Annotated in this window: 44 protein-coding genes, 1 tRNA gene and 1 pseudogene; 14 read left to right on the top strand and 32 right to left on the bottom strand. The window is 69.2% G+C overall.

All coding sequences use genetic code 11. From position 1 onward, the window contains the following. Window positions 1–164: 164 nt before the first annotated feature. Window positions 165–1529, bottom strand: coding sequence for an FAD-binding oxidoreductase (locus ON23_RS09435; RefSeq protein ID WP_039777551.1), 1365 nt, complete (start codon window positions 1527–1529; stop codon window positions 165–167). Between the two features lie 71 nt (window positions 1530–1600). On the opposite strand from ON23_RS09435, the gene ON23_RS09430 reads away from it, so the two are divergent. Further along, a complete protein-coding gene (locus ON23_RS09430; RefSeq protein ID WP_039777549.1) occupies window positions 1601–2512 on the top strand; it encodes a LysR family transcriptional regulator in 912 nt (303 codons plus the stop codon). Between the two features lie 121 nt (window positions 2513–2633). On the opposite strand, the gene ON23_RS09425 is transcribed toward ON23_RS09430, so the two are convergent. After that, window positions 2634–3527 carry a LysR family transcriptional regulator gene (locus ON23_RS09425; RefSeq protein WP_039777548.1) on the bottom strand — a complete coding sequence of 298 codons (894 nt, stop codon included), beginning with the start codon at window positions 3525–3527 and terminating at the stop codon, window positions 2634–2636. 90 nt (window positions 3528–3617) lie between these two features. Here ON23_RS09425 and ON23_RS09420 point away from each other — a divergent pair, with 90 nt between their 5' ends. Next, window positions 3618–4460 carry an oxidoreductase gene (locus ON23_RS09420; protein WP_039777547.1) on the top strand — a complete coding sequence of 281 codons (843 nt, stop codon included), beginning with the start codon at window positions 3618–3620 and terminating at the stop codon, window positions 4458–4460. A gap of 10 nt (window positions 4461–4470) precedes the next feature. Here ON23_RS09420 and ON23_RS09415 read toward each other — a convergent pair whose 3' ends face one another. The 4 genes from ON23_RS09415 to ON23_RS09400 form a co-directional block, all read right to left on the bottom strand. Then, window positions 4471–5259, bottom strand: coding sequence for an amino acid ABC transporter ATP-binding protein (locus ON23_RS09415; protein ID WP_083903804.1), 789 nt, complete (start codon window positions 5257–5259; stop codon window positions 4471–4473). Beyond that, window positions 5256–6206 (bottom strand): amino acid ABC transporter permease, encoded by a 951-nt coding sequence (locus ON23_RS09410; protein ID WP_039777569.1) that lies wholly within the window; start codon window positions 6204–6206, stop codon window positions 5256–5258. Before ON23_RS09410 ends, ON23_RS09415 begins: the two co-directional genes overlap by 4 nt. A 6-nt stretch (window positions 6207–6212) precedes the next feature. Further along, entirely contained in the window at window positions 6213–7121 is a 909-nt protein-coding gene (locus ON23_RS09405) for an ABC transporter substrate-binding protein (protein ID WP_245555922.1), read from the bottom strand. Window positions 7122–7273: 152 nt separating this feature from the next. After that, complete coding sequence (locus tag ON23_RS09400) at window positions 7274–8356, bottom strand: isocitrate/isopropylmalate dehydrogenase family protein (protein WP_039777566.1); 1083 nt, start codon at window positions 8354–8356, stop codon at window positions 7274–7276. Between the two features lie 167 nt (window positions 8357–8523). On the opposite strand from ON23_RS09400, the gene ON23_RS09395 reads away from it, so the two are divergent. Then, window positions 8524–9045: a 2'-5' RNA ligase family protein gene (locus ON23_RS09395; RefSeq protein ID WP_039777545.1), complete on the top strand. Its 522-nt coding sequence runs from the start codon at window positions 8524–8526 to the stop codon at window positions 9043–9045. A gap of 76 nt (window positions 9046–9121) precedes the next feature. After that, window positions 9122–9487 carry a thioredoxin gene (trxA, locus tag ON23_RS09390; RefSeq protein WP_030514619.1) on the top strand — a complete coding sequence of 122 codons (366 nt, stop codon included), beginning with the start codon at window positions 9122–9124 and terminating at the stop codon, window positions 9485–9487. Between the two features lie 90 nt (window positions 9488–9577). Here trxA and ON23_RS09385 read toward each other — a convergent pair whose 3' ends face one another. The 4 genes and pseudogenes from ON23_RS09385 to ON23_RS09365 form a co-directional block, all read right to left on the bottom strand. After that, window positions 9578–10006 (bottom strand): 2-isopropylmalate synthase, encoded by a 429-nt coding sequence (locus ON23_RS09385; protein WP_039777544.1) that lies wholly within the window; start codon window positions 10004–10006, stop codon window positions 9578–9580. Between the two features lie 407 nt (window positions 10007–10413). Further along, window positions 10414–11058, bottom strand: a complete 645-nt coding sequence (locus ON23_RS09380) for a class I SAM-dependent methyltransferase (protein WP_039777543.1) — start codon at window positions 11056–11058, stop codon at window positions 10414–10416. A gap of 144 nt (window positions 11059–11202) precedes the next feature. Beyond that, a pseudogene (polA, locus tag ON23_RS35845) lies at window positions 11203–14014 on the bottom strand (DNA polymerase I). A 172-nt stretch (window positions 14015–14186) separates the two neighbouring features. Beyond that, window positions 14187–14813, bottom strand: a complete 627-nt coding sequence (locus ON23_RS09365) for an ANTAR domain-containing response regulator (RefSeq protein ID WP_036500534.1) — start codon at window positions 14811–14813, stop codon at window positions 14187–14189. A 197-nt stretch (window positions 14814–15010) separates the two neighbouring features. Here ON23_RS09365 and ON23_RS09360 point away from each other — a divergent pair. The 5 genes from ON23_RS09360 (at window position 15011) to ON23_RS09340 (ending at window position 17395) form a co-directional block, all read left to right on the top strand. Beyond that, window positions 15011–15094: transfer RNA gene (locus ON23_RS09360), tRNA-Leu, on the top strand. 113 nt (window positions 15095–15207) lie between these two features. Next, window positions 15208–15411 (top strand): DUF1214 domain-containing protein, encoded by a 204-nt coding sequence (locus ON23_RS09355; RefSeq protein ID WP_039777540.1) that lies wholly within the window; start codon window positions 15208–15210, stop codon window positions 15409–15411. A 96-nt stretch (window positions 15412–15507) separates the two neighbouring features. Then, window positions 15508–16089 carry a phenylacetaldoxime dehydratase family protein gene (locus tag ON23_RS09350; RefSeq protein ID WP_051042300.1) on the top strand — a complete coding sequence of 194 codons (582 nt, stop codon included), beginning with the start codon at window positions 15508–15510 and terminating at the stop codon, window positions 16087–16089. 164 nt (window positions 16090–16253) lie between these two features. After that, window positions 16254–16883 (top strand): arsenate reductase/protein-tyrosine-phosphatase family protein, encoded by a 630-nt coding sequence (locus ON23_RS09345; RefSeq protein WP_039777539.1) that lies wholly within the window; start codon window positions 16254–16256, stop codon window positions 16881–16883. A 107-nt stretch (window positions 16884–16990) separates the two neighbouring features. After that, window positions 16991–17395 (top strand): hypothetical protein, encoded by a 405-nt coding sequence (locus tag ON23_RS09340; protein ID WP_039777537.1) that lies wholly within the window; start codon window positions 16991–16993, stop codon window positions 17393–17395. Window positions 17396–17426: 31 nt separating this feature from the next. Here the strand turns inward: ON23_RS09340 and ON23_RS09335 are convergent, their stop codons facing one another. From ON23_RS09335 to ON23_RS09295, 9 genes are all read right to left on the bottom strand, one after another. After that, entirely contained in the window at window positions 17427–18335 is a 909-nt protein-coding gene (locus ON23_RS09335; RefSeq protein WP_051042298.1) for an acyl-CoA thioesterase, read from the bottom strand. A 1-nt stretch (window position 18336) separates the two neighbouring features. After that, complete coding sequence (pyk, locus tag ON23_RS09330; RefSeq protein WP_083903802.1) at window positions 18337–19758, bottom strand: pyruvate kinase; 1422 nt, start codon at window positions 19756–19758, stop codon at window positions 18337–18339. Between the two features lie 103 nt (window positions 19759–19861). Then, window positions 19862–20341 carry a TM2 domain-containing protein gene (locus tag ON23_RS09325; RefSeq protein WP_039777536.1) on the bottom strand — a complete coding sequence of 160 codons (480 nt, stop codon included), beginning with the start codon at window positions 20339–20341 and terminating at the stop codon, window positions 19862–19864. Window positions 20342–20372: 31 nt separating this feature from the next. After that, window positions 20373–21764: a prolipoprotein diacylglyceryl transferase gene (gene lgt, locus ON23_RS36780; protein ID WP_083903800.1), complete on the bottom strand. Its 1392-nt coding sequence runs from the start codon at window positions 21762–21764 to the stop codon at window positions 20373–20375. Between the two features lie 50 nt (window positions 21765–21814). Next, the gene (gene trpA, locus ON23_RS09315) at window positions 21815–22606 is read right to left on the bottom strand and encodes a tryptophan synthase subunit alpha (RefSeq protein WP_039777535.1); all 792 of its coding nucleotides are present in this window, start codon (window positions 22604–22606) and stop codon (window positions 21815–21817) included. Beyond that, the gene (trpB, locus tag ON23_RS09310) at window positions 22603–23877 is read right to left on the bottom strand and encodes a tryptophan synthase subunit beta (RefSeq protein WP_039777534.1); all 1275 of its coding nucleotides are present in this window, start codon (window positions 23875–23877) and stop codon (window positions 22603–22605) included. The genes trpA and trpB overlap by 4 nt, the downstream gene beginning before the upstream one ends. After that, entirely contained in the window at window positions 23874–24698 is an 825-nt protein-coding gene (trpC, locus tag ON23_RS09305) for an indole-3-glycerol phosphate synthase TrpC (RefSeq protein WP_039777532.1), read from the bottom strand. The genes trpB and trpC overlap by 4 nt, the downstream gene beginning before the upstream one ends. A 151-nt stretch (window positions 24699–24849) precedes the next feature. After that, window positions 24850–25536: a TIGR02234 family membrane protein gene (locus tag ON23_RS09300; RefSeq protein ID WP_039777530.1), complete on the bottom strand. Its 687-nt coding sequence runs from the start codon at window positions 25534–25536 to the stop codon at window positions 24850–24852. Between the two features lie 334 nt (window positions 25537–25870). Beyond that, window positions 25871–27448, bottom strand: coding sequence for an anthranilate synthase component I (locus ON23_RS09295; protein ID WP_373282180.1), 1578 nt, complete (start codon window positions 27446–27448; stop codon window positions 25871–25873). A 98-nt stretch (window positions 27449–27546) separates the two neighbouring features. Between ON23_RS09295 and ON23_RS09290 the strand changes: the two genes are divergently transcribed. The 3 genes from ON23_RS09290 to ON23_RS09280 all read left to right on the top strand — a co-directional run bounded on the left by ON23_RS09290 (window position 27547) and on the right by ON23_RS09280 (window position 29424). Next, window positions 27547–28023, top strand: a complete 477-nt coding sequence (locus tag ON23_RS09290) for a peroxiredoxin (protein WP_039777555.1) — start codon at window positions 27547–27549, stop codon at window positions 28021–28023. Between the two features lie 129 nt (window positions 28024–28152). After that, window positions 28153–28749: a hypothetical protein gene (locus ON23_RS09285; RefSeq protein ID WP_039777529.1), complete on the top strand. Its 597-nt coding sequence runs from the start codon at window positions 28153–28155 to the stop codon at window positions 28747–28749. 150 nt (window positions 28750–28899) lie between these two features. Then, entirely contained in the window at window positions 28900–29424 is a 525-nt protein-coding gene (locus ON23_RS09280; RefSeq protein WP_245555921.1) for a MarR family winged helix-turn-helix transcriptional regulator, read from the top strand. Between the two features lie 5 nt (window positions 29425–29429). Here ON23_RS09280 and hisI read toward each other — a convergent pair whose 3' ends face one another. Genes hisI through priA form a run of 4 tightly spaced genes read right to left on the bottom strand, consistent with a single transcriptional unit; the run spans window position 29430 to window position 32183 of the window. Beyond that, window positions 29430–29777: a phosphoribosyl-AMP cyclohydrolase gene (gene hisI, locus ON23_RS09275; RefSeq protein WP_036500517.1), complete on the bottom strand. Its 348-nt coding sequence runs from the start codon at window positions 29775–29777 to the stop codon at window positions 29430–29432. 60 nt (window positions 29778–29837) lie between these two features. Further along, on the bottom strand, window positions 29838–30611 hold the full coding sequence (gene hisF / locus ON23_RS09270) for an imidazole glycerol phosphate synthase subunit HisF (RefSeq protein WP_039777527.1): 774 nt from the start codon (window positions 30609–30611) through the stop codon (window positions 29838–29840). Then, the gene (locus ON23_RS09265) at window positions 30608–31450 is read right to left on the bottom strand and encodes an inositol monophosphatase family protein (protein ID WP_039777525.1); all 843 of its coding nucleotides are present in this window, start codon (window positions 31448–31450) and stop codon (window positions 30608–30610) included. Before ON23_RS09265 ends, hisF begins: the two co-directional genes overlap by 4 nt. Window position 31451: 1 nt before the next feature. Then, window positions 31452–32183, bottom strand: a complete 732-nt coding sequence (priA, locus tag ON23_RS09260; protein ID WP_039777523.1) for a bifunctional 1-(5-phosphoribosyl)-5-((5-phosphoribosylamino)methylideneamino)imidazole-4-carboxamide isomerase/phosphoribosylanthranilate isomerase PriA — start codon at window positions 32181–32183, stop codon at window positions 31452–31454. Between the two features lie 231 nt (window positions 32184–32414). On the opposite strand from priA, the gene ON23_RS09255 reads away from it, so the two are divergent. Next, window positions 32415–32891: a hypothetical protein gene (locus ON23_RS09255; RefSeq protein ID WP_039777521.1), complete on the top strand. Its 477-nt coding sequence runs from the start codon at window positions 32415–32417 to the stop codon at window positions 32889–32891. A gap of 2 nt (window positions 32892–32893) precedes the next feature. On the opposite strand, the gene hisH is transcribed toward ON23_RS09255, so the two are convergent. The 6 genes from hisH to ON23_RS09225 all read right to left on the bottom strand — a co-directional run bounded on the left by hisH (window position 32894) and on the right by ON23_RS09225 (window position 38131). Then, a complete protein-coding gene (gene hisH, locus ON23_RS09250) occupies window positions 32894–33523 on the bottom strand; it encodes an imidazole glycerol phosphate synthase subunit HisH (RefSeq protein ID WP_039777520.1) in 630 nt (209 codons plus the stop codon). Further along, a complete protein-coding gene (gene hisB / locus ON23_RS09245; protein ID WP_030514645.1) occupies window positions 33520–34152 on the bottom strand; it encodes an imidazoleglycerol-phosphate dehydratase HisB in 633 nt (210 codons plus the stop codon). The genes hisH and hisB overlap by 4 nt, the downstream gene beginning before the upstream one ends. Next, entirely contained in the window at window positions 34149–35282 is a 1134-nt protein-coding gene (locus tag ON23_RS09240; protein ID WP_039777518.1) for a histidinol-phosphate transaminase, read from the bottom strand. The genes hisB and ON23_RS09240 overlap by 4 nt, the downstream gene beginning before the upstream one ends. Then, on the bottom strand, window positions 35279–36616 hold the full coding sequence (gene hisD, locus ON23_RS09235; protein WP_039777516.1) for a histidinol dehydrogenase: 1338 nt from the start codon (window positions 36614–36616) through the stop codon (window positions 35279–35281). Before hisD ends, ON23_RS09240 begins: the two co-directional genes overlap by 4 nt. A gap of 163 nt (window positions 36617–36779) precedes the next feature. Further along, a complete protein-coding gene (locus ON23_RS09230) occupies window positions 36780–37067 on the bottom strand; it encodes a putative quinol monooxygenase (protein WP_039777553.1) in 288 nt (95 codons plus the stop codon). A gap of 29 nt (window positions 37068–37096) precedes the next feature. Further along, on the bottom strand, window positions 37097–38131 hold the full coding sequence (locus tag ON23_RS09225) for an aldo/keto reductase (protein ID WP_039777514.1): 1035 nt from the start codon (window positions 38129–38131) through the stop codon (window positions 37097–37099). A gap of 142 nt (window positions 38132–38273) precedes the next feature. Here ON23_RS09225 and ON23_RS09220 point away from each other — a divergent pair, with 142 nt between their 5' ends. After that, a complete protein-coding gene (locus ON23_RS09220) occupies window positions 38274–39125 on the top strand; it encodes a helix-turn-helix transcriptional regulator (protein WP_039777513.1) in 852 nt (283 codons plus the stop codon). 120 nt (window positions 39126–39245) lie between these two features. Here the strand turns inward: ON23_RS09220 and ON23_RS09215 are convergent, their stop codons facing one another. From ON23_RS09215 to ON23_RS09205, 3 genes are all read right to left on the bottom strand, one after another. Continuing rightward, window positions 39246–39851 (bottom strand): maleylpyruvate isomerase family mycothiol-dependent enzyme, encoded by a 606-nt coding sequence (locus ON23_RS09215; RefSeq protein WP_039777512.1) that lies wholly within the window; start codon window positions 39849–39851, stop codon window positions 39246–39248. A 93-nt stretch (window positions 39852–39944) separates the two neighbouring features. Then, complete coding sequence (locus tag ON23_RS09210; protein ID WP_039777511.1) at window positions 39945–41510, bottom strand: serine/threonine-protein kinase; 1566 nt, start codon at window positions 41508–41510, stop codon at window positions 39945–39947. A gap of 233 nt (window positions 41511–41743) precedes the next feature. After that, a partial coding sequence (locus ON23_RS09205) for a penicillin-binding transpeptidase domain-containing protein (protein WP_039777510.1) occupies window positions 41744–42127 on the bottom strand: 384 nt, incomplete at its 5' end.

Below are 42127 nucleotides of genomic sequence, written 5' to 3'. Positions count from 1 at the left end.
GCCGATCAGTCCGGCGGTGCCGACCACCAGCAGCACCAACAGCATCAAGAACCCGTTCAGCCGGAAGGCCGGACGCAGCGACATGACATCCTCCCAATATTGAAGTGATATCACGACGATAGCGCAGCGATACTCCCCGCGACAAGGGCCGGGGGCGGAGCGGGTCAGACCGGCCGGATGTTGCGGTTGAAACGGAACAGGTTGGCCGGGTCGTATGCGGACTTCAGCGCTCGCAGCCGGTCGTAGGTCCGCGCCGCGTATCCGGCGCGGGTCTGGTTCTCGTCGGCCCACTCCCCGGCGCCGTACAGGAAGTTCAGATTGTGGCCGATCGTCCACGGCGCCAACGTCTTCGCGACCAGGTCGTGGTAACCCCGCAGATCGGGGCCGTCCGAGTTCGGCATCGTGATGACGCGTGCGTTGTATTCGGCCTCCCGGTGATCCATCGCGATACCCGCCGGACCGGGGCGGCGCAGCGCACCGCCGAGATGGCGGAAGCCCGCCACCGCCGCGACCGGCGCCTCGGGGCCGGTGACATCGAGGAAAGCCGACGCCGCATCCGCGGTCAGATCCGACAGCAGGGCATTGGTCGCGGTATAGGCGTGCGGGAAATTCGGGTCCCGGTAGATGCCGTGCGTGTCGCGGTAGGGCATGGTCCGCAGATCGTCGGCGATCCGGGCGCCCACCTCGCGCAGCGGCCGGACCAGCCGCTCACCGTCGGCGGCCGACCCGGTGAAGGCGATGTTGACGGTGGCCAGATAGCGCCCGCGCAGCGGTTCCGGAATCACCGGGACGTCGGGCATCGTCATCATGGTGATCGCCGAGGTCATCTCCTCGGGGACCTCGGCGGTCCACTGCCGCCACGCCTCGAGCGCGGGTTCGACCAGCGGGGTGTCGAAGGTGAGTTGTCCGCCGTAGACCTCGGCGATCGGGAACAGTTCGAGTTCCATACCCGTCACTACACCGAAGTTGCCGCCGGAACCCAGTGCGGCACCGAACAATTCGTCACCCGGTGTGAGGCGGCGCAGCCGCCCGTCGGCCGTCACCAGTTCCAGGACGCGGACGCGGTCGGCGGCGTAGCCGAAGGTGCGCGCCAGAATGCCGAGCCCGCCACCGAGGTGATAGCCGACCACGCCGACCGAGGGCGAGGAGCCGTTCAGTGGCGCCAGACCGTGCGCGACCGCCGCCGCGATCAGCGCCTCGGCCTGCACACCGGCGGCCACCCAGGCGGTGCGGGCTTCCGGATCGACGCGCACGTCGGTCATGCGGCGCGTGCTGATCAGCACACCGCCCACGGCCGGCACCGAGAGCCCGTGGCCGGTCGCCTGAACAGCGACGGGCAGCCCGTGCCGAGCGGCGAATTCCACGGCCGCGCGCACATCCTCGGCGTGCACCGCGCCGACGACCAGATCCGGCCGGTGCGTGTAGGCGGTCTGGAAGCCGGAAACCTCGGCGTCGTAGCCGTCCGCACCCGGGCGGAAGACCGGGCCGGTGACGGTGGGCAGTTCGGCGGGGAAGGTCGAGTTCGTCATGCCCTGAACTCTGCCGTCGGGCAAACGAGAAGTAAAACAGATAGTTCTTCTCGATACTAGAATTAACAGTTATGGAACTGCGGCAGTTGCGCTACTTCGTCACCGTCGCCGAGGAGGCGAATTTCACCCGGGCGGCTCAGCGGCTGCATCTGGCCCAGCCCGGTCTCTCGGCACAGATCCGGCAGCTGGAACGGGAACTGGGTCAGCCGCTGCTGGACCGGTCGGGACGCACCGTGACACTGACCGCCGCCGGTGCCGCCGTGCTGCCGTACGCACAATCGGCGTTGGCTGCGGCACAACAGATCTCGTTCACCGTCGACGAGTTCACCGGATTGTTGCGAGGACAGGTCCGGATCGGCCTGATCTCCGGGGCGGCGACCGAGGAGTTCGACGTCGCGACGGTCCTGTCGGCGTTCCATCGGGACCATCCGCAGGTCGGCATCACCCTCACCGAGGACACCACGGAGCGGATGCTCGCGGCGCTCACTCACGGCGAACTCGATATCGCCCTGGTCGGGCTGACCGGCGCGGAACTCGACGAACGCCTGGCCGTCGACGTCGTCTTCGAGACGCGCCTGGCCGCGGCCGTGGCGCGCGACGACCACGAATTCGGATCGCGGATCGCGCTGGCCGAGTTGCGCGAGCGCTCCCTGATCTGCCTGCCGCGTGGCACCGGGATTCGCGGCGTGCTCGAACGTTGCTGTGCCGCCGCTGGATTCACTCCGAGGATCGAGTTCGAGGCCGCCGCGCCGCCGCTGCTCGTTCAACTGGCGGCCGGTGGACTGGGAATCGCCGTGGTTCCGGCCCTCGGCGCCGCCCAAGCCGAGGCCGCGGGAGTCCGGATGATCGAGATCACCGACCCGGCGATGCACGGACAGCTCGGCCTGGTCTGGCGTTCGGATCGACCGGCGGCGTCGGCCGCGAAGGTACTGCTCGGGCAGTTGCGGATCGCCCTGGGCCGCCGGAAGGCGGCGCACCGATGAGACCGTGCACGCGCATGCCGGCCCCTGGAACCCGAGGCGTCCGCCGACTCGGGCCCGGCGCGACGACGCCCCGATCCGGCGACCACGGCCGCGAGCCGAGCCGCTCGCGCCCGCCGACGGCTCATCCGGCGCCGACCGCCGAGCGGCACGCGTCGATATATCCGCGGACGAGCGGGCGGGAGTCGCCGCGCCGCCACGCCAGCGCCAGTTCGCTCGGGCCGATACCGCGTACTTCGCGGGCCACCACACCCTCGTGGGCGATGAGCGGAACATTGCCCGCCGCGAGGAGCACCACACCGTCACCGTTCAGCAGTGCCTCGTAGGTTTCCTCGGTGCTGGAGATCACCGCCCCGATGATCGGGGCGCGGCCGCCCCGCGCGTCGACGGCCAGCCAGTAGTCGCGCAACTCGGCCGCCGACTCCGGCAGGGCGAGGAACGGTTCATCGAGCAGGTCTGCGAAATCCACCACCGAATGTGCTGCGAGAGGGTGGTTTTCGGGTAGCGCCACCATGCGCGGTTCGCGTGCCACCACGATCCAGTCGTAGCGGTCCGGCTGGGCCAGTGGCAGCCACACGAAGGCGACATCGGTGCCCGCATCGGCCAGTCCGGCGGTCGGATCGGACCAACTCAGCTGGCGCAGTGCGGGTTTCGCGTGCGGGAAGGCGGTGGCGAACCGGGACCGCACGGCCGGGAGTAAACCGCGCCCCGGGCTGGTACTGATCCCGATGGTCACGGTGGCATGCTGGCCGGCCTTCGCGGCTTCCACGTCGGCACGTGCGATATCCCAGTCCGCCAGCAGCTTTCGCGCATGCGGCAGCAACGTCCGGCCCACCGGGGTGAGGCGGACCGCCCTGCCGTCGCGATCGAACAGCGGCGCCCCGATCCGGCGTTCCAGGGCGCGGATCTGCTTCGACAGCGCGGGCTGGGAGATGAACAGGGCCTCGGCCGCACGGGTGAAGTTCAGTTCGTCGGCGACGGCGACGAAGTACCGCAGATCCCGTCCGTGCACATCCATAACCCATGGTTATAGCGAAAGGTCTTGGACTCCACCACTGGGGACAGGCAAGGATTTCTCTCGTACCCAGAACTATCGAGGAGAGTTTCCGTGAGCACAGGCAAGGTCTGGCTGATCACCGGCGCCAGTAGCGGTTTCGGCCGCGCGATCGCCCAGGACGCGATCGACGCCGGCGATATCGTCGTCGCGGTCGCCCGCCGCACCGCGGCGCTGGACGATCTGGTCGCCGCCCACCCCGATCGCATCGAGGCCGTCGCGCTCGACGTCACCGACACCGCCCGCGTCGACGCGGTGGTCGCCGATGTGATCGCCCGCTACGGCCGCATCGACGTGCTGGTCAACAATGCCGGGCGCACCCAGGTCGGCGCGGTGGAGGAAACCACCGACCGGGAATTGCGGGACCTTTTCGACCTGCACGTCTTCGGTCCCGCCGCCCTCACCCGCGCCGTCCTGCCGCAGATGCGCGCCCAGGGCAGCGGAGCGATCGTGATGATGAGCAGTGTGGGCGGCCAGATGTCGTTCGCCGGTTTCTCCGCCTACAGCGCCACCAAATTCGCGCTGGAAGGCCTGTCGGAGGCGCTGGCCGACGAGGTGGCGCCGTTCGGCATCCGGGTGCTCGTCGTGGAGCCCGGCGCCTTCCGCACCGGCCTGTTCGGTTCCGGCGCAGCCTATTTCAGCGCCGAATCCGACGCCTATGCCGACACCGCGGGCAAGACCCGCCGCATGATCGAGAGCGGCGACGGCACCCAGCCCGGCGATCCGGCCAAGGCCGCCGCCGCCATCCGCGCCGCCCTCGAGGCCGAGCGCACCCCGCTGCGGCTGCCGCTGGGCAGCGATTCGGTCGACACCCTGCTCGGCCACCTGGACTCCGTGCGCGCCGACATCGTCGAATGGGAAAAGGTTGCGCGCGCAACGGCTTTCGACGAGGACTGAGCCTCGTTTCCTACAGGATTCGGGACAGGAAGGCCTGGGTTCGCTCGTGTTGCGGATTCGCCAGCATCTCGCGCGGATTCCCGGCCTCCACCACCACTCCCCCGTCCATGAACACCAGCTGGTCGGCGACCTCGCGGGCGAAACCCATTTCGTGCGTGACGACGACCATCGTCATGCCCGATTGCGCCAATTCGCGCATGACCGTGAGGACTTCGCCGACCAGTTCGGGATCCAGGGCGGAGGTGGGCTCGTCGAACAGCATCAGCTTCGGATCCATCGCCAAGGCGCGGGCGATGGCGACGCGCTGCTGCTGGCCGCCCGACAGCTGCGCGGGATAGGCATCGGCCTTGTCCGCCAAGCCGACTCGATCGAGCAGTTCCCGAGCGCGAGCGACCGCCTGGGAGCGGGAGATCTTCTTCACATGAATCGGCGCCTCGACCACATTCGCCAGCGCGGTGCGATGCGGGAACAGGTTGAAATGCTGGAACACCATGCCGACGTCGCGGCGCTGGCGTGCCGACTCCCGCGGACGCAGTTCGTAGAGTTTGCCGCCGCGCTCGCGATAGCCGACCAGATCGCCGTCGACGTAGAGCCGCCCGGCGTTCACCCGTTCCAGATGGTTGATACAGCGCAGAAAGGTCGACTTGCCGGAGCCGGACGGGCCGATCAGGCACATCACCTGCCCGCGCGCGACCTCGAGCGACACACCCTGCAACACCTGCAGCGCGCCGAAGTTCTTGCACACCCGCTCGGCGCGGATCATCGGGACATCGGCCGAAGCCGCCGTGGCGCTGCTCATTTACCGGCCTCCGTGGTCTGCTGGGTGGTGGCCAGCGCGCGCAGCTGGCGGCCGGTCAGCTGCCGCGTCACCCCGCGCGAGTAGTACCGCTCGAGATAGAACTGGCCGACCATCAGCACACTGGTGATCGCCAGATACCAGGTCGCGCTGACCAGCAGCAGCGGGATCGGCTGGAAGTTGATGCCGTAGATATCGCGGGCGCGACCGTACAGATCGGTGGTCAGCGGGATCGCGGTGACCAGTGAGGTGGTCTTCAACATGGAGATCAGCTCGTTGCCGGTGGGCGGGATGATCACCCGCATCGCCTGCGGCAACACCGTGCGCCGCATGGTCTGGCCCCACGACATGCCCAGCGCCACCGACGCCTCGCGCTGCCCCTCACCCACCGAATTGACTCCGGCACGCACGATCTCGGCCATATAGGCGGCCTCGTTCAGTCCCAGGCCGATCATCGCGAAGATGAACGGCTGCGACCAGTCCTGCACATCCCAGTGCACGAAACTGGGCCCGCCGAACGGGATTCCGAGCTGGATCGATTTGTACAGCGCCGGGAACAGGCCCCAGAAGACGAGCTGGATATACACCGGAGTGCCGCGGAAGATCCACAGATACACCCACGACACCGACCGCAGCACCGGATTGGGCGACAGCCGCATCACCGCGAGCATCACACCGAGCACGACGCCGATCGCCATCGCCAGCACGGTCAGTTCGAGGGTGACCACCGCGCCCTCGGATATCCGCCGATCGAACAGATACTTCCAGTAGGTGTCCCAGCGGTAGGCCGGATTGGTGGCGGCGCCGTAGACGAACAGCCCGAGCAGGATCAGCAGCACCGCCGCCGCGATCCAGCGTCCCGGCCGCCGCAGCGGTACGGCCTCGATCGGCTCCGGCATCGATGCCTCGGGCGGCCCGGCCTGCGAGCCGGCGGGGGGTTGCGCGGACATGTGCACTCAGCCTTTCGCGCCGTTGATGACCGACGTGGTGATCGCTCCGGCCTCCACGCCCCAGTTCTGCGCGATGGTGCGATAGACGCCGGAATCGATCAGATGCTGCAGCGCCGCTTGCAGCACCGGGGCCAGCGGCGAGCCCTTCGGCACCGGCCAGCCGTAGGGTTCGGCCTCGAACACCGGGCCCGCGGCCTCGATGGTGTCGGGATTGCGCTTGATCGCGTACGCGGTGACCGGGGAGTCGGCGGACATGGCGTCGACCTGGCCGAGGACCAGCGCGGTGGCCGCCGCACTCTGTTCGTCGTAGGACATCTTGTGGATCTCGGGCTTGCCGGCATCGGTGCAGGCCTTCGATTTCGCCGGGATCTCGTCGATGTCCTCGGTGGTGGTCCGCTGCACCGCGACCTTCTTGCCGCAGGCATTGTTCGGATCGACGGGACGGCCCTTGCGCTGTGCCCACTGGATACCGGCGGAGAAGTAGTCGACGAAATCGACGGTCTTCTCCCGCGTCAGGTTGTCGGTGAACGACGACATGCCCACATCGACGGTGCCGGCCTCGATCGCGGGGATGATCTTCTCGAAGTCGGCTTCCTGATAGTCGGCGCGCACACCGAGCACGCCCGCGACCGCGTCCATCAGGTCGACGTCGAATCCGATGATCTGCCCGGTATGCGGATCCCGGTACTCGTTGGGCTGATACGGAACGTTCACACCGACCACGAGCCGTCCCGCCTGCGCGATCTTCGGCGGCAGCTGCGCCGCGATCGACTCGACCTTCGTCACCGGCACCTTGGGCACCTTCGGCGATTCGTCCTCGGTGTTGTCCGCACATCCCGCCGCCAGCACCGCCGCACCGACGATCACGCACGCGGCTCGCAGGATGTACCCGCGGGCGCCGAGTCGAACTGACACGCGGCCCTCCGTATTCGCGCGACCCGCCCCCGCGGGCGGGTCGCCGTGTAGCAATGCAGCCATTCGGAAATCTAGGCGATCGGCACAGGATGCGCCGGTCGGTTACCGAAGGTTAATGCGCGCCGCGACCGGCGGCAGGGGTACACGCCGATTCATCGGCGATGCACGCGGGCCCGGACCTGCTCGGTGAATTCACTGGTCGAGGCCAGTCCGCCGAGGTCGGCGGTGGCGATACCGGCCGCCAGGGTCGCCGCCACCGCCCGCTCGATCCGGTCGCCCGCGCCGAGCAGTGCCGGATCGCCGTCCCGGGTGCCCAGCCAGCGCAGCAGCATCGCGGCCGACAGTTGCAGGGCGCCCGGATTCGCGCGGTTGCGTCCCGCCAGCGCGGGGGCCGCGCCGTGCACCGCCTGCGCCATCGCCTTGTCGGCCGAGCAGTTCAGCGAGGCGGCCAGGCCCAGCGAACCGGCGAGCTCCCCCGCGAGGTCGGAAAGTATGTCGCCGAACAGGTTCTCGGTCACCAGGACGTCGTAGTCACCGGGCGCCCGGACCAGATGGGCCGCCGCGGCGTCGACATGTTCGTCGTTCACCTCGACGCCCGAGTAGCCGGCCGCCACCTCCCAGCACACGTCGCGGAACAGACCCATCGTCATCGGCAGCACATTCGCCTTGTGCACGATCGTCAACCGGCCGCTCCGCGCGGCCGCGAGGGCACAGGCCTGATGCGCGATGCGTTCGCAGGCGGCCCGGGTGATCACGGCCACGGCCATCGCCACATCGGCGGTGGGCCGGAATTCGCCCGAACCGGCGAACATGTTGCGGTCGGCGTAGAAGCCCTCGCTGTTCTCGCGCACGATCACCAGATCGATGTCGGTCGCGGCCGCCCGCACCCCTGGAAAGGTCCGAGCCGGGCGGATATTCGCGTACAGGCCGAAGCGTTTGCGGATCGCCCCGCCCGGCGGAGCCCCGACGCGGTGGTGCGGCGCGTAGGAGACGTTGTCGTGCGGACCGAGAATCCAGGCGTCGAGATCGGCCAGAGCGGACAGCGTGGTTTCCGGCAGGGGTTCCCCGCATTCGGCGATGGCCGCATGCCCGATCGGCAGTTCGACCCACTCGGGCGTCGCCGCGCCGGCCGCGGCGAGCGCCTCGTCCACCACCGCCCGGGTCGCCTGTACCACCTCCGGCCCGATGCCGTCGCCCTCGATCAGCCCCAGCCGCACCACCCGCCGCGAATCCACCGCGCTCACTCCTCTGCTCGCACCCCGTCCCGGCCGGTCCGCGGCCCGGCACACCGGGTCACCCTATGGGTGGCGCGTCACCGAGCCCACCGCGGGCCCGGGACCGCCGGCCGAAGTCGGGTAATCGACGCCCACGCGCGATCCCCGCGCGTAAGTTGGCCTGAATCATGGTGCAGTCGGTGGAGTTGGTGCTCGACGAGGCGGCGGAGGCCGAGATTCGCCGGCAGTGGCGCATGCTGGCCGAAGCCGGAATGCACAGTCCCACACCGCCACACCGGCCGCACATCAGCGCCGCGGTCGCCCGCGAGATCTGGCCGCGACTGGACAGGACACTGGCCGCCCTGCCGTTCGAGCCACTCCCGATCAGGCTCGGCGGGCTGCTGATATTCGGCGCCCGCCATCCGATTCTGGTACGGCTGGTGGTGCCCACCGAGGACCTGCTGACGATGCAACGGCGCATCGCGGCGGTCGTCGACGCATGTCCCGGCGTTCCGGCGAACATGTGCCCGGACGCGTGGACCCCGCATGTGACGCTGGCGCGACGGGTGAGACCGGAGCACTGGCCCGCGGCGATCGACGCGGTGGCCGCCGAGCGGGATTTTGCGGCTACCGTGGTGGGTATTCGGCGGTGGGACGGTGATCGGCGGATCGAGTGGCCGATCGCCCCAGGGGGTGGGGACCACAGTTGAGCCGCGGACGCCGGCCGCACGGAAGATATGCGCAGCGTCCCGCGTTGCACCGCAGACAACGACACGAGAGGAACCCATGGCCACCCAGACCCTGACCGCGCAGAACTTCGACGAGATTGTGACCGGAAACGACGTCGTCCTCGTCGATTTCTGGGCCGATTGGTGCGGGCCCTGCAAGGCGTTCGCGCCCACTTTCGAGGCGTCCTCGGAACAGCATCCTGATGTCGTCCACGGCAAGGTCGACACCGAGGCCGAGCAGAGCCTCGCCGCCGCCGCCAACATCCGCTCCATCCCCACGATCATGGCCTTCCGCGAGGGTGTCCTGGTCTTCGCGCAGCCGGGCGCACTGCCGCCGGCCGCGCTCGAGGATCTGGTCTCCCAGGTGAAGGCGCTCGATATGGAAGAGGTGCGCAAGCAACTCGCCGAACAGCAGCAGGGCTGACCCGCCCGAACCGGTGCCGCATCCCGATTCCTCACGAAACGGGATGCGGCACCGGCCTTTTCGCGTGTCGGCTCGGTTGCCGAGTTCGGCTCAGTTCCCGAGTTTGTTGAGGCCGGCGATCATGGCCCGGACCGTCGACTCCGGTCCGTCTCCGGCGAGCGCGGCGCCCCAGCCTCGACGGCCGTTGCATTCGCACTGCACGAAGGTGGCGGTGCCGCTGCCGGTACGCCGCTGGTGGAACTGCAGAATCTCCACCGGGTAGCCCTCGTCGTAGAGCGCCGAGGTCAACGCGGCGACCGGGCTACCCGCGGACACCACGGTCCGCGCATGTCCGGCCAGTTCGATGGTGGCGGTATAGGTCGCCCGCTGTTCGGCCCGCGCCCAGTCGCTGAGCTTGACCGGGCCGGTGTGCGCGCAGTAGCGGTCGTAGAACTCCGCGGGCGTCAGGTCGGCGGATTCGGCGCGCAGCCCCTTGGGCGCGGCCGCGATGAAGGCATGTGTATCGATAGTGATCGTCATTGGACTAGGTCTTCCCGAAGCTTTGTCGTTGGTCGGATGACAGAAGGGGACCAGCGCAAACACTTGTCAACGGCCGCAGCGAGGGGGCCGGTCCGAATCAGCTCCCGCTACGGCGAGGTACTACGAGAAGTCGCGCCGCAGCCACCATCGCGGTAAGCGGAAGGCGCACCACGCGGTCGCGGTCGGCGACGTTGCGCGCGGCGCTGTGGCTTGCGGCGGGATTCGGCACGGCTTCGAGAATATGGACTCGTCGCGACGATGGCAACAATATTGCGGCGGAACCAACGAGTAACTTCGTCACATTTTCGAGTGAACGGTATGCCAACGGACAGTGCCGTGGTGAGCGCCGCATTCGCGCAGGCCACAGCGGGTCCACAGGTTGCGCCGCGGACAGGTTCGGCGTGTCGTCACCGCAGTTGCCCGGGCTTGTCCCACCGCAACAGATAGCGCCAGAACACCAGTCGGCGCACCCGCGCGCCCGGCAGGATGTCGCGCGCCCGGCGAGCGACCTCGCGCGTGGTGAGTGGCGGATCGAGCACGACCGGCATCGCCGCATGCGTGGGTTCGTGGGCGTACCAGGTGCCGCGGCCCGTTGCGCGCAGCGCCGCGAAAGTGAGGCCGAAGGCGCGGTGCGCGAGTGCCGCCGTGACTTCGGCGGGCAGTTCACGCAGTGGATCGGCCCGCGGCAGCGCGATCACCGCGAGCACCCCACCCGGCCGCAGCGTGTGCGCGAGGCGCGGCAGCACCTGTTCGAGGGGCATGTGATGGAGGGTGGTGAGCGATACGACGGCGTCGTAGGCGGCCTCCGGCAGCGGATGCCCGAGTATGTCGGCCTGCGCGCAGGCGACATTGTCCGGAACGACGCGGCGCGCGGCCTCGATCATCTCCGCCGACCGGTCCACCGCGTCGACGCGGTCGGCACGCCGCGCCAGCTCGGCCGCCAAAGCGCCTGCCCCGCAACCGACTTCGAGGATCCGCTCACAATGCTGCGGCAGCTGTCGTAGCAGCGTCCGGTGATAGAAAGCGTTGTGATCCCAGTCCCATGCACCCATCGCGCCACCCTACGATGCCGCCGGTCGAGCGCGGGCCGACCGGCGCGGATCCCCGGTGCGACACCGCGGCGATCACCGATCTCCCCTCCGCACACAGCTCCGAGCACGGCGGCGACGGGTGAGCGGGCTCGCTCGGCGCCCCGATCAGTGCGCGGCCGAGTCCCAGCTGCGGCCCACGCCGACGGAGACCTCGAGCGGAACCGACAGGTCGATGGCGCTCGACATCTGTTCGCGGGCAAGCGATTCCAGTGCCTCCCGCTCGCCCGCGGCGACCTCGAAGACGAGTTCGTCGTGGATCTGCAGCAGCATGCGCGAACGCAGACCCGCCTCGGCGATGGCGGCCTGGGTGTTGATCATCGCGACCTTGATGATGTCGGCGGCGGTGCCCTGGATGGGCGCGTTGAGCGCCATCCGCTCGGCGGCCTCGCGACGCTGGCGGTTGCTGGAATCCAGGTCGGGCAGATAGCGGCGACGGCCGAACAGCGTCTCGGTGTAGCCGACCTTGCGCGCCTGGTCCACCGCGTCGCGCAGATAGTCGCGAATCGCGCCGAAACGGGAGAAGTAGACCTCCATCTGCGCCTTCGCCTCCTCGGCGCTGATCCGCAGTTGCTGCGAGAGCCCGTACGCGGACAAGCCGTAGGCCAGGCCGTAGGACATCGCCTTGATCCGGCGGCGCATCTCGGGGTGCACATCGGCGATCGGGATGTCGAAGGCCTTGGACGCGACGAAGCTGTGCAGGTCCTCGCCGGAGTTGAACGCCTCGATCAGTCCCGCGTCCTTGGACAGGTGCGCCATGATGCGCATCTCGATCTGGCTGTAGTCCGCCGTCATCAGCGATTCGTAGCCGGGGCCGACGACGAAGGTGTCGCGAATGCGCCGGCCCGTGTCGGTGCGGATCGGGATGTTCTGCAGATTCGGCTCGGTCGAGGACAACCGGCCGGTGGCGGCGATGGTCTGGTTGAACGTGGTGTGGATGCGGCCGTCGTCGGCGACCGACTTCAGCAGCCCGTCCACGGTGACCTTGAGGCGGGTCGCGTCGCGGTGCGCCAGCAGATGTTCGAGGAAGGGATGCTGGGTCTTCTCGAACAGCGACTCGAGCGCGTCGGCATCGGTGGTGTAACCGGTCTTGGTCCGCTTCGTCTTGGGCATATCCAGCTCGTCGAACAGCACCACCTGCAACTGTTTCGGCGAACCCAGGTTGATCTGCTTACCGATCACCTCGTAGGCCGCGTCCGCGGCCGAGGCCACCCGGTCGGCGAATTCGCGCTGCAACTCGTCCAGTTTGTCGCAGTCGACGGCGATGCCGGCGTGCTCGAGTTCGGCCAGCACACCCAGCAGCGGCAGTTCCATCTCGGTGAGCAGCGGCACGGATTCGATGCGGTCGAGTTCGGTGTCGAACGCCTCGGCCAGGTCGGCCACGGCGCGGGCGCGCAAAATCTCGGCCTGGGCCAGTTCGGTGTCGACCTGGTCCTCGTCGTCGAGCAGCGACAGCTGGGCGTCCTCGGCGGCTTCGACCCGCAACTCCCGCGACAGGTACCGCAACGACAGATCGTCGAGATTGAAGGTGCGCTGCCCGGGCCGGACCAGATAGGCCGCGAGCGCGGTGTCGCTGGTGAGCCCGGCCAGCCGCCAGCCGCGCCCGCGCAGGGCGTGGATGGCCGCCTTGGCCTCGTGCACGGCCTTCGGGTCGTCGGCGTCGGCGAGCCAGCGACCGATGGCGAGCTCGTCCTCGGGGGTCGAGCGCGACCACGTCGAAGTAGCCACCCTCCCCGTCGGCGGCGGCGATCGCGATCGCCTTCACATCACCCTGCACGGGCGTGGTCGTCCCCACGATCGAAACGCCGTGGCGTGCACCGGCTTTCGCATGCTCGGCCAGCCAGTCCGCGGCGGCGCCGGGTGCGACCGGGCCGCCGCTGATCTCGAAACCGCTCTCGGCCTCCGGCTCCGGCGGCGCCAGCGTCTCGAACAGCCGGTCCCGCAGCACCCGGAACTCGAGATCGTCGAACAGGCGGTGGATCTTGTCGCGATCCCACGGCTGCTGGGCGAGCTGCTCCGGGGTGTACGGCAGCGGAACATCCTTGACCATCTCGGTGAGCTGCCGGTTGAGCACCACACTGGACAGGTTCGCGCGCAGCGCGTCGCCCACCTTGCCGCGTACCTCGTCGACCCGCTCCACCAGACCGGGCAGGTCGCCGAATTCGCGAATCCACTTGGTCGCCGTCTTCTCCCCCACGCCCGGAATGCCGGGCAGATTGTCGCTCGGGTCGCCACGCAGGGCCGCGAAATCCGGATACTGGGCCGGGGTCAGGCCGTACTTCTCCTCGACCGCCTCCGGTGTGAACCGGGTGAGCTCGGAGACGCCCTTCTTCGGGTACAGCACGGTGACATCGGGGTTGACCAGTTGCAGCGAATCGCGGTCGCCGGTGACGATGAGCACCCGGAAGCCTTGCGGCACAGCCTGAGTCGCGAGGGTGGCGATGATGTCGTCGGCCTCGTAGCCCTCGATGGCCATCACCGGGATGCCGAGCGCGCCGAGCACCTCCTGGGTGATCTCCACCTGTCCGCGGAATTCGTCGGGCGTGGAGATGCGGTTGGCCTTGTACTCCGGGTAGGCCTCGACCCGGAAGGTCTTCCGGCTGACGTCGAACGCCGCCGCCACATGGGTCGGCCGCTCGTCGCGCAGCAGGTTGATCAGCATGGCGGTGAAGCCGTAGACGGCGTTGGTCGTCTGTCCGGTGACGGTCTTGAAGTTCTCCGCCGGTAGCGCGTAGAAGGCGCGGTAGGCCAGGGAATGGCCGTCCAGCAACAACAGCGTGGGACGCTCGCCGGGGGCACCCGCCGCCGTACTGCCGGCTTTCGGCACTGCCGCTGCGGCGGTGGTGGACGACACACTGCCCTGACGCTGATCGGTGGAGGCTGGAGTCACGGCACAGAGTCTAGGGACAAGCACCGACATCCCCGGCCACCGGGCACGGACCGGCCTGTGTCGCGTTCGAATTCGCCCACGCGGATCCGGCGGCCCGCTGTCACGCACGCCACACCCGCCCCACGGGACCGGGTGGCTGTGTCGTGCCCACGCTCGACCGGCGCGGCCGGCACCCGATGCGCGGCCGACCGCGCAGCGGCGATCAGGACTTCGGCGCGAGATTGTCCAGGACGACCTCCGCGACCGCCTTCATGGTGGTGCGGCGATCCATCGCGGTGCGCTGGATCCACTTGAACGCCTGCGGTTCCGACAGCCCCTGCGTCTGCATCAGCACGCCCTTCGCGCGCTCGACCAGTTTGCGGGTCTCCAGGCGGTCGGAGAGGTTCGCGACCTCCTGCTCCAGCGCCGAGATCTCGTGAAAACGGCTGGCCGCCAACTCGATCGCCGGCACCAGATCCGATTTCGTGAACGGCTTCACCAGATAGGCCATCGCACCCGCGTCGCGTGCCCGCTCCACCAGGTCACGCTGGCTGAAAGCGGTCAGAATCACCACGGGCGCAACACGTTTGGAGGCGATTTCACCGGCGGCATCGATACCGTCGCGCCGCGGCATCTTCACGTCCATGATGACCAGATCGGGGCGCAGTTCCACGGCCAGATCGACCGCCTGCTGGCCGTCACCGGCCTCGCCCACCACCTGGTAGCCCTCCTCGGAGAGCATCTCCACAAGGTCCATCCGGATGAGCGCCTCGTCCTCGGCCACCACGACACGCTTCGCGGCAGCCGGCGCGTCCTGCTTCGCGCCCGCGCCCCCTGCATTCGTTCCCATAGACAGACCCCTCGATATTCCGATGCCGATACCCGATGTGCGCCTCCGGTCCCACCCTGTCACCGGCCACGCACAGCCGAGTGTCCTAAAGCGTACCGTTCACCTTCGCTGACAACCCATCTACCCAGCGGGAACCCGCCCGCGCTGGACCGATTCGGTAACCTGGGCACCCACCGGCTATCATTTCCTCCCGGTGCGCCGAGTTGGCGGAACTGGCAGACGCGACGGTCTCAAAAACCGTTGTCCTCACGGACGTGTGGGTTCGAGTCCCACACTCGGCACCGATCGGAATCCGGCACGGCCACCCGTTCGCGCCCGGCCCGCGCCTGCGCGCGATCCTCGACACCGCCGCCCGCACGCGGCCGGCCGAACCGACAACCCCCATCCCAGCCTCATGAGCCTGTCCGGCACGGTCCGCACCGAATCCGACGGTTCCATCGACCTCCGGTTCGGCCCCATCGCGCCCGACGGCCGGGAATCGAACTGGATCCGGACCCTGCCCGGCAAGAGCCGGTTTCCCATGCTTCGCCGCTACGGACCGCTGCCACCGTGGTTCGACAAGGACTGCAAGCCCGGCGAGATCACCGAAACCCCCTGACGAAACCGGCCGTACCGATCGAACCGAATCGGTAGGACAGCCCGTGAACACGCGTAGGGTGGGGCACACGACCCCGGGCAGGAGGAGGTCGCGCGTATGCGGGTGAACCGGCTCACCGCGGATCTTTCGGGATATCCCGATCTGGTGGTGATCTATCTGGGAATGCGGGTGCGGACCCCGCGAGGGGTGCTGCGTCTGCTCGGCCTCGGGCCGAAACTGTATCGCTCCCATCATGATCGGCCCGACGGGCTGCTGCGGCACGAGGACATCATCTGGTCACTGTTCCCACCACACTGGGGCGCCCGCCAATACTGGCGTGACCTGGACAGCCTGGAGCGCTGGACCCGATCCCAGCCGCACCGCGACTGGTGGCAGCGGTTTCTGCGCGACTCCGGCGGCACCGGATTCTGGCACGAGGCCTACTTCCTGCGCGGCGGCATCGACACCATGTACGACGATATGACCACACCCACCGGCCTGGGCGCCTTCGCCCCGACCCGGACGATGCGCGGACCGTTGTTCAGCGCGCGCGGCCGGGCCCGGGACAACGCCGCCCGCGCCGGCGCGGACAACGCGCACCTCGGCGCGGAACCGACGGTCGCGCCGGTCGTCGAGGAAGCCTCCTACTATCGAAGCGCTTCCGGCGCCGACGGTTCCGAGGCGGACCGGCAGACGTAGCGCCACGCCCTCGCGCATCCGGTCAGCTTCGCGCAGCCGGTCAGCGACAATTCGGCAAACGGTCGAACGCGACTCGCTACCGGCAGCTGAACATCGCGTGAAATCAGCGGTTTTCGGCCGTCCTCGGCTTCTGCCGGAGGCCGCGGCCACCTACCGTAGCAGTCATGCACGTCCTGTTCGTCTGCTCCGGCAACGTCTGCCGCTCGGTGATCGCCGAACGTCTGACCCGCGCCGTCGCGGCCGAACACGGTCTCGACGACCTGACCGCCGAGAGCGCCGGCACCCGCGCACTCGTCGGCTTCGGCGTCGATCCCCTTGCGGCACAGACCATCACGGGCCTCGGCGCGGATCCTGGCAACTTCTCAGCACGCAAGTTGAAGCCGGAGATGGTCGCGCGCGCGGATCTCGTGCTCGCGATGACCGAGCAGATCCGCGACGACATCATCGACCTGGTTCCGAATGCCCGGTCCCGGACCTTCACGCTACTCGAGGCCTATCGGGTGGCGAAGGTCTCCGGCGCTCGGACGATCGCCCACATCGACAGTGCCCGAAACGATCTCGCACTGGTGGGGCGGGAGAACATCGCCGACCCGGTCGGGCTCTCGAGCGAAAAGTACTGCGCCGTCGGCGATCGGATCGCCGAGACGCTGGTTCCGCTGCTGCTCGCGCTGCACGCTCATCGCGACGCGGGGCGCACGACGTCCGGCCGGCCCCGTTTGGTCCTGCTGCCCGGCGGGCGCATCGAGACCCCGCCGTGGGGTATCGAACCCGTGCGAATCGGCCGTCACGCCTGAACAATCCGGCGCCGGGCATGCCGCTCTCCCGCGGATCGGGATCCGGGGTTAGACTCCCCGCGGAAACTGCCGACGCCGATGGTTCGACACCGGAACAGGACACAGACATGCCGAAACGAATTTCGGATGTTTCACTCCATGTTTACGTCACACCGGAAACGCTCGACCGCGTCGTGCACACCGTGCGCTGCGTGGTCGACGACCACCTCGCCGAGCACGATGTTTTCGCCTGGCGCTTCACCCTGCCCGTCGACGCCGATCAGCCCGATCACACGGTGCTGGAGACGCAGTGGCGCCTGGAACACCCCCACCGCGACCCCGGCTCGCGATGCACCTACGAGATCGCGCTCAGCCTGGTGGGCGATCCCGATCAGCTGACCGAATCCGGCTTGGCCGCACTCGAGCATCGATTGGTCCTCGGGATCGCCACCACCGCCGACGCCATTCCCTACACGATCTCCGCGCTCCATCGCGACAGCTACGACTTCGACGAGAACCGCGAACGCCTCTGAACGCCGCTGAACGCCGCTGAACGCCGCTACGCTACTTGCCGCGCGCCGGGAAGTGCCTGATCACGCCTTCCTGCACGACGGTGGCCAGCAGCTCACCGGCCCGCGAGTAGAAGTGACCGGTGGCCAGACCGCGCGAACCGGCGGCCACCGGTGACTGCGTCGCGTAGAGGGCCCAATCGTCGAAGCGGAACGGACGGTGGAACCAGATCGAATGGTTCACCGTGGCGGCCACGATCCGGTCGTGCCCCCACGACAACCCGTGTGTGGTGATGATCGAATCCAGCACCGTGGTGTCGGACGAATAGCCCAGTGTCGCAACGTGGATCAGCGGATCGTCGGGCAGTTCGCCGTCGGCCTTCATCCACACGCGGTTGTGGTTCAGGGTGCCGCCGGTGCCCTTGAGAATCCACGCCGGATCGTTGGTGTAGCGCATGTCGATCGGATGCGGCGCCTGCACGAACATCTGCAGTTTGTCCTCGAACCCGGAGAAGGACTCCTCCACCCGGGGCAGCCCGTCCGGATCGGGCACCTGCGGCTGCGGGCTGGCGTGTTCCAGGCCCTTGGCCCAGTCCTGGAACGCCGCCAGCATCACGAACAGCTCCTGGTCGCCCTGATACGCCGTCACCGTGCGGTTGGCGAAGGCACGCCCGTCACGATGGCGTTCGACCCGGTATTCGATCGGTTTGCGCACATCGCCGCCGCGCACGAAATGCGCGTTGACCGCATGCACCGGGCGTCCCGGCCCGACCGTGCGACCGGCCGCGATGATCGCCTGCGCCACCAGCTGGCCGCCGAAGGTGCGACTCCACACCTTCTCCGGATGGTGACCGAGGAAGACGTCCTCGCCGATCTCCTCGAGTTCGAGCAGGCCGAGCAGGACGGCGAGATCGCCCCCGCTCTCGCGGCCGGTGCCGACCGATTCGCCCAGTGATGCGCTCACCTCAGTGGTCCTCCTCGCCGATGCGATGCACGTGGATCAGGTTCGTGGAGCCGACGGTTCCCGGCGGGGAGCCGGCCACGATCACCACGAGGTCGCCCTTGGCGTAGCGATTCAGCGACAGCAGTTCCTTGTCGACCTGGCCGATCATCTCGTCGGTGGTACCGACCGGCGGGACGATGAAGGTTTCCACACCCCAGGTCAGCGCCAGCTGGCTGCGCACCTCGGGCAGCGGGGTGAACGCCAGCAGCGGCAGCGTGGTGTGCAGGCGGGCCAGCCGGCGCACGGTGTCACCGGACTGGGTGAACGCCACCAGCGCCTTGGCGTTGAGCCGCTCGCCGATATCGCGGGCCGCGTAGGAGATCACGCCGCGCTTGGTGCGCGGGACGTGGGTCAGCGGCGGCACCCGGGTCGAGGATTCGGATTCCACGGCGTGCACGATGCGCGCCATCGTGCGCACCGTCTCGATCGGATACTGGCCGACCGAGGTCTCACCGGAGAGCATGACCGCGTCGGCGCCGTCGAGCACGGCGTTGGCCACATCGGAGGCCTCGGCGCGGGTCGGGCGGGAGTTGCCGATCATCGACTCCAGCATCTGGGTGGCGACGATGACGGGTTTCGCGTTCTCCCTTGCCATCTGGATCGACCGCTTCTGCACCAGCGGCACCTGCTCGAGCGGCAGCTCGACGCCGAGGTCGCCACGGGCCACCATGATCGCGTCGAAGGCGAGCACGATCGCCTCGAGATTGTCGATGGCTTCGGGCTTTTCGAGTTTGCCGATCACCGGCACCCGGCGGCCGACGCGATCCATGATGTCGTGGACCAGCTCGACGTCCGACGGCGACCGCACGAACGACAGGGCGATGAAGTCCACGCCGAGCCGCAGAGCGAATTCCAGATCCTCGATGTCCTTCTCGGACAACGCCGGAACGGAAACGTCCATACCCGGCAGCGAGACGCCCTTGTTGTTGGAGACCGGACCGCCCTCGGTCACACGGCACACCACGTCGTTGCCCTCGACGCGAACCACGGTCAGCCCGACCTTGCCGTCGTCGACGAGCAGGCGGTCACCGGCCTTGGCGTCCTCGGATAGTTGTTTGTAGGTGGTGGAGACGCGATCGTGGGTGCCTTCCACGTCGTCTACCGTGATCCGCACCTCCTCGCCCGTCGCCCACACGGTGCGGCCGTCGATGAATCGGCCCAAGCGGATCTTCGGTCCCTGCAGGTCGGCGAGAATGCCGACCGCTCGGCCCATCTGCTCGGCGGCGTGCCGCACCTTGTGATAGTTCTCGGCGTGATCGGCGTGTTCTCCGTGACTGAAATTCAACCGGGCCACGTCCATGCCGCTGTCGACAAGTTCACGGATCCGGTCCTCGGTGGCGGTGGCCGGTCCGAGGGTGCACACAATCTTTGTCCGTCGCATCACGAACCGAGCCTAGTCCTGCCGCCGCGGTGGCGCTGATCGGCACACCCGCCACTGTCAATCGACGAAAATATGACGCACGTCACATATTTGCCCGGCATGGTCGTCACTCCTGCAGGGGGCGGTTGTACGGGTCGCGAACTTTGCCGGTGAGGATCAGAATCGCGTCGATGAACGGCCAGATGCCGCCCAGCCCGCAGGTGAACAGCGTGACCAGCAGCTGGGCGACGCCGATGCCGGTGTAGCCGAGGTAGAACCGGCCGATCCCGAGGCCGCCGACGAACAGTTGCAGCAGCCCCGCGGTGAGTTTCGATTTGTCCGAGAACGGCTCGCCGTACATGTTGCGCCCGTAGGGCGCCTCCGGATCCATGCCGTAGGGGGCGGGCGGATAGCCGGGGGCGGGAGCGTAGGGCTGGGCGTACGGGTCCGCGGGCTGGCCGTAGGGCTGGCTGTAGCCGTAGGGGCCGGATTGGCCACCCGCGTCGTAGGGGCCAGATGGGCCGTAGCCGCCCGGATTCCCCGGTCCGGTACCCGGTGCACCGTACTGCGGGCCGTAGCCGGGCTGCGGCTGATAGGGGTCGGTCACGAAGTCCTCCTGGTTCGAGCGGTCGCCCCGCTCAGCTCTTGTCCGCCTTCTTCCGGCCCGGCTTACCCGACTTGCCTTCGGCCTGCCGCTCGCTGTTCCCGGCGCTGGTGACACCGGCCGCATCCTTGTCATCGGCGGGCGGATCCAGTTCGTTGCCGGTCGCCGCCGAATCGGACGGGCCGGCGGTGGAGTCGTCCGATTCGCCGGATCCGGAACTTGCGTCCGCGGGGTCGGACTCGGCGGATGTCTCCGGCTTCGCCGCCGATTGCGCCGGCTTCGCCGACGATTCCTCCGGCTTCGCCGACGAGGACTCCTTCTCGGATCCCGCGTCGGTCTTCCCGGCCTCGGACGCGTCGACGGTCTTCCCGGCCGCGCTCCCATCGTCCGCGGGCTTCGCGGCTTCGCCGAGCTCGTCGCCGGCGGATTTCTCGGCCGTGACCGCAGCTGTGCTCTCGGCCGCGGCGGACTCCTGCCCGGCGGCGCCGTGCCGGCGCAGGGCGCCGATCTGCCAGGGCCAGGGGCGCTCGCCGCCGGCGGCGAGTTGCGCGGCGGTTTCGCGGCCCTTGGTGGCGAGGGCGAAATACGCCAGAGCACACAGGAATACGATCGCCGAGGTGTAGGAGTTGACCCGGATGCCGAAGATGTGGGTGGCCTCGTCGTCGCGCAGCAGCTCGACCCAGAAGCGGCCGAAGGTGTAGATCGCCACGTACAGCGCGAACAGGCGGCCGTGGCCGATCCGCCAGCGTTTGTCCACCGCCACCAGCACCAGGACGCCGAGCAGATTCCAGATCAGCTCGTAGAGGAAGGTCGGCTGCACGACCTTCTCCACCACGCCGGTGGAGACGCCGTTCATCATGTCCAGCCGGCCGTCGGAGTCGAACCGCAGATAGATCTCGAGGCCCCACGGCAGATCGGTCTTGCGGCCGTAGAGTTCCTGATTGAAGTAGTTGCCGAGGCGCCCGATGGCCTGGGCGAGCAGAATCGCCGGGGCGATGGCATCGCCGAAGGCGGGCAACGGAATTCGATACACCCGGCAGCCGATCCAGGCGCCGATGCCGCCGAGCAGCACCGCGCCCCAGATACCGAGGCCGCCCTCCCAGATCTTCAGCGCGTTGATCGGATGCCCGCCGGCGCCGAAGTACTTCTCCCAGTCGGTGGCCACGTGGTAGAGCCGGCCGCCGACGAGTCCGAACGGCACCGCGAACATCGCGACGTCGAGCACCTTGCCCGGCTCGCCGCCGCGCTCGCGCCAGCGCCGCTCACCCCACCAGATCGCGACGATGATGCCGATGATGATGCAGATCGCATAGGCACGCAGCGGGAACGGCCCCACATCCCATACGCCTCGCGGCGGACTGGGAATATAGGCCAGTACCGCCCCACCGTGCACATCGACGCCGTCTGCCAGGACTGGAAAAGTCACGGGCCCCACCGTAACGGAGGGTGCGCCCGCCGCCCAGTTCGCGTCGGCGATCAGCTGGTGACGGCCGCCGAACGCACGCCCTCGGCGAGTTCCGCGGTGAGCGTCCGGACCTGGTCCAGTCCCTGCCCCGCGGCCGTCACCAGCGCCGAACCGACGATGACTCCGTCGGCATAGGAAGCGATTTCGGCCGCCTGCGCACCGCTGCGCACACCCAGGCCGACACCGACCGGGATATCGGAGTGGGCACGCACCCGCGCGCACAGTTCCGGGGCCGCCGAGGACACCGCGTCGCGCGCGCCGGTGACGCCCATGGTGGAGGCGGCGTAGAGGAATCCACTACTGGCCTCGATGGTCTTGACCAGACGCTCCTCCGTCGAGGACGGGGCGACCAGGAAGATGCGGTCCAGATCGTGGGCGCGGGAGGCGTCGAACCACTCCCCCGCCTCCTCGGGAATGAGGTTGGGGGTGATCAGCCCGAGCCCGCCGGCCGCGGCCAGATCGCGGGCGAAACGGTCGACACCGTACTGCAGCACCGGATTCCAGTAGGTCATCACCACGGCGTTGCCCCCGGCGGCGGTGATCGCCTCGACGACGGTGAACACGTCACGCACGCGCACCCCGCCGCGCAGGGCCTGCTCGGTGGCGGCCTGGATGGTGGGGCCGTCCATCACCGGATCGGAATAGGCGATACCGACTTCGATGATGTCGCAACCGGATTCGACCATCGCGGTGCACACGTCGATGGATCCGGCCAGGTCCGGGTAGCCCGCGGGCAGATATCCGATCAGCGCGGCGCGGCCCTCGCCGCGGCTGGCCGCGAAGGTCGATTCCAGACGGCTCACGAGCGATTCTCCTCCGGGGCGGCAGCGTCGTCGAACAGGCCGAACCAGCGCGCCGCGGTATCCATGTCCTTGTCGCCACGTCCGGATAGATTCACCAGAATGATTGCGCCCGAACCCAATTCCCGGCCCAGCTGCAGCGCGCCGGCCACCGCGTGCGCCGATTCGATGGCCGGGATGATGCCTTCGGTGCGCGAGAGCAGCAGCAGCGCGTCCATCGCCTCGACATCGGTGATCGGCCGGTACTCGGCCCGGCCGATGTCCTTGAGGTAGGCGTGTTCGGGTCCGACGCCGGGATAGTCCAAACCGGCCGAGATGGAATGCGATTCGATGGTCTGGCCGTCCTCGTCCTGCAGCAGGTACGAGTAGGCGCCCTGGAACGCACCCGGGCGGCCACCGGCGAAAGTGGCTGCGTGCCTTCCGGTTTCGACACCGTCACCGGCCGCCTCGTAGCCGACCAGCCGCACGCCCTCGTCGTCGAGGAACGGGTGGAAGATGCCGATCGCGTTCGAGCCACCGCCCACGCACGCCACCACGGCGTCGGGAAGGCGCCCGGTCTGCGTCTGTACCTGCACCCGCGCCTCCAAGCCGACGATGCGCTGGAAGTCGCGCACCATCAGCGGGAACGGATGCGGGCCGGCCGCGGTGCCGAAGCAGTAGTAGGTCTCCGAGGCATTGGTGACCCAATCGCGTAGCGCCTCGTTGATCGCGTCCTTCAACGTCTGCGAGCCGGTGGTCACCGACACCACCTCGGCGCCCAGCAGCCGCATCCGCGCGACGTTGAGCGCTTGGCGGGCGGTGTCGACCGCGCCCATGTAGATCACGCATTCGAGGCCGAGCAGCGCACAGGCGGTGGCGGTGGCGACGCCGTGCTGACCGGCGCCGGTCTCGGCGATGACGCGGGTCTTGCCCATCCGCTGAGCGAGCAGCGCCTGGCCCAGCACATTGTTGATCTTGTGCGAACCGGTGTGGTTCAGATCCTCGCGCTTGAGCAGGATGCGGGCGCCGCCGGCGTGCTCGGAGAGCCGCTTGCATTCGAAGACCGGTGAGGGCCGGCCCGCGTAATCGCGCTGCAGCCGGTCGAGTTCGGCCAGGAAATCGGGATCCAGGCGCGACTTGTCGTATTCGGCGGAGACCTCCTCGATCACCGCCATCAGCGCCTCGGGCACGTGCCGGCCGCCGTAGACGCCGAAGTGGCCACCGATATCCGGTTCGTGGCTGCGATGGGTGACTCCCTCGCTGGCCTGGGGCAGCTGCTCGTGCACGCCGGTCATCGGGTGACACCCCGCCGCAGCGGACGCGGGCAGGACGGATGGGTGCCGGCGGTCACCAGCTCGGAGACGGCCGCACGCGGATCACCGCTGGTCACGAGGCTCTCACCGACCAGCACCGCATCGGCGCCGGCGCCGGCGTAGGCGAGCAGGTCGGCGGTGCCGCTCACACCGGACTCGGCGATCCGGATGACCTCGGTGGGTAGTCCGGGCGCGATGCGGGCGAAGACGTCCCGATCGACCTCGAGGGTCTTCAGGTTGCGGGCGTTCACGCCGATGACCGAGGCGCCGGCGGTCAGTGCCCGGTCGGCCTCCTCCTCGGTGTGCACCTCGACCAGCGCGGTCATACCCAGCGATTCGGTCCGATCGATGAGCGAGGCCAGGACATCCTGTTCCAGGGCGGCCACGATCAACAGGATCACGTCCGCACCGTGCGCCCGGGCCTCGTGGATCTGGTACGGGCCGACGACGAAGTCCTTGCGCAGAATCGGCACGTCGACGACCGCGCGAACGGCGTCCAGATCGTCGAGCGAGCCGTGGAAGCGGCGGCCCTCGGTGAGCACGCTGATGATGCGCGCGCCACCGTCCTCGTAGGACTTCGCCAGGCTGGCCGGATCCGGGATGTCGGCGAGCTCACCCTTCGAGGGGCTGGCGCGCTTGACCTCGGCGATGACTCCGATCCCGTCCGCGTGCAGTGCGGCGAGCGCATCGCGCGGCGAGGGGGCCGCGGCGGCGGCCTTCTTGACGGCCTGGAAATCCAGGAGGGCTTCCCGAGCGGCCACATCCGCGCGGACCCCGTCGAGAATCGAGTCGAGTACCGTCATCTGGCTCGAATCCTTTCTGGGGAGACGGACTTGCTACCTGAGAATCCCCCCAGGTGCTGTCTCACCGATGCTGATAAAGAGTAAATGGAGGTGTTCGCCGAGCCGACGGCGGGGTGTGACGCCTGCCGCCCGGCGCGCCGTGATAAAGCGCTCATCGGCCCGCCTCGTCGTCGGTCGGATCGGCGCCCGCGTCGAGCGCGTCCCACAGCACGCGCTGCGAGAGTTCGCCCGACTCCGGCTCCGGATGCGGAGGTGAGGCCGGCGTCGCCGGGCGCGGTGCGTCGGCGGCCTTCGCCGCCGACGACGTCTCGCCCGTGCGGCGCAGTTCGGCGACCTGTTCGGCGGCGGCGGCCCGGCGGAACACCGGGTTGTCGTACTTGCCCGACATGCGGGCCGTCGTTTCCGGCATACGGGCCAGCAGCACTCCGGCGGCGAAGGCCGCGAGCGCACCGACGACGCTGAGCGCGGCCGGGAAGGTGGCCGCCGTCGCCGCGTCGACATGTGCGCGGGCGGGCAGTTCGGCGAGCCGGGCGGCGCGTTCGGCGAGCTTGCCGTGCTGGGTCAGCAGGGCCAGGCCGGGCACCGCGGCGACCGCGGCGACCAGCGCCACCACGACGCCGATCAGCCGGCGCAGCCAGCCCTTGGTGGCGAACACGGCCGCGATCGATGCCAGCAGCACCAGCGCCAGCGGCGTCAGCGCGCCGAACCAGAGACCGCCGTCGAGATGCTGGGTGCGCGGTTCGGTCAGACCGTCGGAGGACCGCAGTGTCACCCAGGTCATGCGCGAGGAGCCCCACAGCGCGGCCGCGCCGATCGCGAGCAGCAGGACCGGCAGCACCGGGCGGGCGCGTCTCGCGGGCGGGTTCTCGGCCTCACCGGTATCGGTCTCGGGAACGTAGCGGTCGGGGTCACCGTCGCCGGTCCGCGGGGCGGACGGGTCGTCGCGCCGTCCAGCCGCGGCGGCATCTGCGCCCGCACCTTCGTCACCCGGGCCGGAACGGATCGGATCGCGGTCGGCGCTCGGTGGAACCGGCGCGCGATCGGCGGCGGAGCTGCCGGCATCGGACCGCCGGGGGCTCGCCGCGGTGGGCGACGTGCCGTTCGTGCCCGGGCGGCCGTGCCTTCCGGGCGGTCCGGCGAATGTCGTTGGGCTGGATCGGATTCCGGGTTGCTCATAGCAGAGTGCCGTCGGGTTCGGGGGTGAAGGTGCGCACGGTGCGCGCGGCGGCGACGGCCTTGAGCACGGCCATCGCCTTGTTGCGCGACTCCTCGTCCTCGTAGTCGGGCTGGGAGTCGGCGACGATGCCGGCACCGGCCTGCACATAGGCGATGCCGTCCTTGAGCAGCGCGGTGCGGATCGCGATCGCGGTATCGGCGTCGCCGGCGAAGTCGAGGTAGCCGACGACCCCGGCGTAGACACCGCGGCGGGTGGGCTCGTTCTCCTCGATCAACTCCATCGCCCGCACCTTCGGCGCACCGGAGAGCGTGCCGGCCGGGAAGCAGGCGCGCACGGCGTCGAGGGCGATGCGACCGGCCGCCAGCCGCCCGGTGACCGTGGACACCAGATGCATGACGTGGCTGTAGCGCTCGATGTGGCGGTATTCGGTGACGCGCACGGTCCCCGGTTCGCACACCCGGCCCAGATCGTTGCGGCCCAGGTCGACGAGCATCAGATGTTCGGCGTTCTCCTTCTCGTCGGAGAGCAGATCCTTCTCGAGCAGCACGTCGTCCTCCTCGGTGGCGCCGCGCCACCGAGTGCCGGCGATCGGATGTGTCGTCGCCACACCGTCTTTCACCGTCACCAGCGATTCCGGACTCGAGCCGACGATGGAGAACGCGGTGCCGCCCGCGCCGTCGGGAATGTGCATCAGATACATGTACGGGCTCGGATTCGAGGCGCGCAGCATCCGGTAGACGTCGCGCGGTTCGCCGTCGAAGTCCATTTCGAACCGCTGCGACAACACCACCTGGAACGCCTCGCCGGCCTCGATCTCGCCGACCAGCCGCCGCACGCCCGCACCGAAGTCCTCGCTGGTGCGGCGGCGGATGTAGTCCGGCTCGGGACGGTCGAAGACGGAGACGGTCGATTCGGCGGGCGCGGCCAGCGCCGCGGTCATCCGGTCGAGCCGGGCGACGGCGTCGTCGTAGGCCTCGTCCACGCGTTCGTCGGTGCCGTTCCAGTTCACCGCGTTGGCGATCAGCGTGATCGCGCCCTCGTGATGGTCGAAGGCGGCCAGATCCGCCGCGAGCAGCAGCACCATCTCCGGAACCCGCAGATCGTCGGTGGTCAGCTCCGGCAGTCGTTCGATGCGGCGCACGATGTCGTAGCCGAGATAGCCGACCAGGCCGCCGGTCAGCGGCGGCAGGCCGGGCAGGCGCTCGGTGCGCAGCAGTTCCAGGGTGTCGTGCAGCGCCTCCAGCGGGTCACCGCCGGCCGGTGCGTCGGCGGGTGTGGCGCCCAGCCACGCCGCCTGGCCGTCGACGACCGTCAGTGCGGTGGGGCTGCCGGCGCCGATGAACGACCAGCGCGACCACGAACGACCGTTCTCGGCCGACTCCAGCAGGAAGGTGCCCGGCCGGTCCGCGGCCAGCTTCCGGTAGGCGGACAGCGGGGTCTCCGAATCCGCCAGCACCTTGCGCGTCACCGGCACCACGCGGTGCGCGGCCGCCAGCACGCGGAACTGGTCCCGGGTGGTGGTGGTTGCGGTTTCCGGACGGTCGAATGCGGCGCCGTGCATATCGCTCATCATTCCAGTCGGCCGCAACCGAGATTCCCTGGCCCCGTCGCGACCCACACGCGGTCCGCGACGGGTACCGGGCGAGGGTGCCGACCGGTACCCTCGCGATTGTGAAAAAAGGCCAGCGCGCACCCGGGTTCGAACTTCCCGACCAGACCGGCACCGTCCGGTCGCTGGATTCGTTGCTGGCCGACGGACCGCTGACGCTGTTCTTCTTCCCCGCCGCCAACACCCCCGTGTGCACCGCGGAAGCCTGCCATTTCCGTGATCTGACAAGCGAATTCGCGGCCCTGGGCGCCAGTTGCGCGGGAATCAGCACCGATTCGGTCGACACCCAGGCCGGTTTCGCCCAGTCGCAGACCCTGGGCTATCCGCTGCTGTCCGATCGCGACGGTGCGGTGGCGGAACGGTTCGGCGTCAAGCGTTCCGGGGCGATCGGCGGTCTGCTCGGCAACTTCCTGCCGGTGAAGCGCCAGACCTTCGTGATCGACACCGACCGCACCGTCCTCGCGGTGATCTCGGGGGAACTGCGCGCCAACGTCCACGCCGACGCCGCGCTGGCCGCCCTGCGCGAGCACCGGTCCTGAAACGCCCGCTCGACACACCCCGGCTCGCCTTCGGGTGCGCCCCCTTTCGCCCTGGTGAGGGCGCATCGACGCCGTGACACGGCGCGATTCTCCCGGCGTCGGCGCGCGCACCGCGCATACGCTGGATTCATGACATCGACGAGCTCCCTCACGAACTCCGGGACCAAGCCCCGAGCCACCGTGTGGCGGAATCGAGCCCTCGGCCTGCTCGCGGTCATCATCGTGCTGGTCGTCGCCTATTTCGTGCTGTCGGCCTTCATTCCGCGCTGGTGGGCGCAGCGGATCGCCGGCATGTCCGGGCACGGCAGCTTCGCCCAGGGCATCTGGTCGGGGCTGGCGGTCGGCTTCCTGTGCACGCTGATCCCCCTGCTGCTCCTGCTGGGCGCGGTACGGGTGTGGCGCACCCGAGCCGGCAAATTCGCCGCCGGCGCGGCGGCGGTGCTGGCGTTGATCGTGGCGCTGCCCAATCTGATGACGCTGACCATCGTGCTGGGCGGCAACAGCGCCGCACACGCCGGGGAACGCGTCCTCGACGTCGACGCGCCCGGCTTCCGCGGCGCCTCGCTGGTCGGCGCCATCGTGGCGGCGGCGATCTTCGTGATCCTGCTCGTGCTACTGCTACGCAAACAGTGGCGGGCCCGCTCGGCCCGCCGTGCCGAGGCCGGCGTGGTCACCGCACCCGATACCGCTAACGCCACGCGGCCACCAGGCGATATCAAGGAGTGAACCCGACAGCGTCGCAATCGCGCCCCGGCGTGATAGCTGTCACGTCACCGGCAACCGGGCTGACCATCGAGCGAAGTCGTGGCAAACTTGTTGGTCGCGAGTGACGGTGAACTGCGATTTACGTCACTGGGCTGCAAGAGAGGGCGCGAAGTGACGGAATGGCTCAATCCCACCGAACGGCGAGCGTGGCGGACTCTGGTCGCGCTGACCACGCGATTACCCGCGGCGATGGACACCCAGCTGCAACGCGAAGCCGGGATGACGCATTTCGAGTACTTTCTGATGGCCCTGCTGTCCGAGGAGCCCGGACATCGCCTGCGACTCAGCGAACTGGCGAACAGGGCAAACGCATCGCTATCCCGGTTGTCGCATGTGGTGACGAAGCTGGAGCGGCTGGGATGGGCGCGACGGGACGCGGTGCGCGGCCGCCGCGGCGCCTACGCGGTGCTCACCGACGAGGGTTTCGAACAGGTACAGAAGGCCACTCCCGCCTATCTGGAAGGAGTGCGGGGGCTGGTCTTCGACGGCATCGACGATGAGCAGGTCGACCAGTTGCTCGCGCTCGGAGAGGCACTCGTGGCGCAGCTCGACGCGGGTCTGTCCCGGGGTATCGGCCGCGCCGACGGACTGCCCGACCCGCCGGCCGCCGAAGCCACGGCCGGCGCGGCCGGCTGACCGGTTCAGGTCGCGTCGGCGAGCAGCAGATCCCCGTCCCAGCAGGTGTGGGTGCCGGTGTGGCAGGCCGCGCCCTGCTGGTCGACGATCAGCAGTACGGCATCGCCGTCACAGTCCAGCCGCACCTCGTGCACGTACTGCGTATGCCCCGACGTCTCGCCCTTGACCCAGTACTGCTGCCGCGAACGCGAGTAGTAGGTGGCCTTGCGGGTGGCGAGGGTGCGGGCCAGGGCCTCGTCGTCCATCCACGCCATCATCAGCACGTCGCCGGTGCCGCGTTCCTGCGCGATCGCCGCGACCAGGCCCGCCTCGTTGCGCTTGAGCCGGGCGGCGACGGCGGGATCCAAACTCATACCCATCGTTATACCTGTCCTGTCGGTGCCGTTGGCGTCTGCCGAGGGTGCTGCTCGTCCTCAGCGGACGGTGATGCCCTCGGTCCGCATCGCGTCTTTGACCTGCGGAATCGTCAGGTCGCCGAAGTGGAAGACGCTCGCGGCCAATACCGCGTCGGCGCCGGTCCGCACCGCGGGGGCGAAATGGTCGACCTCGCCGGCGCCGCCGCTGGCGATGATCGGCACCGAGACGGCGGCACGCACCGCGCTGATCATCGGCAGGTCGAAACCGCCCTTGGTGCCGTCGGCGTCCATCGAGTTGAGCAGGATCTCCCCGACTCCGAGTTCGGCGCCGCGCTCCGCCCACTCCACCGCGTCGATGCCGGTGCCGCGTTTGCCGCCGTGGGTGGTCACCTCCCACCCGGACGGGGTCGGCGAGCCGGTGTCGGGCACGCGGCGCGCATCCACCGACAACACGATGCACTGGGAGCCGAAGCGCTGCGACATCTCGCGCAGGATCTCCGGGTTCGCGATCGCCGCGGTGTTCACCGACACCTTGTCCGCGCCCGCGCGCAGCAGCCGGTCCACATCCTCGACGGTGCGCACGCCGCCGCCCACGGTGAGCGGGATGAAGATCTGCTCGGCGGTGCGGGTCACCACGTCGATCATGGTGCCCCGATCGCCGCTCGAGGCCGTGACGTCGAGGAAGGTGAGCTCGTCGGCGCCTTGGGCGTCGTAGGCGGCGGCCAGTTCCACCGGGTCGCCCGCATCGCGCAGATTCTCGAAGTTCACGCCCTTGACCACCCGGCCGGCGTCGACGTCCAGGCACGGAATCACGCGTACCGCCAGAGTCATTGCGTCCCTTCCGAATTCTCGTTGCGCTCGGAGGCGCGGTCGACGGCGCTGTCGATCATGTCCAGGAGTTCTTCGTGCACCCCGGGCGCGGCGGCCAGCACCGACCGCGAGGTGATCGACCATTCTTCGCCGCGCAGATCGGTCACCACACCGCCCGCGGCGCGTACCAGCGCCACTCCGGCGGCGTTGTCCCACGGATGGTGGCCGAAGACGACCGCGCCGCCCAGCACCCCGGAGGCGGTGTAGGCCAGGTCGATGCCGGTGGATCCGTGCATGCGCACCCGGCTCGACAACCGGCTCAGCGCACCCAGCAGGTCGAAGCGGAACCGGCCCGGGATCCGGCCGTGGGCGTCGATGTTGAACGCGCCGAAGCCGATCATCGACTCCGCGAGTCGGCCGGGTTCCAAGGGCGGCAACGGTTTTCCGTTGAGCAGCAGCGGGCCACCGGCCGCCGCGGCGTAGCGGCGGTCCAGCAGCGGCAGCCAGGTCAGTCCGAGGACGGGCTGTCCGTCGGCCACCAGCGCCAGCAGCATCGCCGACAGCGGATGGCCCGCGGAGTAGTTGAAGGTGCCGTCGATGGGGTCGAGCACCCACGCGGTGCCCGAACTCAGTTCCGGTCCCCCGAATTCCTCACCGTGCACCGGAATTCCGGTGCGCTCGGCCAGCTGTTGCGACAGCGTGCGCTCGAGTTCCAGATCCAGTGCGGTGGCGAAGTCGCCGCGGCCCTTCTGGACCGCGCTCGGCGCCCCCAGCCCTTCGACGAAACGCGGTGCCGCACCGTCCAATATCTCGCTCGCCGTCGCGAGCAGCGCGGCCGGGTCGGAGACGGCGGCGGTCACGTCAGCGAACCGCGTCCAGCGCCTCGGGCAGCGTGAAACGCCCGGCGTACAAGGCTTTTCCGACGATCGCGCCTTCCACCCCGTCGGACACCAGTCCGGAGATGGCCCGCAGATCGTCGAGGGTGGAGACGCCCCCGGAGGCGATCACCGGGGCGTCGGTGGCCGCGCACACCTGCCGCAGAATGTCGAGGTTGGGGCCCTGCAGGGTGCCGTCCTTGCTCACGTCGGTGACCACGTAGCGGGCGCAGCCGTCGCGTTCCAGGCGCTCGAGCACCTCCCACAGGTCGCCGCCGTCGCTCACCCAGCCACGGCCCCGCAACCGGTAGTCGCCGTCGATGATCCGCACGTCCAGCCCGACCGCCACCCGGTCGCCGTATTCGGCGATGGCGCGGGCGCACCACTGCGGATCCTCGAGTGCCGCGGTACCCAGGTTGACCCGGGCACAGCCGGTGGCCATCGCGGCCTTCAGCGAGTCGTCGTCGCGGATGCCGCCGGAGAGCTCGACCTTCACATCCAGCTCACCGACGACCTCGGCGAGCAGTTCGCGGTTGGAGCCGCGCCCGAAGGCCGCGTCGAGGTCGACCAGATGCACCCATTCGGCGCCCGCCTCCTGCCAGGCCAGCGCGGCATCGCGGGGGGCGCCGTAGCTGGTTTCGCTGCCGGCCTCCCCCTGAACCAGGCGCACGGCCTCACCATTGGCGACATCGACGGCGGGTAGCAGCACAAGACTCACGTGTGCAGCCTACTGGCTACCGGTTGGCGTCGCGGTGCCGGGATGGCGCAAATAGGACGCCGGTCACTGCCTGCGGGGACGAGCATCACACGTTTGAGCTGGACAACGCCGGGCAATCCGAAGTCTGCGTGTGTCACTGTGCGCAGGAGGTCCAGACCGGCGGCTTCCGCGTACGTACCCTGGGTCGGGGGCACGTACTGCCATCGTTGTCGACGAAGAGGATCTTCACCCATGTCGCGGATCACGTTGCGGCCCATCATGTTCGCGTTGTCGTGCGGGGCCGTCGGCGCCGCCATGCTCGTGCCGCCCACGGCGACGGCGACCCCCGCCGACCCGATTCAATTGGCCGCCTGCGATTTCGGGCGCCAGTTCACCACCTACGACTGGGCCGGTTACGACGACTACGACCGGCGGGTCCTGGAGTTGTCCACCGGCGCGTTCCACGACCAGTTCGCGGCGTCGGCGCCCGATCGGCGCGCACACGTGACCTCGGCGCACGTCCGCTCCGAGGCCAATTCGGTGGAATGCCGCACCGACGTGGCCGACCCCGAACATTCGCAGGTCGTGGTGACCGTGGACCGGTCCGAACGCAGCGATGCCACCCTCGGCCTGCCCCGGCCCGAACGATCCCAGCTGCGGGTGTTCCTCGACAACATCGACGGCCGCTGGCTCGCGGGCCGGGTCGACACGCTGCCGCCGCAGACGTAGTCCTACAGCGAGCCGACCCAGTTGCGCAGCAGCTGCGCACCGGCGTCGCCGGACTTCTCCGGGTGGAACTGGGTGGCACACAGCGGCCCGTTCTCCACGGCGGCGAGGAACGGCCCGCCGTGTTCGGCCCAGATCAGCTTCGCCGGGGCGATGGTGCCGTTGTCGTCCCACTCCCACTTCTGCGCCGCGTAGGAGTGCACGAAGTAGAAGCGCGTCTCGGGAGCCATCCCGGCGAACAGCACGCTGTCCGCGGGAGCCTGCACGGTGTTCCAGCCCATATGCGGAAGTACCTGCGCCGGAAGCCGTTCCACCGTGCCCGGCCACTGCCCGCAGCCCTCGGACTCGACCCCGAATTCGACCCCGCGCTCGAACATGATCTGCATGCCCACGCAGATGCCCAGCACCGGCCGGCCCCCGGCGAGGCGGGTGCCGATGATCCGCTCCCCGCGCACCTGGGTCAGACCGGCCATGCACGCGGCGAAGGCGCCGACCCCGGGCACGACCAGACCGTCGGCGTTCAAGGCGGCCTGGGGATCGGCGGTGACGGTCACCTCCGCGCCGGTGCGGGCCAGCGCGCGCGCCGCGGAATGCAGATTGCCGGAGCCGTAGTCCAGCAGCACAACCGATTTCACAGCGTTCCCTTCGTGGACGGCACACCGGTGACCCGGGGGTCTGGTTCGACGGCGGCGCGCAGAGCCCGTGCGACGGCCTTGAATTCGGCCTCGGTGATGTGGTGCTGGTCGCGGCCGTACAGCACCCGCACGTGCAGTGCGATGCGGGCGTTGAGCGCGATGGATTCGAAGACGTGCCGGTTCAGCACCGTGGAATACGACGCACCGGGACCGGCGCTGGGGATCACGGTGTGCAGCAGCCGCTCCGGCTCGCCGTCGTGAACGCAGTACGGCCGCCCCGACACGTCGACGACGGCGTGGGCGAGGGTTTCGTCCATCGGGATGTAGCAGTCGCCGAAGCGGCGGATGCCCTTCTTGTCACCCAAGGCCTCGCCGAGCGCCTGCCCGATGACGATGGCGGTGTCCTCGACGGTGTGATGGGCCTCGATCTCGATATCGCCCTTGGCCTGCACGGTCAGATCGAAGCTGCCGTGCTGACCGAAGGCGGTGAGCATGTGGTCGTAGAACGGGACGCCGGTGGAGATGTCGGTCCGGCCGGTGCCGTCGAGATTCAGCTCGACCACGATGCTGGATTCGCGGGTGGTGCGTTCCACCCGGGCGGTTCGATTCATACTCGCTTCCGTACTCATCGGGAGATCACCTCGGTGGCCACCAGCTTCTCGCTCACCCGCAGGAATTCGTCGTTCTCGGCGGCCAGTCCGATGGTGGTGCGCAGATAGCCGGGAATGCCGACGTCGCGGATCAGCACGCCCTCGTCCAGATAACGCTGCCAGGTGCGCGGGGCGTCGGCGAAGTAGCCGAACAACAGGAAGTTCGCGTCCGAGGTGACCACCTCGAAACCCATCTCCCGCAACGCCGCGGCCACTCGTTCCCGCTGCGCGGCGAGTTCGGCGACACTGGCCAGAGTTTCGTCGGCGTGGCGCAGCGCGGCGCGAGCGGCGGCCTGGGTGACCACCGACAGGTGGTAGGGCAGCCGCACCAGCAGCATCGCCTCGATCACCGCGGGCGCGGCGACCAGATAGCCGAGCCGCCCGCCGGCGAAGGCGAAGGCCTTGCTCATGGTGCGGCTGACCACCAGTTTCGCCGGATACCGGTCGATGAGCCCGAGGGCGCTGGGCGCGGCGGAGAACTCGCCGTACGCCTCGTCGACCACCACGATGCCCGGCGCCGCCTCGAGCAGACGCTCCAGATCGGCGAGGGCGATCGAATGTCCGGTCGGATTGTTCGGGCTGGTCACGAATACCACATCGGGGCGGCGGTCGGCGATCACCGCGGCCGCGTAGTCGATGTCGAGGGAGAAGTCGCTGTTGCGCTCGGCCTCGATCCACTCGGTGTCGATGCCCTCGGAGATGATCGGGTGCATCGAATACGAGGGCACGAAGCCGAGGGCGCTGCGGCCGGGCCCGCCGAAGGCCTGCAGCAACTGCTGCAGAATCTCGTTGGAGCCGTTGGCCGCCCACACGTTCGCGGTCTGCACGGCGACGCCGGTCTGGCGGGTCAGGTACGCCGCCAGGTCGGTGCGCAGCGCCACCGCGTCCCGGTCGGGATAGCGGTGCAGGTCGGCAGCCGCGGCGCGAATGGATTCGGCCACGTCGTCGATCAGCGCCCGGCTCGGCGGATGCGGATTCTCGTTGGTGTTCAACTGCACCGGCACCGCCAATTGCGGTGCGCCGTACGGGCTCTTACCGCGCAGGTTCTCGCGCAGCGGCAGATCGTCGAGGGTCGCCGCGGCGCCCGGGATATCGGCGGTCGCGGTCATGACAGGGCCTCGAAACGCACCTGCACGGCCTGGCCGTGCGCGGGCAGATCCTCGGCATTGGCCAGCGAGACCACGTGTCCGGCAACATCTTTCAGCGCGGCTTCGCTGTATTCGACGACGTGGATGCCGCGCAGGAAGGTCTGCACGCTCAGCCCCGAGGAGTGGCGGGCGCACCCGGCGGTGGGCAGGACGTGATTCGATCCGGCGCAGTAGTCGCCGAGGCTCACCGGTGACCACGCGCCGACGAACACCGCACCCGCGCTGCGGACGCGTCCGGCGACCGCGGCCGCGTCGGCGGTCTGGATCTCGAGGTGTTCGGCGGCGTAGGCGTTGACCACCCGCAGCCCCTGCTCGATATCGTCGACGAGCACGACACCGGACTGCTTGCCGGACAACGCCTCCGACACCCGCTCCCGGTGCTTGACCACCTCGAGCTGGGTGGTGATCGCGGCGTCGACCGCATCCGCCAGTGCCACACTGCCGGTGACCAGCACGCTCGCGGCGAGCACATCGTGTTCGGCCTGCGAGATCAGGTCGGCGGCCACGTGCGCCGGATCGGCGGTGGCGTCGGCGAGAATCGCGATCTCGGTGGGACCGGCCTCGGCGTCGATGCCGACCAGGCCGCGGCACAGCCGCTTGGCGGCGGTGACGTAGATATTGCCCGGACCGGTGATCATGTCGACGGGGGCGAGCTGCGCGCCGTCGGTGTCGGTGCCGCCGTAGGACAGCAATGCGACCGCCTGGGCGCCGCCGACCGCCCACACCTCCTCGACGCCGAGCAGTTTCGCCGCGGCGAGGATCGTCGGATGCGGCAGTCCGCCGAACTGGGCCTGCGGCGGCGAGGCGACCACCAGCGAGTCCACGCCCGCGGCTTGGGCGGGGACGACGTTCATGACGACACTGGACGGGTAGACGGCGTTGCCGCCGGGCACGTAGAGCCCGACCCGCTCGACCGGCACCCAGCGTTCGGTGACGGTGCCGCCGGGCACCACCTCGGTCGTGGTGTCGGTGCGGCGCTGGTCGGCGTGGACCTTGCGGGTGCGTTCGACGGCCACCTCGAGCGCCGCGCGCACGGCGGGAGCCAGCTCGGCGAGGGCCTTGTCGAGTTCGGCGGCCGGAACGCGCACGCTCGCCGGGGTGATGCCGTCGAACTTCGCGCTGAACTCCTGCGCGGCCTCGACCCCGCGATCACGGATCGCCTCGACCACCGGCCGCACATGATGCAGCACCGAGTCCACGTCCACTCCCCCGCGCGGCAGTGCCGCGCGCAGTTCGGCAGCGGAGGGCGTACGTCCGCGCAGATCCACGCGGGCGAGCTCGATGCGGCTAGTCATAGCGGTGTGAAATCCTTGTCTGTCCGGCCGGTCTGTGCTGGTCATCACATCGAAGCGAATGCTCCGGACCGCCTACCAGCCTATCGGGTCGGCGCCAGTGGATATCCGCCGCCCGAGCCGGATGCGGCGTCATGCTCCCGCATCCGGCTCCGGCCGCGGCGGCTCATTCCGGCACCAGGCGATACAGCGTCATCGGCTCGGCCAGGATCAGATCCAGCACCTCGGCGATATGACGGAAGTGCGGGGTCGCGAAATGAGCCTCGAGCGCGTCGGGCCCGTGCCAGCGCTCCACCACCACCATGCGAGCCGGATCGTTGGGGTCGGCGTAGGGCCGGTAGTCCAGGCATCCGGGTTCGGCGAGCGACGGTTCGATCATCGCCTCCAGGGCGGTGCGCAGCCGATCCTCCCGGCCGGGGCGGGCGTGCAGTTCGGCGACGACGTGCAGGTCCATGGTGTTCTCCTCCGATCGTTCGGACGGGTTCACGGGCGGACCGGACCGGTACCGGCTCCGGTGGCGACCAGCGCGGCGGTGATCTCGGCCTGATCGTCGGCGGTGAGTACCAGGTCGCGAGCCCCGGCCCACCCGTCGATCTGTGCCGGCGTGCGGGCGCCGACGATCGCCCCCGTGATGCCGGGCCAGCCCGTGACCCAGGCCAGCGCCACCTCCGCCACCCCGACGCCGTGCCGGGCGGCGATCGGGCGCAGCGCGTCGACGAAGGCGAGGTTGACCGGCAGATCGGTGGTGAACTCGGCGTAGCCGCGGCGCCAGTCGTCGGCGGCGAGCACACGGTCGGCGGTGTACGCGCCGGTGAGCAGGCCCGACTGCAGCGGCGAATAGGCGATCACACCGGTGTCGTGGGCGGCCGCCCACGCGATCTCCGGCGCCGCGACGCGGTTGAGCGCCGAGAACGGCGGCTGGATCGCATCGACATGCGCGATGGATTCGGCGATATCCAGTTGCCGCACATCGTGATTGGACAGGCCGACGGCACGTACCTTGCCTTCCTTGCGCAGGTCCGCCATCAGCTGCCAGTACTCCTCGAGCGGCGTGGCGTCGCCGGTCGGTTCGCCCTCGGCGCCGTAGACGAAGCGGGCGCCGGTATCGGGCCAGTGCACCTGGTACAGGTCGATGTGGTCGGTGCCGAGGCGGCGCAGCGAATTCTCGAGTTCGCGGCGGACCGTCTGCGGCCGCATCACCCGCAGCGGCGGGCCGTTCGGGTCGTCGCCGTCGTCCCAGATCAGGCCGGTCTTGGTGAAGATGTACGGGCGCTCCCGCTCGGGAATCCCGGCCAGGGCGCGGCCGACGAGTTCCTCGGCATGCCCGAGTCCGTACGCGGCCGCGGTGTCGATCCAGTTGAGTCCGGTAGCGACGGCGTGCCGGATGGCGGCCACCGAATCGGTGTCGTCGGTGCTGCCCCACGAATACTGCCAGCCGGGCCCGGAGATCACCCAGGTGCCGAAACCCACTGGGGTGATGTCCATTCCGGTGCTGCCGAAGCGGCGAGTGGTGCTCATCGATGCGTCTCCTTCGTTCGCGCCGCCCCGGTGGCGGCGCCGAAATCCAGATTCGTCACCGGTGTCGCCGGCTACCAGTGCGTGCCGAGCCTGGGCATACGGTGACCAGGCCGAGCGGGGTCGGGCGCCCGATACTTGCCGCATGAGCCTGGATCGACGCGCCGAACTCGGGGAATTCCTGCGATCGCGCCGTGCCCGTCTGCGTCCGGAGGAGGTAGGTCTGGCCGAGCACGGCACCCGCCGCCGGGTGCCGGGTCTGCGCCGCGAGGAGCTGGCACTGCTGGCCGGGGTGAGTGTGGATCACTACGTGCGCCTGGAACAGGGCCGCACGCTGCACTTTTCGGAGTCGGTGCTGGACGCGGTGGCGCGGGCGTTGCGGCTGAATCCGCTCGAACGCGACCACCTGTACCGGCTGGCCCGTCCGTGGTCGGGCACCGAACCCGTTGCGGCACAGCAGGTGCGGCCCGGTTTGCGGCGGCTGCTCGACAGCTCCGAGGCCCCGGCCTACATCGTCGGCCGCGGCACGAATGTGCTGGCCTGGAACCGTGCGGCGGCCGCGCTGCTCACCGATTTCGGCGCATTGCCGCCGGAGCAGCGCAATCTGGCGCGGCTGGTGTTCTTCGACGAGGGAATGCGCGAACTGTACGAAGATTGGCCGGCCAAGGCCGCCGACGTCGTCGCCTATCTCCGGCTGGACGCGGCCCGCAATCCCGGCGACCACGGCATCGCGGCGCTGATCGACGAATTGCGGCGGCGTGATGCGGATTTCGAGCGGCTGTGGTCGCGCCACGAGGTGAAGGACAAGACCCACGGCCGCTACGTCTACCGGCATCCGGTGGTCGGCCGGCTCGGCCTGGGCTTCGAAACGCTGAGACTGCCCGACGACCCCGATCAGGCGCTGATCGTCCACACGGTCGAGCCCGATTCTCCGAGCGCGACCGGCCTGCGCCTACTCACCGATTGGACGGCCGACACGGAAACCGCTGCGCGATAGCGACATTCCGTCCCAGCTCGCTTCGACCCGGCACTCGCCTCGCCGATGCACGGCCTGCGACGGTAGGCACGCCGTATCCGGGCCGCGAAACCGTCGGGAAGCCATGTTCGCTGCGGCGCATCACACTCCGTGGCGCCGGCGCAGTGTCTCCACACCCTCACCGGTGAGGTCTTCCAGGGCGGCGGGGCGGCCCACCGCGGCCAGCGCCAGCGCCTCGCCCGGCCCGCGGACTTCCGGCCCGGTGCCGGCGGACCACTCCACGTCGGTGGCGACGAAACGCAGGCCGCGGGTGTAGGTGCGCGGACGCGCGAACGGGTCGGGATGGCGCAGCACCGCGACCAGGCGGTCGGCCGGGATGGTACGGGGGCGTCCGAGTGGACGGCGGATGTCCTGCTGATGCACCAGGATGTCGGCCAGGCCCAGGCTCGGCCACACGCCGGTGATGCGCTGTCCGGAGTTGTCGAATCGCTCGATGAGCTGCGCCGGCGTGAGATCCCGAGCCCGGTCGACGAGACCGTTGTTGACGCGGTCGGTGCTCAGCCGGTAGCCGAGGGCGAAGCGGGCGTAGCCCAGCAGGGACATCTCGTCGTAGAGCAGGTGCCCCACCACGTCGCGCACCCGCCACCCCGCACACAGCGAGGGCGCCTCCCATTCGTCTTCGCTCAGATCACGCAGCAGCGTAATCAGTTCGGCCCGTTCGTCGTTCAGCAGCTGCCGAGTGCTCACGGCCCGAGACTACCGGGAGCGCACCGGGCGCGAACAGCTACCGCGGACGGATCGACGCCTCCGCCCGTGGGCGGAGACCCGCCCGCAGCCGGATCAGTGCGTATCGCTGTCGATCAGCAGCTTCCCGCTGCTGCCCACCACGACGCGCAGTTCGATCGACTTGTTCTGGCCACCGTAGGTGATGCTGGCGACCGACATATCCACCGAGCCATCGGAATTGGCGCTGCTGCCGCCACCCCGCGCGCCCTCGATGGTGTTGTACGCGGTGATCTGGTTCTGCTTCCAGTAGCTCGCGAACGCCTGCTGGCTGCCGTACACCTGCTGCGCCGCGGGAGTGAGCAGATTCCATGCGGTGCCGGTGTTCTGGTCGACGAGGGCGTCGTAGAAGTTCTGGATGACACCGGCCGCCGAGCCGACGTCCGTCTTACCGGCGCTCTTGGTCTGTCCCACGGCCGCGACGCTCTGCGTCGAGGTACCCGCCTGCGCGGTGGCGGTCGCCGCCGGCGAATTCGCCTGCGAACCGGGCGATTCCGTCTTCGCGCCGCCGAACATCAGATACAGCGCCGCGGCGACGATCACCAGACCGGCGGCGAAACCACCGGCGAACACCCACGGTTTCGCGTTGCGGGTGGGCGCCGGCTCGGCGGCGGGCACCGGATTGGAGCGGGTGGGGTGCGCGCCGGCCGCGACGGGCCGGACCGGCTGCATCTCCGGTTCGGACAGTACCGCCGCGGTGGCCATCATCTCCGCGGTGGAGATATCCGCCTGTGCCGTACGGCGATCCAGGGTGCGCGTGGCCTGGCGGCGCGCGCCCCCGCGGTGGGTGGCCAGCATCCGGGTCGATTCGGCATCCGCGGCCTGATCCGCGAAATCGGCCAGCTGATCGCGCACGTCGGTCATGCTCGGCCGGTCCTCCGGCTCGAAGCTGAGCAGATCCAGCAGCAGATCGGTGAGTGGGCCGGCGTTGCGCGGCTGGCTCAGCTGACCGTTGGCCGCGGCGTACAGCAGTGCCAGGGGATTCGGATTGGTGCCGTAGGGCGGTTCGCCCTCGAGAGCGTGGAAAAGCGTTGCGCCCAAGGCGAAGACGTCGGCGGCCGGACTGGGTTCAGCGCCACGGGCGACCTCGGGGGCCAGATAGGCCGCGGTGCCGGAGATCAGGCCGGTGGCGGTGAGGTTGACATCTCCCTTGGCCTTGGAGATACCGAAGTCGGTGATCTTCACGGTGCCGTTGTCGCCGAGCAAGACGTTGCCGGGCTTGATGTCCCGGTGCACGATGCCCGCGCGATGGGCGGCCACCAGCGCCGAGGCGACCTGCTCACCGATGCGCGCCACCTGCGGCAGCGGCAGCGTCCCCTGCGAGGACAGCACCACGGCGAGGCTCTGCGACGGCAGATACTCCATGATCAGGCAGGGATCGCCCTCGTGCTCGGTGATGTCGAAGACCACGATCGCGTTGGGGTGCTGGAAGCGGGCCGCGTTGCGGGCCTCCCGAGACGCGCGCTGACGCACGATCTCTTTCTCCCCCGGCGGCAGACTGGGCTGGGTGAGGATCTGCTTGATCGCGACCGACCGTTCGAGTCGTTCGTCGACGGCACGCCAGACGACGCCTGTGCCGCCGCTACCAATCCGCTCGACCAGGCGGTAATGCCCTGCGATCACTTGGCCGGTTTCGATGGCACTACTCCGAGTTTCTCCGCGATCCGTGACTTACCGCGCGCGGGGTCATGTCCCGCGCGTGTTCCCGGACGAGTGTAGCGGGCCTGACGGGCCGCTTTGACGCCGGAGCGAGATCTGTGCGGAATATGTGTGACCACCATGCGATGCGGTCGAGATCAGTTCGCTATACAGCGAGAGTATATGTGACGAACTTCACTCATTTTCGGGGCGCGCTACTACTGATTCCGCAGGAAACGTCCGGCCGCCTCGACCGCCGGCGTCGAGCTGCCGGCATCGCCGACGAACACCGCCAGCGCCAGGTCACCGTCGATGCCGACGAACCAGCCGTGCGCGTGGGCGTCATCGATGTATTCGGCCGTGCCGGTCTTGCCGAGCATGCCCGGAATGTCGGCGAGGCTGGTGGCCGTGCCGTTCGTAATGGTCTCGCGCATCATGGATTTCACCTGATCCAGCACCGGCGCGGGCACGGGATCCGGGGTCCGGTCCGCCTTCCCGGGGGATCCCGCCACGATGGTGGGCGCCGGCACCGAACCGTGGGCGACGGTCGCGGCGACCAACGCCATGCCGAACGGTGACGCGGTCACCCGGCCCTGGCCGAT

This window comes from Nocardia cerradoensis NBRC 101014 (genome assembly GCF_000308535.1).
Classification (GTDB): domain Bacteria; phylum Actinomycetota; class Actinomycetes; order Mycobacteriales; family Mycobacteriaceae; genus Nocardia; species Nocardia cerradoensis.
Note: the sequence above shows the minus strand (reverse complement) of the source record. Positions and strands in the feature narration are given on the sequence as shown.

Bases quoted from the DNA above. Each gene is read 5' to 3' on its own strand.
- ON23_RS09435 (WP_039777551.1), bottom strand. From the start codon at position 1,529: ATGACGAACTCGACCTTCCCCGCCGAACTGCCCACCGTCACCGGCCCG.
- ON23_RS09430 (WP_039777549.1), top strand. From the start codon at position 1,601: ATGGAACTGCGGCAGTTGCGCTACTTCGTCACCGTCGCCGAGGAGGCG.
- ON23_RS09425 (WP_039777548.1), bottom strand. From the start codon at position 3,527: ATGGATGTGCACGGACGGGATCTGCGGTACTTCGTCGCCGTCGCCGAC.
- ON23_RS09415 (WP_083903804.1), bottom strand. From the start codon at position 5,259: ATGAGCAGCGCCACGGCGGCTTCGGCCGATGTCCCGATGATCCGCGCC.
- ON23_RS09410 (WP_039777569.1), bottom strand. From the start codon at position 6,206: ATGTCCGCGCAACCCCCCGCCGGCTCGCAGGCCGGGCCGCCCGAGGCA.
- ON23_RS09395 (WP_039777545.1), top strand. From the start codon at position 8,524: ATGGTGCAGTCGGTGGAGTTGGTGCTCGACGAGGCGGCGGAGGCCGAG.
- trxA (WP_030514619.1), top strand. From the start codon at position 9,122: ATGGCCACCCAGACCCTGACCGCGCAGAACTTCGACGAGATTGTGACC.
- ON23_RS09385 (WP_039777544.1), bottom strand. From the start codon at position 10,006: ATGACGATCACTATCGATACACATGCCTTCATCGCGGCCGCGCCCAAG.
- ON23_RS09380 (WP_039777543.1), bottom strand. From the start codon at position 11,058: ATGGGTGCATGGGACTGGGATCACAACGCTTTCTATCACCGGACGCTG.
- ON23_RS09365 (WP_036500534.1), bottom strand. From the start codon at position 14,813: ATGGGAACGAATGCAGGGGGCGCGGGCGCGAAGCAGGACGCGCCGGCT.
- ON23_RS09355 (WP_039777540.1), top strand. From the start codon at position 15,208: ATGAGCCTGTCCGGCACGGTCCGCACCGAATCCGACGGTTCCATCGAC.
- ON23_RS09350 (WP_051042300.1), top strand. From the start codon at position 15,508: ATGCGGGTGAACCGGCTCACCGCGGATCTTTCGGGATATCCCGATCTG.
- ON23_RS09345 (WP_039777539.1), top strand. From the start codon at position 16,254: ATGCACGTCCTGTTCGTCTGCTCCGGCAACGTCTGCCGCTCGGTGATC.
- ON23_RS09340 (WP_039777537.1), top strand. From the start codon at position 16,991: ATGCCGAAACGAATTTCGGATGTTTCACTCCATGTTTACGTCACACCG.
- trpB (WP_039777534.1), bottom strand. From the start codon at position 23,877: ATGACCGGCGTGCACGAGCAGCTGCCCCAGGCCAGCGAGGGAGTCACC.
- trpC (WP_039777532.1), bottom strand. From the start codon at position 24,698: ATGACGGTACTCGACTCGATTCTCGACGGGGTCCGCGCGGATGTGGCC.
- ON23_RS09295 (WP_373282180.1), bottom strand. From the start codon at position 27,448: ATGATGAGCGATATGCACGGCGCCGCATTCGACCGTCCGGAAACCGCA.
- ON23_RS09285 (WP_039777529.1), top strand. From the start codon at position 28,153: ATGACATCGACGAGCTCCCTCACGAACTCCGGGACCAAGCCCCGAGCC.
- hisI (WP_036500517.1), bottom strand. From the start codon at position 29,777: ATGAGTTTGGATCCCGCCGTCGCCGCCCGGCTCAAGCGCAACGAGGCG.
- hisF (WP_039777527.1), bottom strand. From the start codon at position 30,611: ATGACTCTGGCGGTACGCGTGATTCCGTGCCTGGACGTCGACGCCGGC.
- ON23_RS09255 (WP_039777521.1), top strand. From the start codon at position 32,415: ATGTCGCGGATCACGTTGCGGCCCATCATGTTCGCGTTGTCGTGCGGG.
- hisB (WP_030514645.1), bottom strand. From the start codon at position 34,152: ATGAGTACGGAAGCGAGTATGAATCGAACCGCCCGGGTGGAACGCACC.
- ON23_RS09240 (WP_039777518.1), bottom strand. From the start codon at position 35,282: ATGACCGCGACCGCCGATATCCCGGGCGCCGCGGCGACCCTCGACGAT.
- hisD (WP_039777516.1), bottom strand. From the start codon at position 36,616: ATGACTAGCCGCATCGAGCTCGCCCGCGTGGATCTGCGCGGACGTACG.
- ON23_RS09230 (WP_039777553.1), bottom strand. From the start codon at position 37,067: ATGGACCTGCACGTCGTCGCCGAACTGCACGCCCGCCCCGGCCGGGAG.
- ON23_RS09225 (WP_039777514.1), bottom strand. From the start codon at position 38,131: ATGAGCACCACTCGCCGCTTCGGCAGCACCGGAATGGACATCACCCCA.
- ON23_RS09220 (WP_039777513.1), top strand. From the start codon at position 38,274: ATGAGCCTGGATCGACGCGCCGAACTCGGGGAATTCCTGCGATCGCGC.